This window comes from Amycolatopsis sp. NPDC058986 (assembly GCF_042741125.1).
Lineage (GTDB): Bacteria > Actinomycetota > Actinomycetes > Mycobacteriales > Pseudonocardiaceae > Amycolatopsis.
In genome coordinates this window covers 69,274-125,562 of record NZ_JBHYJW010000018.1, presented here as the reverse complement: position 1 = coordinate 125,562, position 56,289 = coordinate 69,274, and the positions used below count along the sequence as shown (strand labels likewise).

Here is a 56,289-nt window from a genome sequence, read left to right as displayed (position 1 = left end):
ACGATGTCGACACCGAGGTTTTCCGCCTCGCTGGCCGCCCGGCGGATGTCGGCGTACTCGGCGTGCTGTGGCTGGATCTGCACGCCGATCCGGATGGGCCTGTTCGATGCTGTGGTCATGATCCTTAGCCTAGGTCACGATCCGCGTGCCCACATCCGGATAAGACGGGGCAGCGCGACGACGAGCCGGCGTCGCGCCGGGACGATGGCGCGGCGGTGGAGCACGTCGTAGCCGAGCCGCTCGATCTCGTCGAGAATGCCCTCGTACAACGTGATCGCGACGCGCACGCACGGCCGGGATTCGGGACGCAGCAAGGGAATTCCGGACTCGGCGCGCCGGTAGACCGCTCGCGTCCTCGACACCGCGAACGCGAGCGCTTGGCGGATCCTCGGATCGGACACCCGCCGTCGCCTGCAGTGGACCAGCAATTCCCGGTCGACACCGAACGCGGCGAGTTCCTCGGCGGGCAGGTAGAGCCGCCCTCGATCGAGGTCTTCGCCGACGTCGCGCAGGAAGTTCGTCAGCTGGAACGCTTCGCCCAGCGCCGCCGCGGCCGGTTCCGCTTCGGCGCACGGAACGACCGTGCCGAACACCGGCAGCATCTGCAGCCCGATCACCTCGGCCGAACCGTGGACGTACTCGGCGAGGTCGGCGTAGGTGGCGTACTCGGTGACGGTCAGGTCCATCCGCATCGAGTGGAGGAAGGCGTCGAACAGCTCGCGCCGCAGCGCGTAGCGCGCGACGGTGTCGGCGAGCGCCGCCAGTACCGGGTCGCCGGGCCTGCCGCCGTCGAAGACGATCCCGACCAGATCGGCGACCTTGTCCAGCGCGACCGCGGGGTCAGTGCCCGGCTCGGGGTTGTCGACCAGCTCGTCGGCCATGCGCGCGAAGCCGTACAGCGCGTGGACCGCGGGCCGCGCGTGGGCGGGCAACAGCCGCGTGGCGAGGAAGAACGTGCGTCCGTGGTGGGCGTTGATCCGCTCGCACTCCGCGTAGGCCGCCCGCAGTGCCGGACCGCGCACCCCGGCCGCGTCCAGCTCCCGGGCACTCACCGGCGAGCGACCCGTCCGGTGATCCGTTCGGCGGCCAGCCGCCCGGAGATCACCACCGGCGGGATGCCGACGCCCGGGGTCGTCCCGCAGCCCGCCAGCACGACGTTGCCCGCCGCCCGTACCAGGTTGGCCGGGCGGAACGGGCCGGTCTGGGTGAAGGTGTGCGCCAGCGAGAAGGGCGTGCCCGCGGCCAGCCCGCGCTCGGCCCAGTCGTGCGGCGTGAGCATCTCGTCGAGCGCGAAGTCCGTGGCGAATCCGGTGAGCCCGCGGGCTTCCAGCGTGCGCAGCAGCTCGTCGCGGTAGGCGTGCCGGACCCGCGGCCAGTCGATCCGCCCGCGCCGCAGGTTGGGCGCCGGGGCGAGCACCGAGACGATCTGGCCGCCGTCCCCCGCCAGCCCGGGATCGGTCGCGGTCGGGCGGGTGACCAGCAGCGACGGGTCGGTCATCAGCCTGCCCTCGCGGATGATCTCGGCGAAGGTCCGGTCCCACTCCCGCCCGAAGAAGATCGTGTGATGTCCCAGCTCCGGCCAGGCGCGCCCGGCGTGCCCGTGCAGCACCACCGCGGACGGCGAGAACCGCAGGGGCAGCGGACGCCGGGGCCGCGCGCCCAGCAGCCGGTACGCGGCGGTGAGTTCGGTCGCGAGCACGACGGCGTCGCACGGGATCCGCTCACCGGACCGGGTCCGGACCGCGCGTACCCGCTCGGAGACCCGTTCCAGCCACGCGGCCTCGGTGCCGAACCGCAGGTCGGCCCCGGCGCGCCCGGCGGCGTCGGCCATCGTCCGGGCGAGGGCGCCCATCCCGCCCGCCGGGTAGTACACGCCACCGACCGTGTCCATGTAGGCGATGACGCCGTACGCGCCGAGCGCGCGGTTCGGATCGAGCCCGGCGTAGAGCGCCTGGAACGAGAACAGCCGCCGGACCCGTTCGTCACGCACGAATTCGCCGATACGCGGGCCGAGCCTGCCGAATCCGCCGAGCCGCGCGAGTTTGACCAGCTCCGGGCGCACCAGATCCAGTGGCGAGTCGAAGTTCGCGCCGATGAAGTGGTCGCGCTGGACGGCGTGCAGCTCGGTCAGCCAGCGGCGCAGCCTGCGGTATCCCGCCGCCTCGGCCGGGCCCGCGAACGCGCGGATCTCGGCCTCCATCGCCTCGCCGTCGGTGTGCAGCGCGAGCGAACTGCCGTCGGCGAAGCGTGCGTGGTAGGCGGGGTCGAGCTTCGTCAGGGTGAGGTTGCCCGACAACGATTCGCCGACCGCGGCGAAGGCCTCGTCGAGCAGTTCCGGCATGGTCAGCACGCTCGCGCCGGTGTCGATCGCATTGCCGCCGAAGTCGTGCTGGCCCGCTCGCCCACCAGGGACCTTGTCCTGTTCGAGCAGGGTGACCCGGCGGCCGGCGCCGAGCAGGTGCAGGGTGGCCGAGAGCCCGGCGAGCCCGGCGCCGATCACCACGACGTGCTCGCCGGGACCGGTGGTCGTGCGCATGTCAGTGCGTCCGCTGGGTCGCTTTGACGACGAGTTCGGTGAGTGCCGCGGGCGCGGGCTCGGCCAGGTGCGCGCGGTCGAGCGCGGCCATCGCGGTGCCGGTCAGCTCGTCGATGCGCCGCTCGACGGCGGCCACGGCGCCGACGCCTTCGAGCGCCTCGCGTACGGAGTCGACGGCGGTGTCGGTCAGCTCCGCGTTCCCGATCGCTTCGGCTACCACGCGTCCGGTGGCGGTGTCCCCGCGCTCCGCCGCGAGCTGGAGGCCGAGCGCGACGAGCAGCGTCCGCTTGCCCTCGCGCAGGTCGTCCCCGGCCGGTTTCCCGGTCACGGACGGGTCGCCGAACACCCCGAGCAGGTCGTCCCGCAGCTGGAAGGCGACGCCGACGTCGCCGCCGAACTCCAGCAGGGTGGCGATGAGCTCGTCGTCGGCCCCGCCGAGCGCGGCGCCGAGGTGCAGCGGGCGCTGCACGGTGTACGCGGCGGTCTTGAGCTTGTCGATCTTCAGCGCGGCTTCGGGCGAGGCGTCGCCAGTGGCCTGGGTGCGGACGTCGAGGTACTGCCCGGCCAGCACTTCGGTGCGCATCGCGCGCCACGCGGGCCGGGCGGCGGCCATCGTGGCGGCGGGCAGCGGGGCGTCGGCGAACATGTCGTCGGCCCACGCCAGCGCGAGGTCGCCGACCAGCACGGCGGTGGCCAGCCCGAACGTCGCGGGCGAGCCGAGCCAGCCGCGGTCGGCGTGCAGCTTCGCCGAGGCGATGTGCACGGTCGGGGAGCCGCGGCGGGAGTCCGAGGAGTCGATCAGGTCGTCGTGGATCAGCGCGCACGCCTGGATCAGTTCGAGGCTCGACACGGCCTGGAGCACGCCCTCGGCGTCCGGCCCGGCCGGATCCCCGCCCGCGCCCCGCCAGCCCCACCAGGCGAACGTCGGTCGCAGGCGCTTGCCGCCGCCGAGCACGAACCCGCTCAGCGCCTCGATCCCGGCGTGCACGCTCGGCTCGGTGCGCACGATCTCCGCGCCGGCGCGGCCGAGGAATCCGGCCAGCGCACGCTCGACGTGGGCGGGCAGATCGGCGTCGGACACGGGCGTGTTCATACCGTTCATCCTCACCGACGGGTGTGACCGGCGCCGCGCCGGGTGCCCCCGGATGTGGCCCTCACCGCTCCCAGAACGCGCCGCGCAGGCCCGCCTCGGCGAAGTATTCGGCGGCTCGCGCCGGTTCCCGGCGGCGATACCCGTATTCGAGACGTCCCGCGTACCAGCCCTTCGCCAGCCGCCACAGCGTCGCGAGATCCATGACGTAGCCCTTGGCGTGGCCCGTTTCCGCGAGCCAACCGTCCACACAGGACTCCGCGCAGAACAGCCGCTGGTTGCCGCAGGTGCGCAGCACGTCGTCCCACATCCGCGCGGCGGGGACGAGGAAGTGCGCCACCTGTTCGCCTGCCGGCGGCGCGTCGCGGCCGACGACCAGCGCGTGCGGCTCCCCGCAGCCGGGGCAGCGGGTGGCCACCAGCACCTCGGGCTCGTGCGGGACCAGGTGCGGGATGGCGAAGGAATCCCACGCGCAGCCGCCCCACCACAGGGTGTGCTCGCCCATCACGGAAAAACCGAGGGGAACGGCGGCGAACGGATGGGCCAGCACGACGTGTTCACAGTCGTCGAGGACGAGGTGATGCGCGTCAGCGAGCCGGTGCAGTGCCTGTTTGGCGACCGCGAGTGAGCCGCCCGCCGCGTCGGCCAGTTCCGGCGCCGTCGGCTGGCGCCCGTACGCCGCGAACGCCCGGTAGACGGCCACGCGGACGTGTTCGTCCCAGCTCTCGTCGTCCTCGCTGCTCATGCTCACTCCCTCGGACCGAGCCTAGCCCAGCGCCACCTCGGGCGAGACTCGAAAACAAGTCCAGTCGCTGGGAGGGGACTCCCAGGAGGCGGACATTTCCCTCTACCATTTCCGGTATGACGTCGGTGATCGAGCGGCTACAGGGCGACGGGCCCGCCTTTTCCATCGAGTTCTTCCCGCCACGGGACACGGCGGACGAGGCCGTGCTGTGGCGGGCGATCCGCGAGCTCGAACCGCTGGACCCGGCGTACATGTCCATCACCTACGGCGCGGGCGGGTCGAGCCGGGACGGGACGATCCGCAGCATCGCGCGGGTCGCCACCGAGACGACCCTGGTGCCGATGGCGCATCTCACCGCGGTCAACCATTCGGTGTCGGAACTGCGGAACGTGATCGGCTGGTACGCCGCGGTCGGCGTCCGCAACATCCTGGCGCTGCGCGGCGACCCGCCCGGCGACGTCTACGGCGACTGGGTGCCGCATCCCGAGGGGCTGACCTACGCCGAGGAACTCGTCGAGCTGGTCCGCTCGCTCGGCGACTTCTGCGTCGGGGTTTCGGCCTTCCCCTACGGGCACCCGCGGTCCGCCGATCTGGAGTCCGACACCAAGTACCTGATCCGGAAGTTCCGTGCCGGGGCCGATTTCGCGATCGCCCAGCTGTTCTTCGAGGCCGAGGACTTCCTGCGGCTGCGGGACCGGGTGGCCGCCGCGGGCTGCGACGCGCTGGTGCTGCCCGGCATCATGCCGCTGACCACGCCGCGCACCCTGCACACCCAGATCAAGCTCTCCGGCGCGCCCGCCTCGCAGCGGCTGCTCGACCGGCTGGAACCGCTGTCCGGCGACCCGGCCGCGTTCCGCGCCGCCGGGATCGACGCGATCACCGAACTGTGCGAGCGGTTGATCGCCGAAGGCGTGCCGGACCTGCACTTCTACACGTTCAACCGGTCCAAGGCCACGCGTGAGGTGGTGGCCAGGCTGGGGCTGGTCCCGGCCCGTGCTTAAGTCCGTTCCGCCGGTCGCCACCAGGCCGGTAGCGTGCCGGACATGGCTTCCACCGAACAGGACGTGCACCGGATCTGCGACCGGTACGTCGACGACTACGCGGCCGCGGACCCGGTCCAGGCCACCATCCTCGGCATCACCGGTCACGACGACCAGCTGACCGACTACTCGCCGGACGGGTACGCGACCAGAGCGTCCCTCGGGGCGAGGGCACTGGCAGCGGTGGAAGCGGCCGAACCCGGCGACGCGGGGGAGCGGGCCGCGAAGGCGGTGTTCACCGAGCGTGTCGGGCTGGAGCAGGAGATCCACGCGGCCGGACTGGACGTCGCGGCGCTGAACGTCATCTCGAGCCCGGTGCAGGAACTGCGCGTTTCGTTCGACCTGATGCCCGCCGGCACGCCCGAGCAGTGGGCGACCATCGCGGCGCGGCTGCGCAAGGTGCCCGAAACGCTGACCGGCATGCGGCGTTCCCTGCTCGCCGGGGCCGAAGCCGGGCAGGTGGCCGCGCTGCGGCAGGTCGGCAAGGTCGCGGAGCAGTGCGAAACCTGGGCCGGGCTGAAGGACGAAGAGGGCTTCTTCGCCGGACTTGTGGCCAACGCGGGCGAAGTCGGCGACGCGTTGCGCGCCGACCTCGGCCACGGCGCCCGCGTCGCGCAGGAGGCGTTCGCGGAGTTCGCCGGATTCCTGCGTGCCGAGCTGGCGCCGCGGGCCCCTGCCAAGGACGCCGTCGGCGAGGACGTCTACAAGCTGTGGTCGCGGTTCTTCATCGGCGCCGAGCTCGACCTGCGCGAGTCCTACGAATGGGGCTGGGCCGAGTTTTCCCGCATCGAGGCCGAAATGCGCGAAGTCGCGAACCGGATCAAGACGGGCGCGACCGTCGGCGAAGCCGCCGCCGTGCTCGACGCCGAGCCCCGTTACCGCGTACGCGGCCGCGCCGAATTCGAGGCGTGGATGCAGAACCTGTCCGACGGAGCCCTGAATTCGTTGCGGGGCAAGCATTTCGACATCCCCGACGCGCTGATGGGCCTCGAGTGCAAGATCGCCCCGCCTGGCGGCGGCGTCGGCGCCTACTACACCCCGCCCAACGAGGACTTCAGCCGTCCCGGGCGGATGTGGTGGTCCCTGCCCCCCGGCAAGGAGGAGTTCGTCACCTGGCGCGAGGTCAGCACCGTCTACCACGAGGGCGTGCCGGGACATCATCTGCAGATCGCGACCGCAGTGTACCAGTCGGCCTCGCTGAACAAGTACCAGCGGCTCATGGCCTTCACCTCCGGGCACGCCGAGGGCTGGGCGCTCTACTCCGAGCGGCTCATGCAGGACCTCGGCTACCTCGCCGACGACGGCGACCTGCTCGGCATGCTGTCCGAACAGCTCTTCCGCGCCGCGCGGGTCGTGGTCGACCTCGGTATGCACCTGGAGCTGGAGATCCCGGCCGGGACCGGGTTCCACGAGGGCGAGCGGTGGACCCCGGAGCTGGGTCTGGAGTTCATGCTCACCCGGACCGTCACCGACCAGGCCCACGTCCGCGACGAGATCGACCGCTATCTCGGCTGGCCCGGCCAGGCTCCGGCGTACAAGATCGGTGAGCGCCTGTGGCTCGCCGCCCGTGACGAGGCCCGTGCCCGGCAGGGCGCCGCCTTCGACATCAAGCAGTTCCACACCCACGCGCTCCGGCTGGGCGGGATGGGCCTGGACACCCTCCGCGCCCAACTGGCCACTGTGGACTGACCGGCTGCTCCGTGGGTGGCCCGCATCCGGCACCTCGGGACGCCGTGCCGTTCGCGACTTGCCGTGAAGGACTCCTTACCGGCGCTCAGTGCCGGTAAGGAGTCCTTCACGGCCCCGCGAGAGTGACCACGGGCACGGCGAAAAGCGCTGGCCGCTCGTCGGTGCGGCTGATTAAAGTTCCGCCCGTGCATCGGATCTTCCTCGTCACCCCACCCCCCGCCTCCTGAGCGGGGTGTGTGAGCCCGCGCGGCGAACGGCCGTGCGGGCGGCCGATGCTGCCCATCGGTTCCGCTGAATCCGGCCGGTCCGGTCGCTGATTCCCCACGCCCCGCCTCGTCGAACGTCCCTTTCCTTCGACGCTGGAGCGTTTCCCGATGTCCGTTTCCGTTGCCCTGCCCGCGCGTGCCCGCTCGTCGGCCGCGCTGCTGTTCGCCGGTGTCCTGTGGGGAACCGGCGGCCTCGCCGGTTCGCTGCTCGCCTCCCGTGCGGGCCTGCATCCGTTGTCCGTCGCGACGTACCGGCTGCTCGTCGGCGGTCTCGCCGGCGGCCTGTACGTCGCGCTGTCCGGTGGATTACGCGGAATTCCCCGTACCGCAGGGGTGTTCCGCAGGCTGCTCGCCGTCGGCGGTTTGCTGGCGCTGTTCCAGAGCTGCTACTTCGCCGCCGTGTCGCTGAGTTCGGTCAGCATCGCCACGATGACGACGATCGGTGCCGTGCCGGTCCTGCTCACGATCGCCGACGCGGTGCGCGGGCGGCGGTTCCCGCGCGGCTGGACGCTCGTCTCGGTCGGCGGTGCCGTCGCCGGGCTGGTCCTGCTGCGCTGGTCGCCGGGCGGGACGGGCGACCCCGCCGGGACCTCGGCGGGCATCGGGCTCGCCCTGGTGGCCGCGGCCGGGTTCGTCGCGCTGACGCTGGTCACCGCGCGCCCCGTCGATGGCCTGGAACCGTTGCCCACCACGGTGTTCGGCTGCCTGGCAGGCGGTGTGCTGCTCAGCCCGGCCGCCGCGTGGTTCGGCATGGGGCTGCCCGCGCGCATGGACGTCCTCGCGCTGGTGTGTTACTTCGGGATCGTGCCGACGGCGCTGGCCTACGCGGCGTACTTCCGGGGGCTGACCGGCGCGCATCCGGTGCTCGGCTCGCTGGCGGCGTTGCTCGAACCGCTGACCGCGTCGGTGCTGTCGGTGCTCCTGCTCCACGAACGGCTCGGCGCCGTCGCGTGGTGCGGGGCGGCACTGCTGGCCGGTGCGCTGGTCGTCGGCTACTGGCGGCCCGAACCACGCTGACCTTTGGCGGGGCCGTGCCGGGGCGGCCCCGCTAACGCGGCTCCAGCGGCAGCGCGCGGCCGAGGATGGCGAACGGCCGGGGATCGCCGGCGAAGTGGTAGTCCCGCAGCACGTCGGCGAACTCGAGGCGGCGATAGAGTTTCCACGCCCTGCTGGTGCCCTCGGGAGTGGACAGCAGCACGTTCGCGCTCGGCACGCCGTCGAGCAGCCTGCGCAGCAGGTCCTCGCCGATCTGCTTGCCCTGGTTCTCCGGGCGGACGTGGATCTCGGTCAGCTCGAAGTAGTCCGCGAGCCACCGGTCGGCCTCGGCGGGGCCCGACCGCCGGGTCAGCCCGTGCCGCACCTGTTCGTGCCACCACTGCCCGGCACGGCCGGTGTAGCCGTAGGCCACCCCGAGCAGGACGTCGTCGGAGTCCAGCGCGGCCACGCACCGCCAGCCCGCGCGCAGCGCGTGGGTGAGCCACATCGGCGCGCGCTGCTCGGCGGTGCCCTCGGGATAGTGCATCGCGTTCACGTAGATGGACAGCGCCTCGGGCAGCCGGGCGCGGAACTCGTCCGCGGTCAGCTGGACGTAGCGGGCGACACGGGACGACATCGCGGTCACGGCCGCCCATCCTCCCCCTCGGCGGCTACCGCGGCCGGGATGCCCCCGGTCAGCGCGACCAGGCCGGCGAACGTCGTGGGGTAGACCGACTTGGGGTGTCCGGCGGCGGCCCACACCACGGCGTGCTCCTCGAGCGCGGTGTCGACGAGCGTGGTCAGCTTCGCCGGGTGCCCGACCGGGGCGACGCCGCCGATCGGCTGCCCGGTGTGCGCCCGGACGAAGTCCGCGTCCGCCTTGCCCACCTCGTCGGCACCGACGAGCCGCGCGAGCCGATCGGTGTCGGCGCGGTGGCCGCCGGAGGTGAGCGCCAGGAGCGCCGTCTCGGCGTCGCCGGTGCGGGCCCGGAAGATCAGGCTGTTCGCGATGGCGGCGACCGGGACGCCCAGCGCTTCGGCGGCCTGTGCCGCGGTGCGGACCTCCGCGGGCAGGACCCGGATGCCGTCGGCCGCTTCCGCCTGGCCGGCTTCGGCGAGCGCGGCGGCGACTTTCGCGACGGCGGGGTGGTCGAGGCTGCTCATGACCTCAATGAGATCACGTGCCGGGTCCGGTGTCGTGCACCACGCCCCGAATCCGCCGCCGGGGTTGAGCGAACGGCCCGTCCGGGGTTACTCTGGAAATTGTTCGAACAGACGTTCGACATCTGGTGAGCGCGCACCGGTCAGGTGCCCGGCGCGGGGACGGGGGAAGCGTCTCGGCACCGGGCACCCCCGGGCACTCGCGCTGGAGGAGGGTCGTCATGTCCGTTTCGGCAGAGGGTGCTGCGAAGTGGAAGCGCGGCACCGAACTGACCCAGGACCGTGCCGTGGCCGGAGGCCGTGACACGGCGAATTCCTTGTCTCCCATGGACTTGTCTTCGATCGAGAATGGGCAGGCCCCGCTGCCGATGCCGTTGCGCCCGCCCGCTCCGCCCGCGGCGGCCGGGCTCCTGGCGCAGGCCAGGCGCGGTCTCGCCGAGGCCGAGCGGGAGCCGGAACCGGCGGAGCGGTTCGTCGGCGCCTATCTGGCGGCGCTGCGTGGCGCCGCGGCGGTGCTCGCCGCGCGGGGCCGCCCGCACCGGGGCCGGGCGCGCCCGGCCAGCGGCTGGGTCCTGCTCGACGCCGTCGCCCCCGAACTGAAGGAGTGGTCCGCCTTCTTCGCGGCCAATTCGGCCACCCGCGCGGCCGCGCAGGCCGGGATCACCGGCAAGGTGACCCCGGAGCTGGCCGCCGGGCTGCTGCGGGCCGCCGCGATGTTCCTGGAGCTGGTCCGGCGCGTGGTCCACGGCCTGCCGATCACCGGGGAAGCCCATGTCGCGTGAGCATGGCCTCCTCCACCAGAAACGGATACTGGAGGCGCTGTCCGCCGAGAGCCTGGTGCTCGGCGAAGCGCTGGGCACCGCCTCGGCCGACGCGCCGGTCCCCGCTTGCCCCGGCTGGTCGCTCGGCGAGGTCGTCCGGCACGTCGGGAGCGTGTACCGCATGGTCCGGCGGTGGCTGCTGGACGGCCGCCGGCCGGACGCCTGGCAGAGCGATCCGGCCGAAGGGCAGTCGCTGGCGGAGTTCTTCGCGGCGGCGCGGCTGGGACTGATCGAGGAACTGGCCGCGCACGACCCGGAAACCCACGCCGACACCTGGTGGCCGGTGGACCGGACCTATGGGTTCTGGCGGCGCCGGATGCTGCACGAGACGGTCGTGCACCGGGCGGACGCCCAGCAGGCGGCCGGGCAGGCCGCGCCGGTGATCGACGAGGACATCGCGCTCGACGGGATCGACGAGGCGCTGGCGCTGTGGTTCGGGCAGAAGCTGCCGATGCTCGGGCTCACCGGGACCAGGACGGGGTCGGTCGGTGTGCTGACCGGCGGGCACAGCTGGATCGCGCGGGCCGGGCCCGAGGAACTGGTCGCCTGGCGGTGTTCGCCCGAGGAAGCCGAGCGGGCCGACGACGTCGTGTCGGGCCACCCTCAGCGGATTTTTCTCTGGCTGTGGGGCAGGGCCTCGCCGAGCGCGGTGTCGGTGCGCGGCAGCCGTGACCTCGCGGCCCAGCTGTGGGCGCTGCTGCGGCTCGCCACCCGATGAAGGACCCGGAGTGTGGGGAAGCATGTCCGGGAACTGTCGGGGGTGGCCGCTAGCGTTCCGGGGGTGAGCACTCGCCTGGTGAACCTGACCGTGGACGCGGCGGATCCCGGGGAGCTGGCCCGGTTCTGGGCCACGTTCCTCGGCTGGCGCGTCGCGGTGGACCTGCCCGGCGAGGTGGACGTCCGGGCCCCGGCAGGGGAGGGCTGGGGCCTGGACCTCGTCTTCGCGCCGGTGCCGGAAGCGAAGACGCGGAAGAACCGCGTCCATCTGGATCTGGCGAGCCGGACGCCGGAACACCAGGCGGAGGTGGCCGGGCGGGCGCTGTCGCTCGGGGCACGGAAGATCGACGTCGGCCAGGGCGACGTGCCGTGGGTGGTGCTGGCCGATCCGGAGGGCAACGAGTTCTGCGTGCTCGAACCCCGGGAGCAGTACGCGCGCTCGGGGGCGGTGGCGTCGATCGTCGTCGATTCCGGCGACCCGGCGGCGCTCGCGGAGTTCTGGGCGCTTGCTTCCGGGTGGCCGATCGCGGCGAGGGAGGAGACGATCGTCGGTCTCCAGGCGCCGTCGGGCGTGGGCCCGTGGGTGGAGTTCCTGCGCAACGACGACGTCAAGCAGGGCAAGAACCGGTTGCATCTCGACGTCGCGCCGTTCCGCGGTGACGATCTCGGCGCCGAGGTCACCCGCCTGATCGAGGCCGGGGCGGCCACCGCCGACGTCGGCCAGGGCGAGGTGCCGTGGGGGGTGCTGGCCGATCCGGAGGGCAACGAATTCTGCGTCCTGATGGCCCGCTGAGCCACGCCCGTCCTCGCGGAGCGCTGTCGGTGTCTGGCAGTCTTGGCTACGTGGAGAAGGGGCCGGAACGCGGCATCGGCAGGGCTCACCGGGTAACGCTGACCGTCATCTCGAGCATCGTGGTGGTCGCGGCCGCGGCGGCCGGTTTCCACGAGTCGCCTAACCTTTTCCAGCTGGTCAGCATGGTCGTCGCTGCTTGCGCGGCACTACTGGTCGCTGTCTTGTCCGCTCCGAGCTCAGCCAAAAACCTCCCGGGCGGTATGAACAGTACGAAAGGGCCTTCTCAAAAACTCCGTAGTCAGTCAATGTCACGTTGACTAGAACTGGCTCGGGTACTGACGGCCCGCTGAACGCCGTCGGTGTGTTTCGGCCGGGTTGCGTGGCCTGCGGAAACGCTGACAAGGGCGAAACAAGGGCGCCGTGGTACGGCAACAAGCCGCCGGGACCGTGGGGGCATGGAAACCTCTCGAGTTCGGCCTCACCCGCTCCGCCGCGTCGTGACGGAGCAGCCGGTAACCACGTCCTCGGCGTGGCGGGTCCGGATCCGGATGGACGACCATCCCGGGACGCTCGCCCGGATCGCGATCCGGCTCGCCGATCTCGAGTGCAACATCCTCGGACTGAGCGTGCTGCCGGTCCCGGGCGGGGTGCTCGACGAGATCGTGCTGCGGCCGGCGTCCGGTCTGCCCCGGCAGCATCTGATCGACGCGATGCGTGAGGAGGGCTGCGAATGCTCGGCGGTCATCGACGCCGATGTGCACGAACTCGTGGACTCGGCGTCGACGACTCTCGGCGCGGCCAGGCGGGCGGTGGAAACCCCGGCGGCGGTCGCCGAGGTGCTGAAGGACGTCCTCACCGCCGACGTCGTCACGCTGGTCCCGGTGCTCGAAGCGAATCCGGATCGGACCGAGGGCGGCCACCGTGCCGTGTTCGCGCTGGACCGCGATACCGCGCTCGTGGCACGCCGCCGCTGGGCGCCGTTCGTCGACCTCGAACTCACCCGGGCCCTCGCGTTGACCGGGCTGCTCACCGCGGTCGAGGAGAACGTTTCGGGGCCCGTGGTGCTCGACCGGCCCGACGGCGCCGCGGTGGTGCTGCGCAAGGGAACCCCCGGCGACGCCGGTGCCGTTTCCGAACTCCACCGGCGCTGCTCGATGAACACCCTGTTCCGCCGCTACCACACCGGTGTCCGCTCGGTACCGCGCCGATGGCTGCACCGGCTGCTCGTGCCGCCCCGCGGCGCCAGTGTGCTGGCGGTCTGCGGACGCGAGGTGATCGGTCTCGGCCAGCTGATCCCGGGCGCGGCGGGCGGCCCGGCCGAGGTGTCGCTCCTGGTGGAGGACGCCTGGCAGCGTCAGGGCATCGGCACCGCGTTGCTCTCCCGGCTCGGGGTGCTCGCCAGGGCGGACCGGTTCGCCGAGCTCTCGGCGGTGTGCCTTCCCGGGGACGACGCCCTGGTCCGCACCGCGGCACGCGCCGGGATGTCCGCCGAGCGCACGGGTGAGGATGGTGCGGTGCGGATCCTGCTGGACTGAGCGGGGCTCAGCGTTTCCAGAACCAGTCCTTTTCCCGGGCCTGGCGCAGCGCCTGCTTCTTGCGGTCCGGGACCAGCCGGTCCAGGTAGAGCTTCCCGTCGAGATGGTCGGTCTCGTGCTGGAGGCACTGGGCAAGCACCTCGGTGCCCTCGACCTCGATCGGCTCATTGCGCAGGTCGACCCCGCGCACCACGGCGTGCTTCGCGCGCCGCACCGGAAACCACAGCTCGGGCACGGAGAGACAGCCCTCGCCGATCTCGTGGGTTTCCTCGGACAGCGAGACGATCTCCGGATTGATCACGTACCCGGTCAGGCCGCCGACGTCGTAGCTGAACACCCGGAGGCCGACGCCGATCTGCGGCGCGGCGAGCCCGGCCCGCCCGTCCGGTTCGACGGAGTCGAGGAGGTCCTTCACCAGTGCTTCGGTCTTCTTGTCGAAGGTCGTCACCGGATCGCACACCATCTTGAGGACGGGGTCCCCGAAGTAGCGCAGCTCGCGCATCGCCATGATCAAACGTCCTTTGCCCGAATCTCCGGCGAAGTCTAGTGATACCCGCGGGACCACCGGGCGCAACCATCCTCCTGCGTGAGGCACGGCTCAATAGGCGGCTCGCAGCCGCAGACCCTGCGGTGTGGCACGGAATCCCGCTTCACGGAGGATTTCGGCGAGCTCGGAGGTGAGCGCCTGCTCCCCGTCGGCGCGTTGCACGGCGAGCTGCCCCAGCCAGCCCTCGCGGACCGCGGTGGACAGCGCCCGCGCGGCCGCGCGCAATGGCTCCGGCTCGGTGGTGAAGCTCAGCAGCGACCGGCCGCCACGCTCGACGTACAGCGCCGGGACCCCGTCCACCAGGACCGCGAGTGCCCCGGCCTTGCGGGCGGGACGGTGTTTGGTGTCCCCGGTCGCCGCGGGCCACGGCAGTGCCGCGCCGTACGGCTGTGCCGGGTCGGCCGCGGCGAGTACCACCGCTGAGGAGATGTCCGCCGGGTTTCGCGGGCCGGACAGCGCGCGCAGCCGGTCGACCGCGCCCTTGGCCGCGAACTGCGCGGCGCCGAGCCCCTCGACGACGTAGCCCCGCACGACCTGACCGGTGTCCTCCATCCCGCGCAATACCTTGTAGATCCCGGAAAACCCGCCGGTGACCCGTTCGGTGTCGAGCGCGCCGCGGGTGAGGACGCCGTGCCGTTCGAGGAACGCCTCTGTCCGCGCGTGCGCCCGCCGGGTCGGCTCGGCCTCGCGGACCGGGGTGAGCGCCCAGCGCCCGGCCACCGTTGGCGGCCCGGACCGGGACGGCATCTGCGGGCGCCCGGCGCGCAGCCGCGCGTACCGGCCACGTGGCGCCTGGCGCCGCGGTTTGTGCGCGCCGTGCCCGGCGACCTGGGCGCGCAGGGGACCGAGGGTGTCGCCGGTGACGAGCCCGGCCCACACCAGATCCCACAGCGCCGCCACGACGTCACCGTCGGCCGGCGGCGCTTCGAGCTGGGGCGTGACGCGGTCCACCAGCTGCCGGAAGAACAGCGCGCCACCCTCCAAAGTGGACACGAGGGCCGCGTGCAGTGGCGAATCCGGCCGGGTTTCCTCGACCTCGGGCAACAGCAGGTCGGCGACGTCCGAGGGCGCGAGCGCGAGCCAGCCGTCCCCGCCGGACAGCGCCCCGCACCCGCACCAGGTGACCTCGCCCGCGGTGGTCAGCTCGTCGAGCAGCGCGGGGGAGTAGCCGGGCAGCCTGCTGGGCAGGATCAGCGATTCCACCGCGCTCGCCGGAAGCGGGGCCCCGGCCAGTTGTTCCACCACCGAAAGGACGTCGTCCGCGGTCGGCGCCGAGCGGACCCGGCCGCCAATGCCGTGCCAGGCCGGAAGGAAACGGCCCAGCACGGCGGGCTCGACCGGCTCGACCTCGGCGCGCAGCTTCGCCAGCGACGCCCGGCGCAGCCGCCGCAACACCGCCGCGTCGCAGTATTCGACGCCGACCCCGTGCGTGTCCGGATGCCCGAGCGGGCTCAGCTCGCCGCGGACGAGCCTGCCCTGCCCGGTCAGCCTGTCCAGCACGCCGGTGACGACCGCGGTGCCCAGCCCGAACCGTTCGGCGGCCTGGCTCGCCGCGAACGGCCCGCGGATCCGGGCGTACCGGGACAGGAGATCGCCCAGGGGATCCTCGACCGGTTCGGTGAACGCCTCGGGCACACCTACCGGCAGCGCAGCGCCCAGCGCGTCCCGCACTCGCCCGGCGTCCTCGATGGCGAGATAGCGCTCCTCGCCGCCGATCCGCACCCGGATCGCCCGCCGTGCCGATTCGAGCTCGGCCAGCCACTCCGGCTCGACACCGCGTTCGGCAGCCTCCACAGTGGACAGATCACCGAGGAACCGCAGCAGGTCCGCGGCGTCCTCCGCCGAACGTGCCTTCCGGTCGGGATCCAGCCGCTGCAGCGAGCGCTCGACCTCGGCCACCGCGGCCGGATCGAGCAGTTCGCGGATCGCCTCCGTGCCCAGCAATTCGGCCAGCAGCGCCGAATCCAGCGACAGTGCCGCCGCGCGCCGCTCGGCCAGTGGCGCGTCCGTCTCGTACAGGAACATCCCGACGTAGCCGAACAGCAGGCTGCGCGCGAACGGTGAGGCCGACGGTGTCTCGACCTCGGCGAGCCGCACCTTGCGGGCCCGGACGTCGGCCATCAGTTCCTTCAGCCCGCCCACGTCGTAGACGTCCTGCAGGACCTCGCGCATCGCCTCCAGCACGACCGGGAACCGCTCGTACTTCGCCGCCACCGACAGCAACTGCGACGCACGCTGCCGCTGCTGCCACAGCGGTGTCCGCCGCCGGGGATCGCGGCGGGGCAGCAGCAGCGACCGGGCCGCGCATTCCCGGAAGCGGGCCGCGAACACCGCCGAGCCGCCGACCTCGGTGACGATCAGCTGCTCGACCTCGTCGGGATCCAGCAGTACGTCGTCCGTGCCGATGGTGACCTCCGCGCCGTCGGCGTCCAGCGCGTCCGGCAGCCGCAGCACGATCCCGTCGTCGGAGTGCGCCACCTGCGCGTCCACCCCGCGGTTTTCCCGCAGCCGGGCCGCGATCGCCAGCGCCCACGGCGCGTTCACCTGCGCGCCGAAGGGGGAGTGCAGGACGATCCGCCAGTCGCCCAGCTCGTCCCGGTAACGCTCCAGCAGGATCATCCGGTCGTTCGGCACGTGCCGGGTGGCCGCCTTCTGCTCCTCCAGGTAGCCGAGCAGATTGTCCCGCGCCCGCTCGTCCAGCCCGGCCGCCGCCGCACGCTCCCGCGCCTTCTCGGAGTCCGAAGTGGACAGTTCGCGGACGAACTTTCCCAGTGCCCGCCCCAGTTCCAGTGGGCGCCCCGGCGCGTCGCCCTTCCAGAACGGCATCCGCGCCGGTTCGCCGGGCGCGGGCACCACGATCACCCTGTCATGGGTGATCTCGGTGATCCGCCAGGACGACGTGCCGAGCAGGATGGTGTCACCCACCCGGGACTCGTAGACCATCTCCTCGTCGAACTCGCCCACGCGCGACCCGGGTTTGCCGTCGGTGCCCGGGGTCATCACGGTGAACAGGCCGCGATCGGGGATCGTGCCGCCGGAGGTGACCGCGAGCCGCTGCGAACCCGGCCGCCCGCGCAGTTCCCCGGCGATCCTGTCCCAGGTGATCCGTGCCCGCAGCTCGCCGAACTCCTCGCTCGGGTACCGCCCGGCCAGCATGTCGAGCACCGCGTGCAGCGCGTCGTCGGGCAGCGCGGTGAACGGCGCCGCCCGCCGGACCAGCGCGGCCAGCTCCGCCACCGGCCACGGTTCGAGCGCGACCATGGACACGACGTGCTGGGCCAGTACGTCGAGCGGGTTGCGGGGATACCGCACGGCCTCGATCGCGCCCGCCGACATCCGTTCCGCGACCACCGCGCACGACACCAGGTCGCCGCGGAACTTCGGGAACATCACCCCCGACGACACCGCGCCGACCTGGTGTCCGGCCCTGCCGACCCGTTGCAGCCCGGAGGCGACCGTGGGCGGGGCCTCGATCTGCACCACCAGATCGACCGCGCCCATGTCGATGCCCAGCTCCAGCGAGGATGTCGCCACGACACACGGAAGCCTGCCGGACTTCAGGTCCTCCTCGACATGGGTGCGCTGTTCCCGCGACATCGACCCGTGGTGGGCCCGCGCGATCACCGGTGCCGCGCCGGTGGTGAGCCCGGACTGGCCGATCGCCTCCGCCGGGAAGCTGTCCGCCGGGGCCAGCTCGGTCTTCTCGGCAGCCAGTTCGTTGAGCCGCGCGGTGAGCCGCTCGGCCAGCCGCCGCGAGTTGGCGAACACGATCGTCGACCGATGGGCCCGGATCAGCTGCAGGACCCGCTCCTCGACCGCGGGCCAGATCGACGCCCGCTGGACCGGGTTCCCGCTGATCTCCTCCATCGTCCCGAGCCCGCCGGGCGCGATCTCGCCCGGCGGATGCGGTTCGAGCGCGTCGAGGTCGTCCATCGGGGACGAAGGCGCGTCGAGGTTGCCCATGTCCTCGACCGGGACCTCGACCCTTACCTCGATCGTCTTCGCCAGCTTCGGCTGCACGATGGTGACCGGCCGCCCGCCCGCGAGGAACGCGCTCACCTCGTCGATCGGGCGGACCGTCGCCGACAGCCCGATCCGCTGAGCGGGCTTGGGCAGCAACGAGTCCAGCCGTTCCAGCGACAACGCCAGATGCGCGCCGCGCTTGCCGCCCGCGACCGCGTGCACCTCGTCCACGATCACGGTCTCGACGCCGCGCAGCGACTCCCGCGCCGACGACGTCAGGATGAGGAACAGCGACTCCGGCGTGGTCACCAGGACGTCCGGCGGGGTCTTGCCGAAGGAACGCCGCTCGGCCGCGGTGGTGTCCCCGGTGCGCATGCCGACGGTGATCTCCGGGGCGGGCAGCCCGAGCCGGTGGGCGGCCTGCGCGATCCCGGCCAGCGGCGCCCGCAGGTTCCGCTGGACGTCGACCGCGAGGGCCTTCAGCGGGGAGACGTAGAGGATCCGGCAGCGCTTCTGTGCTTCCGCGGGTGGTGGCTCCACGGACAGCCTGTCGAGTGCCCAGAGGAAGGCCGACAGCGTCTTGCCGGACCCGGTCGGCGCGACGACCAGCGCGTGCTCGCCGGCGTGCGCGGCCCGCCATGCCCCCTCCTGCGCCGCGGTGGGCGCGGCGAAGGCCCCCGCGAACCAGGCCCGGGTCGCGGGGGAGAACAGGTCGAGCACGTCAGCTGCCACGTCCTCCATCTTGCGCGGCACCCCCGACAATTTCCGCACCGCCCGCCGTCAGGACCGTTCCGCTCCCGGCGAACGCCGCCGTGTCCGCCCCCGGAAAGGAGTCCGTGACCAGCGAGAACTCCCGGTCCAACGGCGTCCAGTACGGGAACGGGGCCTCGCCGAGCTTGGAGTGGTCGGCCAGTACGTACACCGACGCCGCCGAGTGCAGCATCGCGTGCTTGACCTGCGACTGCTCCAGCGACGGACAGCACAGCCCGCGCCCGGCGACGATCCCGTCCGCGCCGAGGAACACCCGATCCGGTGAGAGGTGCCGCAGCTGGGCGAGCACGCTCTCGCCGAGCAGCGCCTCGTTCGGATGCCGCAGCCGCCCGCCCAGCACGATGAGGTCGATCCCGTCGAAATCGGCGAGGGCGCGGATCACCGTGACGCCGTTGGTGACGACGGTGAGTCCTTCGCGATGCGCGAGATGCCGGGCGACGCGCCCGGTCGTCGTCCCGGCGTCGAGTAGCACCATTTCGCCGTCCTGGACCAGCGCGGCGGCTTCGCGCGCGATCGCGTCCTTCGCGTCGGCGTTGCTCGCGTCCTTCTCCCGCAGACTGCGCTCCAGCCCGTGTCCGGCTTCGAGCGCCCCGCCGTAGGTCCGCACGACGTGCCCCGCTCCGGCGAGAGAGGCGAGGTCACGCCGGATCGTCGACGGCGAGACCCCGAACTCCTCGGCCAGTTCCGCGATGCCGCACGAGCCGTCGCGGACGGCTTCGAGCAGCATCGCGCGCCGGTCACGAGTGGTCGGACGTGGCTGGGGCACGGATCACCTCCGGCGCGGACGTGGGCCGCAGCCCGAAGTACGCCAGCGCCGCCGCCACCGCGAGGAACGCGGCGAGCACCACGAACCCGGTGGTCGAGGTCCCGGTGACGTCGGTCAGCCAGCCGACGAGGTACGGCCCGGCGAACCCGCCGAGGTTGCCCAGCGCGTTGATCACGCCCATCGCCACCGCGACGACCTCGATCCCGAGAATCTGGCTCGGCACCGCCCAAAAGGGCCCGTACGGCATGTACACCCCGGCCGCGACCACGCACAGCAGCACGAACTGCACCACTGGCGGCCAGTGCACCAGATTGCCCAGCAGCAGCCCCGCGATCGCGATCAGCAGCGGGACGGTGACCGCCATCCGCCGGTTGCCCGTGCGGTCCGACCACAGCGCGCAGCTCAGCATCGCCACCAGCGCGAGCACGTACGGGATCGCCGAGAGGAACCCGACCGCGGTCGCCGAACCGCCCGTCATCGTCTTCACCACCGAGGGCAGCCAGAGGCTGAAGCCGTAGAACCCGGTGATCCAGAAGAAGTAGACGCCGATGAGCAGCAGCACCGACTTGTTGCGCAGTGCCTGCCGGTAGCCCTGTTTCGCCACCGACGGCTTCGCGGCCTCCTCGGCGGCGAGCGTCGTTTCGAGGTACTGCCGTTCCTCGCGGGAAATCCAGCGTGCCTGCGAAGGCCGGTCCGCCACCGCGAACCACCACACGATCGCCCACACCAGCGGCGGGAGCCCCTGGAGCACGAACACCCAGCGCCAGGACATGTGGTCGAGCATGAACCCGGACAGCGGGGACATCAGGATCGCCGAGATCGGCAGGCAGCTCATCCACAGCGCGTTCGCGCGTGCCCGTTCCTTCTGCGGGAACCAGGAAGCCAGCAGGATCAGGACGGCGGGCCACACACCACCTTCGAACAGGCCGAGCAGCAGCCGCGCGAGATGCAGCTGCGTCTCGCTCCGGACGAGCCCGCACAGCACCGCGGCCAGCGCCCACAGGATCATCAGCAGCACCACGGTCTTGCGGGCGCTCCACTTCGCGGCGAGCACCGCGGCGGGGATCTGCAGGACGAGGTAGCCGATGAAGAAGATGCCGCTGGCCAGCCCCTTCGCGCTGGCCGACAAGGGAAAGTCGGAGCCGATGTAGGGCAGGATCACCGCGACGTTGGTGCGGTCGAGGTAGGCCAGCATGTACATGACGACCGCGACCGGGATGACGTACGCCCAGCGCTTGCGGGGAATCACGTTCATGGTGTTCACCGGGCCGGTGGGTAGATGTCGGGCAGCTTCGGCGCGTACGGAGCGAGTTCGACCGCGGCGCGGAACGCGGCGCGCATCGTGCCGTGTGAAGCCTTCCCGGTGCCGGCGATGTCGAACGCCGTTCCGTGGTCGACCGACGTCCGCAGGATCGGCAGGCCCACGGTGACCGACACCGTGCCGTCGAAGTCGTAGGTCTTCGACGCGATGTGTCCCTGGTCGTGGTAGAGCGAGAGAACCCCGGCGAACCGGCCCTGAAGTCCTTGGTGGAACACGGAATCCGCCGGTATCGGGCCGACGACGTCGAGGCCGTCGGCACGCGCCGCCTCGACCGCGGGGGCGATCGCGACGATCTCCTCGTCGCCGAACTTCCCGTTCTCGCCGCCGTGCGGGTTCAGCGCCGCGACGGCCAGTGTGGGCTTGTCCGCGCCGAAGACCTCCAGCGCCGTGTACGCCTCGCGGATCGCGTGCTCGATGTTGTCCTTGGTGATCTTCCCGATCGCTTCGCGCAGGGAGAGATGCCTGGTGGCGAAGAAGATCTTCAGCCCGGCGACCCAGAACATCGTGTTGAACCTGGTCGACCCGGTCAGCTCGCCGAGCATCTCGGTGTGGCCGAGGTGTTTCGACCCGGCGGCCCAGATGGCCTCCTTGTTGATCGGCGACGTCACGACCGCCGCGACCTCGCCGTTCAGCGCGGCCTTCGTCGCGGCCTCGATCGCGGCGACGGCCGAGGCCCCCGCCGTCGCGTTCACCTCGCCCCACGGCAGGTCCTCGGTCACGATGCCGAGGTCGAGGACGTCGATGGTCCCGGGCTCGAACCGCGCTTCGTCCACAGTGGACACCGGGTTGACCTCGACGTCCAGCCCCAGCAGGGAAACGGCGCGGCGCAGCACCGGCGCGTCGCCGACGGCGAGACCACGCGCGAGCTGTCCGGACTCCGGTTCGGCCAGCGTGCGGGCGGTGATCTCCGGCCCGATGCCGGCGGGGTCGCCGAGGGTGACGGCCAGAATGGGTTTCTCGCTCAAGACTGGTTCCTTCCGTGATGGGTGGCGAGGACGTAGTTGAGGTGTTCGAGGCACTGCACGGCCGCGGCGGCGTCGCCGATCAGGCCGCCCTTGGTGGCGAACGGGAGCCCGTCGAACGCGCCGCCGACCAGCCGTCCGGCGACGGCGAGCGGGAGCACCTCGGTGTCGATCTCGAAGCCGTCCGCGCCGAGGGCCTTGGTGACTTCGACGGCGATGTCGCCACCGGACGCGTACAACGCGCCGATGCGGTACCGCGTCAGCGCCAGCCGGGCCGCCTTGGCCAGTGCGACCGGGAGCCAGGCCGCGACCGCCGGATCCGCCGGGACACCGGGGGCGGGCGGCACCGCGCGGATGCCGACGACGCGATGCCCGGCGGCGAGCAGCTTTCCGACACCTTCGACGATCTCCGCGGGATCGGGCTGGTCAGCCGAGACGTCGACGTAGCGCGCGTCCAGCACCTGTTCGGTCTCGGCCAGCTGGTCCCGCGTCTGCGCGGTGATGCTGCCGACGACGGCGAGCACCGGCGGCACCTCGCCGCGTCCGGGCGCCAGGCCCAGCGCCGAGGCGAGCCGGACGCCGAACGGGCCGGAATCGACCGAAATCCACCGGGTGCCGTCCTCGGCGGTCAGCCGCGCGGCCGCCTGCGCGATCGCGGTCAGATGCCGGTTCGTGGTCGCGTCGCACACGACGATCTCGCCCGCTTCCCGTAGCGCGTCGACGACACCGTCCACTCCGGACTCGACGACGTCCAGCGAGAGCTCGGTGATCGTGCGCCCGCCCGCCGGGTCGAGCAGGGTGCGGATCCGGGAGGAGCGCACCGGGGTCAGCGGGTCGCGGGCCGCCGGGCTTTCCGCGAGAGGCTTGCCGTCGACGAGGTGCAGGCCGCCGAGGGTGACCCGGCCCGCGTCGGGGAAGGCGGGCACGACCAGCGCGCGGGCGGCCGGAGCCGAGTCGAGGACGGCCTCGGTCTCGGCGCCGACGTTGCCGCGCAAGGTGGTGTCGACGCGTTTGACGGTCAGTTCCACCGGCCCGGCCAGCGCGATCGCGGCGCGCACGGCGGCCTTGGCCTGCCCGGGGTCAGCGTGCCGGGTGCCGAGATTGACCACCAGCGCGTCGATCCCGCTGTCCTGGCGCAAACAGGGCGACGACGGCGTGAGCGGCGCGCTCACCGAAACCGCGCGGAGACCGAAGCGCGCGTACAGCGCTCCGGTGGCGTTGCTGCCGGTCAGATCGTCGCCGAGGACGAGCAGTTTCGGCACGGCGGCTCCCGGATTCCTCGGCACTGAGTTGCGCAGTTCGTGCAACTTGGTTGAGCGAACTGCGCAGACATCCTGCGCCGAGGGTGACCTGTACGTCAAGGCGGCGGCGAGTTTGCCGGGTCCGCACGCACGGTGACCGTCCCCATGGGAGCATCACGGCCAGCGCCCGCGACCGGTGTTCCGGTCGTACTGGGACGGGTGCTGGCCTGGTGTAAGGGGAGTGAGCGTGCGGATCCTGTCGGTGGACCTCGGGACGTCCAACACCGTCGCCGTGTTGTCGGCGCACGGCATGCCGCCGAGGGTCGTCGAGGTGGACGGCTCGGCGAACATGCCGTCGGCGGTGTTCGCCACCGAAGAGGGCACGATCATGGTCGGCCGCGACGCCGAGCGCCGCGCCCGGCTCGACCCGACCCGCTTCGAGCCCAACCCCAAGCGGCGCATCGACGAGCAGACGCTGCTGCTCGGCACCGACGTCGTGCCGGTCAACGAAGCGCTGGCCGCGATCCTGCGGCGCGTGCTGGAGGAGACCACGCGGCAGCTCGGCGGCGAGCAGCCCGACGAGGTCCGGCTGACCCACCCCGCGCAGTGGGGCCCGGTGCGGCGCAACGTCCTGCTGTCCGCGGCGCGGCTCGCCGGGATCGCCGGGAACGTGCTGCTGGTGCCCGAGCCCGTCGCCGCCGCCGCGCACTTCGCGTCGTTCCCCGGCAAGGCGCTGGCGCCGGGCCAGGCGCTCGCCGTGTACGACCTCGGCGCGGGCACGTTCGACGTCGCGGTCGTGGGCGCCACGCAGACCGGGTACACCGTGCTCGCCGAGGACGGCCTCCCCGACCTCGGCGGCCTCGACGTCGACCAGGCGCTGATGGTCCACGTCGGACGCGAGGTGTCGCATTCGGACCCCCAGCGCTGGCAGCGGCTGCTGCGCCCGGAGTCCACCGCGGACCGCCGGACCCGCCGCGCGCTGCAGGAGGACGTCAAGGCGGCGAAGGAGGCGTTGTCGCGGCATCCGCAGACCGAGGTCCCGATGCCGGAGCCGTTCCACGACGTCCTGGTCACCCGCGGCGAGCTGGAAGGCCTGGTGCGCCCGGCGATGCTGCGCAGCGTCGAGCTGATGGCGCGGACGCTGCGTTCGTCCGGGCTGTCCCCGGACCGGCTCGCCGGGATCTACCTGGTCGGCGGGTCGAGCAGGCTGCCGCTGGTGGGCTCGATGATCGCGGAGAAGCTCGGCGTCGTCCCCGGCAGCCTCGACCAGCCGGAGACCGCGGTCGCGCTGGGCGCCCAGCACGTCGCCCGCGACGGGCTTTCCATGCGTACCCAGAACGTCGACGGCCAGGTCGCGAACGGGGCCGGGGCGCCGCAGATGGCCCCGCCGAGCGGCCCGTACGCCCCGCCGCCCGCGCAGGGGTACCCGGGCCCCGGCCAGGCGGGCGGGTACGCGCCGTCGAACTTCCCGCCCAGCGGGCCCCAGCAGCAGCCGCCGCAGCCCCCGCCGTCGAACTTCCCGACGTACTCGCTGGCGGGCAAGGACGAAGGTGGCAAGGCAGCGAACAAGAAGAAGCTGACCATCGGCATCGCGATCGCGGCGGTGGTCGTGCTGCTCGCGGGTGGCCTGGTGTACTTCCTCGGCTCGTCGTCGGCGGCCACCTACACCGCGGACCAGTGCAAGACGCCCGGCCAGGCCGAGGCCAACGGCCTCACCGGCTGCATGCGCCAGCTCGCCGGGAAGATCGCCGACACCGGCGACTGCAAACCCGGTATGGGCAACGGGCCCGCCGCGCCGGCGCAGAGCCTCGGCGCGTCGGCGACCTGCTCGGCGCCGGGCCGCGCGGGCACCCAGGTGACGTACGTGCAGAGCGACTCGGCGGACAAGCTCAAGCAGTACACCGATCAGCTGCTGGCCTCGGCGGGCGGGGACCGGACCGAAGCGGAGTGGGCGGGCAACGGGCTCAAGGGCCGGTACTCCTCGGCCGCGGGGAAGGCGTCGGCGGTGCTGGTGTTCTCGGTGGGCGACCGGCCGCTGGCCGGGTTCATCTACCAGCTCAACTCCGACCAGGGCGCGGCCGTCACTCCCGGCACGCTGGCCGACTACTTCGAGAAGAGCGTCCAGCCCGGCGAATAACTCCCGGTTCCGCCCGTGGCCCGGAATGCCGTTAAGGCCACCTTACGGGGCGTTCGACGCCCATAAGGTGGCCTTAACGGCACGTCGCCTAGGATCGAGCCGATGCGTATCACGGTTTTCCGGCGGCTGATGGCCGAGGAGTTCGGGCCCGGCCGCGCCGAGATCCTGTCCAAGGACCACGTGTTCAGCGGGCTCGGCGGCCGGACCGTCGAGCAGGCGCTGGCCGCGGGGACCCCGGCCAAGGAGATCTGGCGGGAGGTCTGCGCGGCCTTCGACGTCCCGCCCGAGCGGCGCTGACATCGGTACTGGACAGCACTAGGCCCGCACTGACCTGCGCGGATCCGGCCCGGCGCGTCCGGAGCGGGTGAAAAATCCTAGCCGAAGGGTGTGTCGCTGCCGACCTCGAACACGTGTTCGTCTAGGGTGTTGTCCACAACGGGGCCAGCGATCCACAGATCGGGCGCCGCGCCGGGAATTGTCGGTCCCCGCTCGTAGTGTCGGACCCGACAGCAGAACCGAACAGCCCCACAGGCTCCAACCAGCGAGGTGGACTTCATGGCACCAGCAGCACCCGACAAGGACAAGGCGCTCGAGCTTGCCCTTGCGCAGATCGACAAGCAGTACGGCAAGGGCTCCGTCATGCGCCTCGGCGAGGACACCCGTCCGCCCATCGCCGTGATCCCCACCGGTGCGATCGCCCTCGACGTCGCCCTCGGCATCGGCGGGCTGCCCCGTGGCCGGGTCATCGAGATCTACGGCCCGGAATCCTCCGGTAAGACCACCGTCGCCCTGCACGCGGTGGCGAACGCCCAGCGCAACGGCGGTATCGCGGCGTTCATCGACGCCGAGCACGCGCTCGACCCGGAGTACGCCAAGGCGCTCGGCGTGGACACCGACGCGCTGCTCGTCTCCCAGCCGGACACCGGTGAGCAGGCGCTCGAGATCGCGGACATGCTGATCCGCTCCGGCGCGCTGGACATCCTGGTCATCGACTCCGTGGCCGCGCTCGTGCCCCGCGCCGAGATCGAGGGTGAGATGGGCGATTCGCACGTCGGCCTCCAGGCCCGGCTGATGAGCCAGGCGCTGCGGAAGATCACCGGTGCGCTCTCCAACTCCGGCACCACCGCGATCTTCATCAACCAGCTCCGCGAGAAGGTCGGCGTCATGTTCGGCTCCCCGGAGACCACCACCGGTGGTAAGGCGCTGAAGTTCTACGCCTCGGTCCGGCTCGACGTCCGCCGCATCGAAACCCTCAAGGACGGCGGCGAGGCCGTCGGTAACCGCACCCGCGTCAAGGTCGTCAAGAACAAGGTCGCCCCGCCCTTCAAGCAGGCCGAGTTCGACATCCTCTACGGCGTCGGCGTCTCCCGCGAGGGCTCGCTCATCGACATGGGCGTCGACCAGGGCATCGTGCGCAAGTCCGGCGCCTGGTACACCTACGAGGGCGACCAGCTCGGCCAGGGCAAGGAGAACGCCCGCCGGTTCCTGCGGGAGAACCCGGACATCGCCAACGAGATCGAGAAGCGCATCAAGGAGAAGCTCGGCATCGGCCCGCAGCTCGACGCCGAAGCCGAAGCGGTGCCCGCGCCAGTGGACTTCTAGTGAAGGGGGTGGGGTGGAGTGTGCTCGCGGAACGCGCTCGCCCAAGCCCTTCACCAGGTGTCTTTTGGGGGTCGAACCCCCAAACCCCCGCCAGGGGGCAAGCCCCCTGGACCCCCGGTGGTGGTTGCGTTCCGTGGTGACGTCACCGGGTTTGGTGGTGGGTCACCGGGTTCGTGAGGTTGGTTCGTAGTGGCAGGAGTGGGAGTTTCGCGTGGGTCGGGTGTCCAAAGTGGATCCTATGGAGCTGGCGCCTGAGGAGCGGCGGAAGAAGGCCAAGGAGATCTGTTTCGATCTCCTGGCCGCCCGTCCCCGGACCCAGGAGGAACTCCGGCAGGCGTTGAAGCGCAAGGGGTTCGACGAGGAGACCAGTGAGACCCTGCTCGGCAAGCTCGATCGGGCGGGGCTGGTCAACGACGCCGAATTCGCCGAGTCGTGGGTGAAGAACCGGCACGCGAACCAGGGCCTGTCCCGCACCGCGCTGATGGCCGAACTCCGGCGCAAGGGCGTCGACGGCGAGATCGCCGCGCAGGCGGCGGAGGGAGTCGACAGGGAAAGCGAGGAGGAACGCGCACGGGAGCTGGTCCGCAAACGGCTCGGCTCACTGGGCAACGTCGACGAGCAGACCGCGATCCGCAGGCTCCTCGGGTTCCTCGCCCGCAAGGGATACCCGCAGGGGCTGGCGTACACGGTGATCCGGGACGAGCTCCGCGAGTACGGCGCGGAGACGAGCATGCTCGACGACGCCGTCCCGGACTGACCGGCCACTTCGCAACCTTCGGGCGGGGCTGAGATGGAGGTGGCTGCCTCGCGGCCATCAGGCCCGGTGCCGGCGAATCGGCCGTGTTCTCAACGATGCCTTGGTGATTTCGCATTTGCTGACAGAGCCTCGCTGACATAAACATTACACGGAACATTGGCCCAAGCCGGAGCGTGACTACGAAATCGTACTGGATTCGTAAGGACGGTTGTTGCGGGGACTGAGGACGGGTGGGCGTAAGTTTTATTCGCAATGAACCGACAGTCGGAAGGCTATCGGCCGGGTTGGTGTGGTTCTCCGCGAGGAAACGAAGGGCGGCCAATTAGCATGGAAGCGCTCGATCTGTAGTTCGGGGAAGGAGCCGGATAGTAGCGAACATGTTAGCGAGATAGGGTACGGGTAGGTGCATGTTCCCTGCTTTTGGAACTTTTTCTCGACTCTACCACGGAACAGATTTTGTAAATTTATGTAGTTGACGGGCGAGTGCGCGATCTGCTCGAGTGCAGAATTTTCGGACAGCTGCACGGTACTGAGCAATATCCAAGTATGTGGCCTCAGCTGAGAAATCCCCATGGGCAATGTTGTTTCTCTTGCTCACTAGTTCATCGATTCGCAGGATTAGGCGACCGCGATGGACGGAACTTCGCGTGATCGCCGAAAAGATGTCATCGATATCCCAAATTTGAAATGCTCGTCGCAGGGATTTCACATTTGGAGTCTTCATCCAGACAAGGAGGCGCCCCGCGTCCAGCTTTCCAATAGGTGCCTTCTCGTCCCAGAGCCAACTTTCTTCCTTGCTGTACTGGGCCAACGACGCAGCACGTCTCTCCCAGTTCATTGCGGCGATATCGTCCATGGCCTGCCGTGCGTGTTGAAGCTTTAGTTTTTCAGGCAGGGTCGTAGCTCTGGCGTTTGAGCAGCATAAGTAGTCGACAGCCTCCTCGTATAGGTCGTATATGTAGCGTTCAAAATGACTCGATAAGAGAACTACCTCAGATCTGCCGATCGCTCGGACAATCTCGGGTCTCCGGAGCCCGCTTCCCTCTTGCGGGGATGGATTCGCTCTCTGTAACGCCTTTATCTCTTCAAGCCCAATCAAGAGACCATGTAGAGCATTGGACGGCATGGCGGTTCCTCTACCCGCGCTTTGAGGGGTAGGGCACCTCACCCAAGGCGCCGAGGTTGACATTAACTCCGGCTCCTCTGAAGGCATCGGCTACATCTTTGATTCGACCATATGTCTTGGCGCGATCTCCAGTTGATCGCCGAATTTTTTCACCAAATCCAGCATCTAAGAACAATGACCCCAAGCTTTCTCGGACACCGACAGAATTCTCGTGGGCCGCCCGCTTGTCGCAGACAGAAAAGACTAGTGATTGAGCCTCAAAGACGGCGCGGTTGATTACTCGTTCAACAGGTTTACCTCGCTTATCGGTAACGCGAAATGCTGTTGGGCCCAAGATGTCGGCAATAACTTCCATCGTCTCTTTAAATATCTTTCGTTGCGCCGAGATCCATTCGTCAACCGGCTCGCGATTATCCTTCATGTACTCGTTTAGGAAGCGCACCAACGGTGTCCTGTATTGGGGGAGGCGATCTCGAAGCGCAAAGAACCGTAAGATCAACTCCTGATCAACCATACGCTTTCGCGCTCTTGGTGTGTGAAGGCACTTGCGAAAGGACGGATCCGTCTCCAGTTCGGTTAGCAGGTTGCCAAACTTGCCTAAGTTTAGGCCGTGTCGAATTTCCTGGGCATTGAGCGCTAGTCCCCCGGTGTTCAGGCGTTCGAAGACTTCAAACTTCATTGCCGAAGACGAGTCGACGCCGATGATAGTCGCTCGCATCATTCGCGTTCGGAGAAATCTTTGCTCCCGAACTGGCAGCTGGTGGAAACGTAGCCCTTTGAATTCATCTTGTATTTTCAAGCCACTCAAAGGGAACTGATTGTCCAGATACCTGACTACTGTGTATACCCGCTGATGTCCATCTACGATTTGGTATGTAGCATCTTCGGTTTCTGCGAAGAATAGGACGGGAATCGGTATGTTCAGCAATAATGATTCGATTAATCTGCTGGCTTTGGCGTTGTCCCAAACATATTCCCGTTGAAACTCAGGAATAACCAGCGTCTTGTCGTCCCATTGCTCCTTTAGGGTGCTAATGGAGAGATCGTAGGCTTGGGTGTGAATTTGGCGATCGGCCGGAGGAAAGTCGTTAGGATCAGAGTTGTCATTCTCGCCGAGATCCAAGTCCTCGTCGGCCATTACACTGCTCCGTTCACTGTGTTGACTTGCTTGCGTCAGTGCCCCACCCTAGTCGCAACGTCGTCGCTCAAGCGGGTGATGTTACGTCGTCGGCGGCATGTTTGGCTGGTTCAGAGGCTGAATTACCGCGCAGAGTCTGGACGTCGTCATGTGTGGCATAGCGGCGCAAGCTCGTTGTCAACATCCCAGCCACGCGGGGTCGGTCGACTCAGCGAGTTCGGCATGGTCTTGCTGCGCGCGGTCGCCTGCCGAAGGCCCGGCAGCCTGGTCACCCGTCCTGTCTCACCGCCTGGCTGTGCTCGGCGCCTTGCTAGGGATGCTAGGGAAGTGTCGGTCGATGACCACGCGGATGTCTCCGGTGACGCAGCCTCTCGCGCGCCTCATCTGACTGTTCTCCGCGAGATGGATCGGTGCGAATTCACGCTCGTCTGCGACGACTGAGCGTCATCTCGGCCGCGCTATCCGATTAACTTGCCAAGCTGCGCAAGGCTGGCGTTGTCGTGACCTGCTGGAGCAGAGACCGACCTTTGACCACCTCACGCCCACGGGGACCTCGCGAAGTAGCTGTGGCGCTGCAAGCCGTGCCAGCGACAGCGTGCGACGCCGTCCTGTCGTATCTCGAACCTGGCTCCAGGCGGCTGCTTAGGGTGGGCATCGGTGAACGCGTTCCACCCGTCACAACCGGTGTTCCTGCAGCCAAAGAAATAGGGCGGATGGCTACGAATTACCTGTCAGGCACGACATGACAAAGCACAGCTCTCCAAGGTCACGAATATGTAACTGAATGAGACTCGGTGCTAGGAGCACGTTAGGCCTGACTTGTCAGTGCGCGCGACCGGGCGTGCCGAGCATCGCACTGGAGCGGGCTTTGCCAGGCCGTTCCGGCAGCGAGGTGAAGTACCCAGCACAGCCGTGACGGCCTACTTACCGAGCCAGCGTGGCCGCCTCGGCGGCGAGCTGCTCCACCGTCGCGAAGTCCTTCTCCGCCAAGGACTTCTTCGGGGTGAGCCACGAGCCGCCGATGCAGCCGACGTTCGGCAGCGCCAGATAGTCCGGCGCGGTCGCGACGGTGATGCCGCCGGTCGGGCAGAACCGCAGTCCGGGCAGCGGGCCGGCGATCGACTTCAGGTACGCGACACCGCCGCTGGCCTCCGCGGGGAAGAACTTCAGCGCGGTCAGCCCGCGTTCGGCCAGGCGCATCGCCTCGGACACCGTGCTCGCCCCGGGCAGGAACGGCAGTCCGGTCGCGAACGCTGCCTCCAGCACCGCGTCGGTGGTGCCCGGGGTGACGAGGAACTTCGCGCCCGCGTCGGCGGCTTCCTTCGCCTGCGCGGGCGAGGTGACCGTGCCCGCGCCGATGACGATCTCCGGCACCTCGGCCGCGACACGTTCGATCGCGGCGAGCGCCACCGGGGTGCGCAGGGTCAGCTCGATCACGCCGATCCCGCCCGCCAGCAGCGCCCGCGCGGTGGGCACGGCGTCCGAGACGTCGTCGATCACCACGACGGGCATCACGGGGGACAGGTCGAGCAGGTCCGCACCGGTGGTCACGTGACCAACCTCCACTTTCGCGTTCTCTGGCGTGCCCAGGACAGGGACGCGCCGCCTATCTTGCCTCGTCGCCGATCCCGGGACGCTACGACGGGACACCGGCGGGCGACGGCATGCCGAAGTGCTCCGGGGTGAGGGGCCCGAACACGCTCGCGCCCTGATCGGCGGGGCCGACGGCGCGGCGCAGCGCACCGAACAGCTCACGGCCGGTGCCGACCCACGACGCCTCCGACGGCGGCGCGTCGACCAGCTCACGCGCCGCGAACTCGTCCTCGGCCACCAGCACGTCCAGCGTTCCCGCGCGGGCGTCGAGCCGGACGACGTCGCCGTCGGCGATGCGGGCGATCGGCCCGCCCGCCGCCGCTTCCGGGGTCACCTGGATCGCCGCCGGGATCTTGCCCGAGGCACCCGACATCCGCCCGTCGGTGAGCAGCGCGACCTGGTACCCGCGATCCATCAGCACCCCGAGCGCCGGAGTGAGCCCGTGCAGTTCCGGCATGCCGTTCGCCCGCGGCCCCTGCTGCCGGATCACGACGACGACGTCACGATCCAGTTCGCCCGCTTCGAACGCCGTCTTGAACGCCGCCTGGTCGGTGAACACCCGCGCCGGGGCCTGCACGATCCGGTGCTCGGGCGCCACCGCGGACACCTTGATCACCGCCCGCCCGAGATTGCCCTCGACCATCCGCAGCCCGCCGTCGGCCGCGAAGGGACGCCACACCGGGCGCAGCACCTCCTCGTCGAGGCTGCGCGTCGGCACGTCGCGCCACACCAGTTCGCCGTCGGAAAGAATCGGCTCCTGCCGGTACCGGTGCAGCCCGAACCCGGCGACGGTGTGCACGTCCTCGTGCAGCAGACCGGCGTCGAGCAGCGTGCCGACGAGGAACTGGATCCCGCCCGCGGCGTGGAAGTGGTTGATGTCCGCGCTGCCGTTCGGATACACCCGCGCCAGCAGCGGTACCACCGCCGACAGCTCGGAGAAATCGTCCCAGGTGAGCTGGATCCCCGCGGCCGCGGCCACCGAGACCAGGTGCAGGGTGTGGTTGGTCGAACCGCCGGTGGCCAGCAGCGCGATCAGGCCGTTGACGAACGCTTTTTCGTCCAGCACCTGGGAAATCGGCGTGTAGGACGCACCGCGCGACAAGGCGACGACGCGGCGTCCGGCCTCTTCGGTAAGCGCTTGCCGGAGCGGCGTGTTCGGCTGCACGAAGCTCGCGCCGGGCAGGTGCAGGCCCATCACCTCGACGACCATCTGGTTCGAGTTCGCGGTGCCGTAGAAGGTGCAGGTGCCCGCCGAGTGGTAGGACGCGGCTTCGGCGTCGAGCAGGTCTTCACGGGTGGCGAGGCCCTCGGCGTAGAGCTGGCGCACGCGGGCCTTTTCCTTGTTGGGCAGCCCGGAGTTCATCGGCCCGGCGGGCACGAGCACCGCCGGGAGATGGCCGAACGACAACGCGCCTGCCAGCAGGCCCGGCACGATCTTGTCGCACACTCCGAGCAGCAGCGCCGCGTCGAACATGTCGTGCGAGAGCGCGATCGCCGTCGCCATCGCGATCACCTCGCGGCTGAACAGCGACAGCTCCATCCCGGCACGGCCCTGGGTGATCCCGTCGCACATCGCGGGCACACCGCCGGCGAACTGGGCGACGCCGCCCGCGCGCCGCACCGACTTCTTCAACCAGGCCGGGTAGTCCTGCAGCGGCTGGTGCGCCGACAGCATGTCGTTGTAGGAGGACACGATCGCCACACCGGGCGCCCGCGCCGCGCGCAATGCCTCCTTGTCGACACCGTCCATCGCGGCGAAGCCGTGCGCGAGGTTGCTGCATGCGAGGCCGCGGCGGACCGGCCCCTCCTGGTGGGCCGCGGCCATCCGGTCGAGATAGGCGGAACGGGTCGTCGCGCTGCGCTCGGCGATGCGCCGGGTGACTTCGGCGACGGTGTCGTTGAGGGGACGGCGGGGAGAGCTCATGTCCGGCTCCGGATCACTGGTGGGGGACGTGGTCCGCGGGACGGCAGCGCTGGCGCCTCTGGGTCGTGACAGTGGCCACAGTACCCCGGGGTGAACGCCGGATCAAAATCGATCCAGAAGAAAGCCTGGCGTGACCCCGATCACGTCCTGTTTGGCTAGTGTGCTACTTGTCACACTGCACAACACGCGGCAGAGTCGGGTGATGGCGAGTTGATCGCCTCCGGCTCTGTCGGCCCACCGAACCCGGGAGGCTACCGATGTCCACCACAGAGCTCGCCGAACTCCGGCGAACGATCGGTCAGTTGCGGCAGTGCGTCGGCGCGCTGCGCTCCCGTTACGGCGACGCTTCGGCGGTGCGCCGCCTGGCCAACGACGTCGAACGGCTCGACATCGACAGCGCGGACCTCGACGGCGCCCAGATCCCCGTGCCCGCGCAGGCGAAACCCGTCGAGCGCGTCCCCGTTCCCGATACGCCTTACGATCCGGCGCTGTGGCACGGCGCCGACGACGAAGGCGTTGGTGGCTACAAGCGCGACCAGCGGTGAGCGCCCCCGCCCGTGACGGCGTCGGTGTCCGCTCGTCCTCGCGCGCCTCGATCGCCGACAAGACGCTGCGCACCGACCGGTGGTGGCTCTCGCCCCTGCTCACCGTGCTGGGGCTGGCCACCTTCATCGTCTACGCGACGGTCCGCGCGTTCGTGCGCACGGCGTACTGGGTGCCGGAGTACCACTACCTGACGCCCTTCTACTCGCCGTGCGTGTCGACGTCGTGTGTCGAGGGGTCGAGCCATTTCGGCCACTGGTTCGGGGAACTGCCGGGCTGGATCCCGCTGGGCTTCCTCGTGCTGCCGTTCCTGCTCGGCTTCCGGCTCACCTGCTACTACTACCGCAAGGCCTACTACCGCTCGGTGTGGTTCTCCCCGCCCGCCTGCGCGGTCGCGGAGCCGCACGCCAAATACACCGGCGAGACGCGGCTGCCGCTGATCATCCAGAACGTGCACCGCTACTTCTTCTACGTCGCGGTGATCGTCTCGCTGGTCAACACCTACGACGCGATCACGGCCTTCCACGGGAAGACCGGCGGTTTCGGCTTCGGCCTCGGCAACATCATCCTGCTCGGCAACGTGATCCTGCTGTGGGCGTACACGCTGTCCTGCCATTCGTGCAGACACGTCACCGGCGGGCGGCTGAAGCACTTCTCCCGGCATCCGGTCCGGTACTGGATGTGGACCCAGGTGACGAAGCTGAACACGCGCCACATGACACTCGCGTGGACGACGCTCGGCACGCTCGTGCTGACCGACTTCTACGTGATGCTCGTGGCGAGCGGCGCGCTCGCCGACCTGCGTTTCGTCAACTGACGCGGAAAAATCCCCAGACAAGACAACGGCGTCCAGTCCCCCGAGGTGGCTCACTTACATGACCGAGGTCGAACGGCACAGCTACGACGTGGTGGTGATCGGTGCCGGTGGCGCCGGTCTGCGCGCGGTGATCGAAGCGCGGGAACGGGGTTTCAGCGTCGCGGTGGTGTGCAAGTCCCTGTTCGGCAAGGCGCACACCGTGATGGCCGAGGGCGGCTGCGCGGCGTCGATGGGCAACGCCAACGAGAACGACAACTGGCAGGTCCACTTCCGCGACACCATGCGCGGCGGGAAGTTCCTCAACAACTGGCGGATGGCCGAGCTGCACGCCAAGGAGGCGCCGGACCGGGTCTGGGAGCTGGAGACCTACGGCGCGCTGTTCGACCGCACCGCGGACGGGCGGATCAGCCAGCGCAACTTCGGCGGGCACACCTATCCGCGGCTGGCACACGTAGGTGACCGCACCGGGCTCGAGCTGATCCGCACGATGCAGCAGAAGATCGTTTCACTGCAACAGGAGGACTTCAAGGAGCACGGTGACTACGAGGCGCGGATCAAGGTCTTCGCCGAATGCACGGTCACCGAGCTGCTGACCGACAACGGCGCGATAGCGGGTGCCTTCGGGTACTGGCGCGAGAGCGGCCGGTTCATCCTGTTCGAGGCGCCCGCCGTGGTGCTCGCGACCGGCGGGATCGGCAAGTCCTTCAAGGTGACGTCGAACTCCTGGGAGTACACCGGTGACGGGCACGCGCTGGCGCTGCGCGCGGGCGCGAAGCTGATCAACATGGAGTTCGTCCAGTTCCACCCGACCGGGATGGTCTGGCCGCCGAGCGTGAAGGGCATCCTCGTCACCGAGGGTGTGCGCGGTGACGGCGGCGTCCTCAAGAACTCCGACGGCAAGCGGTTCATGTTCGAGTACGTGCCCGAGGTCTTCAAGGGGCAGTACGCCGAAAGCGAGGACGAGGCCGACCGCTGGTACACCGATCAGGAGAACAACCGCCGCACCCCGGATCTGCTGCCCCGTGACGAGGTCGCCCGCGCGATCAACTCCGAGGTCAAGGCGGACCGGGGGTCCCCGCACGGCGGTGTGTTCCTCGACATCGCGAGCAGGCTCCCCGCCGAGGAGATCCGTAAGCGGCTGCCATCGATGTACCACCAGTTCAAGGAGCTGGCCGACGTCGACATCACCAAGGAGGCGATGGAGGTCGGGCCGACCTGCCACTACGTGATGGGCGGCATCGAGGTCGACCCGGACACCGCGGGGGCGAGCGTGCCCGGGCTGTTCGCCGCGGGCGAGTGCTCGGGCGGGATGCACGGTTCGAACCGGCTCGGCGGCAACTCGCTGTCGGACCTGCTGGTGTTCGGCCGCCGGGCCGGACTCGGCGCTGCATCCTATGTGGACGGATTGACCACGCGGCCCGCGGTGAAACAGTCCGATGTGGACGCCGCGGCGAAGACGGCGCTGGCGCCGTTCGATCCGCCCGCCTCCGGGCAGGCGGAGAACCCGTACAGCCTGCACACCGAGCTGCAGCAGTCGATGAACGACCTGGTCGGGATCATCCGCAAGGCGGGGGAGATCGAGCAGGCGCTGGCCAAGCTCGCCGAGATCCGCCAGCGCATCGGCCGGGTCACCGTCGAGGGGCACCGGCAGTTCAACCCCGGCTGGCACCTGGCCGTCGACCTGCGGAACATGCTGCTGGTCAGCGAATGCGTCGCGCGGGCCGCGCTGCTGCGCACGGAAAGCCGCGGCGGGCACACCCGCGACGACCATCCGGGCATGGATCCGCAGTGGCGCAACAAACTCCTGGTCTGTTCCGCGAAACCGGGGGAGAACCCGGTGGTACCCGACGTCGACGTCGTCGTGCAGCCGCAGGTGCCGCTGCGCCAGGACCTGCTGGAGCTGTTCGAGTTCGGCGAGCTCGGGAAGTACTACACCGACGAGGAACTCCAGGAGCACCCCGGGAGGCAGGCATGAGCGACGCTTGCGAGCGAATCATGGATATCATGCGCCAAAAGGGATTGGACGCTGTCTCGCGGAGCGAGGCGATCGCATGAGCTACAAGGCGAGCTTCCGGGTCTGGCGTGGTGACGCGGACGGCGGGGAACTGCAGGACTTCACCGTGGAGGTGAACGAGGGCGAGGTCGTGCTCGACATCATCCACCGCCTGCAGGCCACCCAGGCGTCGGATCTCGCGGTGCGCTGGAACTGCAAGGCGGGCAAATGCGGTTCGTGCTCGGCGGAGATCAACGGCAAACCGAGGCTGCTGTGCATGACACGGATGTCGACGTTCACCGAGGACGAGGTGATCACGGTGACGCCGATGCGGACGTTCCCGGTCATCCGGGACCTGGTGACCGACGTGTCGTTCAACTACACCAAGGCCCGCGAGATCCCGTCCTTCACGCCGCCCGCCGACCTGAAGCCGGGCGAGTACCGGATGAAGCAGGTCGACGTCGAGCGCTCGCAGGAGTTCCGCAAGTGCATCGAGTGCTTCCTGTGCCAGAACACCTGCCACGTGGTCCGGGACCACGAGGAGAACAAGGAGGCCTTCGCCGGGCCGCGGTACCTGATGCGGATCGCGGAGCTGGAGATGCACCCGCTGGACGTCGCCGACCGGCGGGACGCGGCGCAGGAGGAGCACGGCCTCGGCTACTGCAACATCACCAAATGCTGCAGTGACGTGTGCCCGGAGGGCATCCACATCACCGACAACGCGCTCATCCCGATGAAGGAACGGGTGGCGGACCGCAAATACGATCCCATCGTGTGGCTGGGCAACAAGCTCTTCCGCCGGGATCGGTGAGGCCGGCGGGAGATCGGCGCCGGATGATGTTGTACTGCATGGGTGTCCGCGCCGAACCCCGCCGACGAACCGCCCGTCGAACCCCGTGATCTCGTCGTCCTGCTGCTGATCCTGACCGTGGTGAGCGGCATCGTCGACGCGGTCAGCTTCCTCGGCCTCGGTGACGTCTTCGTCGCGAACATGACCGGGAACATCGTGTTCTTCGGCTTCGCCGCGGCGGGGCAGGTCGGTCACTCGATCCTGCCCTCGCTCACGGCGATCGCCGCGTTCCTCGCCGGCGCGTTCGCCGGGGGACGGCTTTCGCGGCGGGCACACGGCCGGGCGCTGCTGCGGCGGGCCACGATGCTTCAGGCAGTCCCGGTGACGCTGGCCGTGGTGGTCTCGGCGGTCTTCGGCAGCGCCGGCCGTCCCGCCGCCGAGGTGCTCATCGTGCTGCTCGGGTTCGCCATGGGCCTGCAGAACGCGGCGGCGCGGGACATCGGGCTGGCCGATCTGCAGACGACGGTGTTCACCCGGACCGTGACCGCGCTCGCCGCCGACGCGAAAGTGGCCGGTGGCAAGGGATCCCGGCCCGGCCGGAAGCTCACGGTCATCGGCGCGATCCTGCTCGGCGCCCTCGTCGGCGGGCTGCTCCAGCTGCACGTCGCGACCTGGACCGCGCTCGCACTTGCCCTGACGCTGATCGTGACAGTCTCCGTCGTTCTGCGCGTCCGAGAGGGCAGGACGGCGGATTGAGAGTCAGCCGGGAAGCTGTGCGCCGTCCGGGAAGTCGGTGGACCGGGTCAGCTCGGCCCACTCCTGGATCTCCTTGTCGACGGCGGCGCGACCGTTGGTGATCAGGCGCGGCGCGTCGGAACCGAGCACCAGGTGGGCGGGCGGGTTCGGGACGTCGATGACCTTCAGGACGGCTTCCGCGGCTTTCCGCGGATCGCCGAGCTGGTTACCGCCGGCGGCGAGACGGTGCTCGCGGACGGGGTTCATCACCGCGTCGTAGTCCGGAATGGACCGGTCGGTGCGGATCATCGAGCGGCCGGCCCAGTCGGTGCGGAAGGACCCCGGCGCGACTGCGATGACGTGCACGCCGAAGGGGGCGACCTCACGGTGCCGTGCTCGCGCCACATCCCGATCGACGTCGCCATCGCCGGATACGGACACGAGGTTCCGGCGATCGACAAGGCGTGGCGCACCCTCCGCGGCATCGCCGAGCGTGCCGGAGTTCCCGCCGGGGCCGGGCCACTAGACGCCGCCGCGGTCGCGTCGGCGCTGGTGTGGATGACCGAACGCGTCTTCTACCAGGCCACCGTCACCGGCAGCGCACTGGACGAGGCGGCGGCGACCCTGTACCACGGATGGCAGGCGACCTTCGGCATCCCGCCGGACAAGCCCGCGCGGATCACCTGACAGCACGCCGATCACGTGAGTGACGCGGCGGGGAGGACGACAGTGCCGCCGGTTCAGGCTCGGTGTGCGCTGTAGACGGCGAAAGTCGGCATATCCCTTACGGTCCGCCAGAACTGCTCGCCACGTTCGGCCGCGGCGGCGGGCGGCACGGTCACCGGCTGACGCCGCAGGTCGGTCAGACCCGCCCGGACGAGCGCGGCTTCGACCACGCCCGGCGGCCAGAAGAACGATTCGAAGTCGAACGGCGGATCGGTGTCGACGTGCACGGTGGTACGGGTCCGGCCGTTCGATTCGCCGTGAGCGATGACGTGCAGGCCGTACCGCGCGTACTCCGCGAGGGTTTCCCAGTCGGCTTCGGGATTCGGGAACAGCGCCACGAGTGTCCCGTCGGGGCGCAGGTTCGCGGTCATCCTGGTGATCATGGTGTCGAGCTCCGCTTCGCTCTCCGCGTAGCCGAGCAGCCAGACCGAGGTGACGATGTCGAACGCGCCGATCACCGGCACCGTCAGCGCGTCGTGCACCTCGTACGAGATCCCGAACGGATCACGTTCTTCCAGGCGCTGCGCGTGCGCGATCATCTCCCGCGAGGCGTCGACACCGACCACGCGGTTCGCCCCGGACCGGCGGAACAACCGGGGATAGAACCCTGTCCCGCAGCCGATGTCGAGCACCGACTTCCCAGCGGGATCGGGCACCGCCGCGAGCAGGGTGGCCGTTTCGGCGAGTCCGATGGGGATGCGCTTGACCTCTTCGTAACGCGCGTTGAGGACGTCGTACTGGTCCGGCATCCGGCCGCTCCTCCCGCGTGGGATCCAGCTTCGACGCTAGCGATCCGATCCACGGGGCGACAGGTGCGAGTGGTGGATCGGCCCGTGCGGGCGGTGGAAAACACCGGTGCCCCGCTGCCGAAGGCAGCGGGGCACCGGGAGAGCGCGAGGGTCAGACGGTACCCGCGTCATTGGTGAGGACGACCTGCTCGGCCTTGTTGTCCGTCTCGATGTGCTTCTTGCTGCGCCGGTTGCGCCGCTCCAGGTACGTCGCGAGCGCGGTCAGCAGCAGGCACATCGCGACGTAGATGACGGTCGCGACGATCGTCGCCGGCACGATGGGGCGGCCGAACTCGCCCTGGGTGCCGATGTAGCGCGCGTAGTACAGCAGTTCCTGGAACGTGATGATGAAGCCCAGCGCGGTGTCCTTGAGCAGCACCACCAGCTGGCTGATGATCGTCGGCAGCATCGCGCGCAGCGCCTGCGGCAGCAGGACGGTGAACATCACCTGGGTCTTGCGCATGCCCAGCGCGTACGCGGCTTCGCTCTGTCCCTTCGGGAGGGACTGAATGCCCGCGCGGAAGACCTCGGCCAGCACGGATCCGTTGTACAGCGTCAGGCCGAGCACGACACCGAGGAACGGCGTCATCGGCACGCCGAGCACCGGAAGCCCGTAGTAGAACAGGAACATCAGGATCAGCGCTGGGATCGCGCGGAAGAACTCGACCACGAAGGTGCAGATCCCGCGGATCCAGGCGTGGTCGGACAGCCGCCCGGCGGCGAACACCGCGCCGAACACGATCGCGAGGACCGCGGCCAGCGCGAACGCCTTCAGCGTCCAGCCGACGGCGGTGAGCAGGTCCTCCTGGACCTTCGTGTACTCCAGCCACTCCCATTTGCGGCCGTCGAACTGGCCGGTGTCGGCGAACCGGTACACCACGAACCCGATCAGCGCCACGATCACCAGTACGCCGACGACGGTGTAGAGCCGGTGCCGTGTCCTGGCCTTCGGCCCAGGGACGTCGAACAGAACGTTACTCATGCGATCGCCTCGCTCCGCGAGACAGTGTTGGATTCCTTTTGGCGCATGATTTCCATGATTCGCTCGCAAGCTTCGCTCATCGCGCCACGCTCCAGCGCTTCTCCAGGCTCCGCTGGATCAGGGACAGGACGGCGACCAGGATGATGAACCCGAGCGCGATCCACAGCAGACCGACCAACTGGTTCTCACCCCGCTCGGAGAGGTACTGCCGGATCGCGCCGGCTTCGGCGACCGAGAAACCGGCCGCGATGGTGGTGTTCTTCAGCAGCGCGATCAGGGTGCTGATCAGCGGTGGTACCACCGAGCGCAGCGCCTGAGGCAGGATCACCGAGCCCAGGATCTGGCCGAACTTCAGTCCCAGCGCTCGGCCCGCCTCGGCCTGGCCGACCGGGACGGTGTTGATGCCCGAGCGCACGACCTCGCAGATGAACGCCGAGGTGTACAGCGTCAGCGCCACCACCGCGGCGGTGAAGAAGCTCAGCTTGACGATTTCCAGCAGGGGATAGGCGAAGACGAAGAACGCGAACACGAGCGTCAGCGGCGTGTTGCGGACCACCGTGACGTAGGTGGCGCCCATACCCCGGAACACCGGCACCGGGCTGACCCGCAGCATGGCGAGGATGGTGCCCAGGACCAGGCTGCCGACCGCCGCCAGCGCGAACAGCTCGATGGTGGTGAGAAAGAAGGGACCGAAAAGATCCAGGTTGTCGAGCAGGACGTTCATGGAGCCTTCCCCGCTGCTGTGACCGACGGTTGTGGTGGACGGTGGGCGTGGGGCGGCCGGTGAACCGTGCGAGGTTCACCGGCCGCGTACGGGATCAGTAACGCTTGATGGCGGGCGGGGTCGCGGTCGAGCCGGACTTGCCCAGGGTGGCGTCGTAGATCTTCTTCCAGGTGCCGTCGTCGATGGCCTTCTGGAGGATGTCGTCGATCTTGTCGCGCAGCGCCTTGTCGTCCTTGTTCAGGCCGATGCCGTAGGGCTCCTCGGAGAACGGCTTGCCGACGACCTTGAGCTTCTCCGAGTCCTGCGAGGCGAAGCCCTTGAGGATGGCGTCGTCGGTGGTGACCGCGTCGACCTCCTTGGACAGCAGCTTCTCGACGCACTGCGAGTACTTCTGGAACTCGACGATGCTGCCGCCCGGCTCGGTGAGCTTCTGGTCGCGGACCCGCTGGATCGGGGTCGACCCGGTGACCGAGCAGACCTTCTTGCCCTTCAACGTCTCCGGGCCGGTGATCGAGCTGTCGTCCTTGCGCACCAGCAGGTCCTGGCCCGCCTGGTAGTATGGACCCGCGAAGCCCACCTGCTGCTTGCGCTTGTCGCTGATCGTGTACGTGCCGACGTAGTAGTTGACGTCGCCGTTGGCGATCGCCTGCTCACGCGCACCGGAGTCCACGGTCTTGAAGGTGATCTTCTCCGGGTCGATGCCGAGACCCGCGGAGACCAGCTTCGCGATCTCGATGTCGAAGCCGGCGAACTTGCCGGTGGTGGCGTCCTTGCTGCCGAGGCCGGGCTGGTCGTCCTTGGCACCGACGGTCAGCGCGCCGGCGGCCTTGATCCTCGCGAAGACCGGCGAGCCGGCGACGTCGACGTTCTGCGCGACAGTGTAGGTCGGCAGCGCCGCGGCGGAGCCACCCGGCGAGGAGGGCGTGCCTTCCTTGCCGCACGCGGCCATGGTGAGACCAAGACCGCCGACGAGCGCTACCGCCGTGAGGGCGCGGATCCTCATGTAACTCTCTCCTGTATCTCTGGTCGACACGGCACGAGCGCGCCGCGACAGGGTGCTAATGGGTCAGGATCTTGCCGAGGAAGTCCTTCGCCCGGTCGCTCTTCGGCTTGGTGAAGAACTCGTCCGGGGTGGTGTCCTCGACGATCTCGCCGTCCGCCATGAAGAGCACGCGGTTCGCGGCGCGGCGGGCGAAGCCCATTTCGTGGGTGACCACGAGCATGGTCATCCCGTCCTTGGCGAGCCCGGTCATCACGTCGAGCACCTCCTGGACCATTTCCGGGTCCAGCGCCGAGGTCGGCTCGTCGAACAGCATCACCTTGGGCCGCATCGCCAGCGCGCGGGCGATCGCCACCCGCTGCTGCTGACCGCCGGATAGCTGCGCCGGGTACTTGTCCGCCTGGTTGGCGATCCCGACGCGGTCGAGCAGTTCCATCGCCGTCTTGCGGGCTTCGGTGGCGCCGATCTTGCGGACCTTCACCGGTGCGAGCATGACGTTCTCGACGATCGTCTTGTGCGCGAACAGGTTGAACGACTGGAAGACCATGCCGACGTCGGCGCGCAGCGCGGCCAGCGCCTTGCCCTCGGCGGGCAGCGGCACGCCGTCGACGGCGATCTCGCCGGAGTTGATCGGCTCCAGCCGGTTGATCGCCCGGCACAGTGTCGACTTGCCCGACCCGGACGGCCCGAGCACGACGACGACCTGGCCGCGCGGAACCTCGAGATTGATCTCCCGGAGCACGTGCAGGTCGCCGAAGTACTTGTTCACGGCGGCCGCCTTGATCATCGGCGTCGCCACCTCCGTGGTCATCTGGCCTCCAGAGTTGTCCGTCGTCCCGTAATGCGGCATGGATCACCACGCGTTGGCGGAAACCTACCGCCGCCGGACGCTTTGTAAAGACGGCTTGAGCAATACTTAGGGTTTCAAGTACGTATCGATAGCTGCCGTGGCCCCAGCGAGCACTCCTGCGTCCGGCGCTGCTCAGCCTAGTCGGGGACGGGGCGGCGCGTTACCGGGGTCACAGCCCGCCGGTCACGCGGCGTGACGGTGCGGGTGGCCGCGCGGGCCCCGGGGACGGGCACGTCCTAGAGTTTCCGGCTACCACCGGGCGGAGTAGCAGGGAGGTCGGCGGGTGCGGGTGCTGCTCGTGGAGGACGACGACCGGGTCGCGGGCGCGCTCATGCCGGCACTGACCCGGCGCGGGCTGGCGATCACGCGGCTCGCTTCCGGCGCGGGAGTACTCGATCGGGTGGCCGACGTCGACGTCGTCCTGCTCGACCTCGGGCTGCCCGACATCGACGGCGTGGTGCTGTGCCGCCAGATCCGCGCCGTCAGCGACGTCGCGGTGATCGTGGTGTCCGCCCGCGGCGAGGTCGACGACCGCATCCAGGGCCTGCGCGCCGGCGCCGACGACTACCTGGTCAAGCCCTACGACGTCGAAGAGCTGCTGGCCCGCGTGGAAGCGGTCCGGCGACGGCGCGGCGAGCCCGGCCCGGGCGGCGTGGTCGAGCTCGGCGACGTCAGCGTCGACCTCGCCCGGCACGAGGTGCTGGTGGCGGGGGAGCCGGTCGCCTTGTCCCGCAAGGAGTTCCAGGTCCTCGCGCTGGTGGTCGGGGCGCGCGGGGCGGTGTGCTCGCGCGAGCACGTGCTGACCGAGGTGTGGGGGCACCGCGGTCCCGCGGAGAGCCGCTCCCTCGACGTCCACGTCGCGACCCTGCGCACCAAGCTCGGCAGGCCCGCGCTGATCGAGACCGTCCGCGGCGTCGGTTACCGGCTCGGCACGGGACGGGGCTGAGCGGATGCGGGTCCGGCTGCAGGGCATCGTGCTGACGCTCGTCGCGCTGCTCGTGTTCGGACTCGGCATCCCGCTGGCGCTGAGCAGCGCGGGCAGTGTGCAGCAGGAGCTGTTCCTCGACCGGCTGACCGACACCTCCCGGTTCGCCTCGCTCGCGCAGCGGCCGCTGCTGGAGAACCGGCCCGACCAGCTCGAACCGCAGCTGCGGCGCTACACCGAGGTCTACGGCGTCCAGGTGCTGGTGTTCAACCAGGACGGTCAGATCGTCGTCAGTTCGCTCGGTGGCCGTCCGGCCGACTCCGGCGCCGTCTCGGGCCCGGTGCACGACGCGCTCGCCGGGCGGCGGGCCGAGCTCGGCGACCTGCTGACCCCGTGGAAGGCCGCGCCGCTGGTGCTTTCCGAGCCGATCCTCATCGACGGCGAGGTGCGCGGGGCCGTCGTCACGGTGTCGTCCACCGATCGCGCCCGCACCAAGGTCGTCTGGCTGTGGCTGCTGCTCGTCGCGGGTGGCACGCTCGCGTTCGGACTGGCCCTGCTGGTCGCGATCCCGGTCGTGCGCTGGATCCTGCGCCCGGTGCACCGGCTGGACGAGGCGACCGGCGAACTGGTCGCCGCCGTGGTCAGCGGCCGCGACGCCGCGCCGGCCGGGGAGAGCGGCGGCCCGCCCGAGCTGCGGCAGCTCGGGCGCTCGTTTGACCGGATGGCCGCCAGTGTGTCGGAGGCGCTGGCCGCGCAACGGGCGTTCGTCGCCGACGCCTCGCATCAGCTGCGGAACCCGTTGACAGCGTTGAAGATCCGGCTCGGCAACCTCGACGGCCACGTGGACGACGAACCGGCCGCCGCCGATCTGGAGGCCGCCATCGTGGACGCCGGGCGGCTGCACCAGATCCTGGACGGGCTGCTGTCGATGGCCAGGGCGGAGGCGTCCGGCGGCGAGCTGGTCCCGGTGGTGGTGGACGAGGCCGTCGAGGACCGGGCCGCCGACTGGTCGGTGGTCGCCGCCGCCCGGGACATCCGGCTCGAAACGGAGAGCACGGGCGAAGCGCTCCGCGTCCTCGTCCCGCCGCGCGGGGTCGAAGTGGTGCTCGACGCGCTGCTGGACAACGCGCTCAAGTTCACCGCGCCCGGCACCGAGGTCCGGGTTTCCGTGCGCCGGGACGGCGATCGCGTCACGCTCGCCGTCCGTGACCACGGCCCCGGCCTGCGGCCCGACGAACTCGAACGGGCACTGGACCGGTTCTGGCGCAGCAGCGCCCACCAGAACGTCCCTGGCTCGGGGCTCGGGCTGGCGATCGTGAACGAGATCGTCGCGCTGTCGAACGGCGAACTGAAGCTGGATCTGCCCGAGGGCGGCGGCCTGCGCGTCTCGATGACCTTCCCGATCGCTGCTTGAACGCTGCCGCGAGTCCCACGTGCGCCGCGGGGATCGAGGCTTGTGTCCACAGAGGACCGCATTGGCGCTGAACGCACCGAAGGCGTCCCTCGGTGCGGCGGCACGGGAAACCGGTCAGGGCTTGAGATCGCGGTAGTACCGCAGCGCGCCGGGATGCAGGGGCAGCGGCGCGGTTTCGATGCCGGGGTGCACGTCGATCGAAAGCGCGGCGGAATTCGCCCGCGCCAGCTGCGACCGGGCGTCGAACAGGCTGCGGACGAGCGCCTTGGCGACGTCTTCCGACATCGACGACGGCACCACCAGGAAGTTCGGCACCACCAGGGTGGTCACTGGGCCCGGCTGGTGGTAGGTGGTGGCCGGGATCGTCGCGGTGCCGTACACCGCGCTGATCGCGTGCATCCGGGGCAGCAGGCCGCCGATGTCGAGCAGCCGGAGCCCGGTCGCCTGGGTCCGCTGCGTGATCGCCGGGGTCGGCAGGCCGCCCGACCAGAAGAACGCGTCGATGTCGCCGCGGACTAGCGCGTCGAGAGAAGCGGTGAGGCCGAGCTGCTGGACGTTGTCCGTGCGCAGCCCGGCGACCTCGAGCAGCCGGTTGGCGATGTACGCGACGCCGGATTCCGGGGAGCCGACCGCGATCCGGTGACCGCGCAGGTCCGCCACCGACCGGATCGCCGAATCGGCGCGGACCACGACGTGCAGGTAGTCGTCGTGGATCCGGGCGAGGGTGCGGAGCCGGTCCGGGCTCTTCGCGGCCCGGTCCGCGGCGACGTCCGCGGCCGCGAACGCGACGTCGGCCTTGCCCGCCAGCAGCCGGTCGACGTTCTCCGGCGAACCGCCGGTCTGCTGGATCTCCGGCCGTTCGACGCCGAGGTCGTGCGCCCACGCCGTCGCCAGTGGCTGGGCGAGCTGGTCGTAGACGCCGCCGGTGTTGCCGGCGGCGATGCGCAGCCGGGGGAGCCCGTCGAAGTCCGTCCCGCAGCCGGTCAGCAGCGCGCAGCAGGCGAGCACGGCCGTCACCAGTGCCGTCACCGTGCGCCCGCGTCGCGTCACCACCACAGGGTGGATCGTGCCAGACGCGGACCCCCGCGTACCCTCGACGTCGAGATGAGCGCGCGTACTTACCAGATCCGTACCTTCGGCTGCCAGATGAACGTGCACGACTCGGAGCGGCTCGCCGGGCAGCTCGAAGAGGCCGGTTACGTGCCCGCGAGCGCCGACGGCGAGCCCGACCTGATCGTGTTCAACACCTGCGCGGTCCGGGAGAACGCGGACAACAAGCTCTACGGCACCCTCGGCCACCTCCGGCCGCGCAAGACGGCGAACCCGGACCTGCAGATCGCCGTCGGCGGCTGCCTCGCGCAGAAGGACCGCGGCGAGATCGTCGAACGCGCCCCGTGGGTGGACGTCGTGTTCGGCACGCACAACATCGGCTCGCTGCCGGCGTTGCTGGACCGGGCCCGGCACAACGCGAAGGCCGAGGTCGAGATCGTCGAGGCGCTGGAGACCTTCCCCTCCACGCTGCCCGCACGCCGCGATTCCGCCTACTCGGGCTGGGTGTCCGTTTCGGTGGGCTGCAACAACACCTGCACCTTCTGCATCGTCCCGGCGTTGCGGGGCAAGGAACGCGACCGCCGTCCCGGCGAGGTACTGGCCGAGGTCGAGGCGCTCGTCGCCGAGGGCGTGCTGGAGGTGACGCTGCTCGGGCAGAACGTCAACTCCTACGGCGTCGAATTCGGGGACAGGCTGGCCTTCGGCAAGCTGCTGCGCGCCTGCGGCGGCGTCGATGGGCTCGAACGCGTGCGGTTCACCTCGCCGCATCCGGCCGCGTTCACCGAGGACGTCATCGACGCGATGGCCGAGACCCCGAACGTCTGCCACCAGCTGCACATGCCGCTGCAGTCCGGCTCGGACCGGGTGCTGCGCGAGATGAAACGCTCCTACCGGTCGGCGCGGTACCTGAAGATCCTGGAGCGGGTGCGCGAAGCGATGCCCGACGCCGCCATCACCACCGACATCATCGTCGGCTTCCCCGGCGAGACCGAAGAGGACTTCCAGGCCACTTTGGACGTCGTGCGCGAGTCGCGGTTCTCCAGCGCGTTCACCTTCCAGTACTCGAAGCGGCCGGGCACGCCTGCCGCGACGATGGCGGACCAGCTGCCGAAGGAGGTCGTGCAGGAGCGCTACGACCGCCTCGTCGAGCTGCAGAACGCGATCGCCTGGGAGGAGAACACCAGGCTGGTCGGCCGCACGGTCGAACTGCTGGTGGCACAGGGCGAGGGGCGCAAGGACGCCGAGACGCACCGGATGAGCGGGCGGGCACGCGACGGCAGGCTGGTGCACTTCACACCGGCGGGCCCCGCGGTCGACCGCGCGGTGCGGCCCGGCGACGTCGTGGAGACCGTGGTGACCTACGGCGCTCCGCATCACCTGGTCGCCGACGGTGACGTGCTCAGCCACCGGCGGACCAGGGCGGGGGACAACTCCGAGGCCGGGAAACGGCCGAAAACCACCGGCGTGACGCTGGGACTGCCGGGCTTCGGTGCCCCGGTGCCCCAGCCCGCCGCGGCGAGCGGATGTGCGTTGTGATGACCGAGCAGGACGGCGAATCGTCCGCCGAAATGAAGGAACTGGCCGCCGAGATCGATCAGGTCGGCGAGCGCGCGGCGCGGACGGTCGAGCTGGGCCGCCGCGGCTTCACCATCTCGTTGTTCGTGTTCGTGCTGCTGATCGGCCAGATCCTGCCGTGGGTCGGCGGGGTCGTCGGCTGGGAGGTGCTGGTCGGGCACGGCGGCGGCGTTCCGCAGCTGTTCGCCGCGACCTCGACCGCGATCGGGGTGTTCGCCTCCGCGCTGACGCTGGCGACCCGGCGCTGGTGGCTGTCCTGGGTGTGCGCGGCGGGCGGCTGGTTCGCCTCGGTGGACGGGCTGCTGGCCATCTGGTCGCAGCAGTCCTCGCACGCCAGCGGCGCGACCGGTGGGGGACCGGGGATCGGCATGATCGTCGCCTGGATCGCGACGATCTGCCTTGCGGTGCAATGGATGCGTACCGCGTTCTCGCGTTCCTGAGCTAGATCACCACGAGCGCGAACACGCTGGAGTACGCGCTCGCGTAGATGGTCGTCTCGGGGTGGTAGACGCGGAGCGAGAGCGACGCGCTGACACTGAAACTCAGGCTCAGGCTGAAGCCCCCGTTCGGGCGGCAGGATGACGTCGCGATGTCGATCCACGCTCCGGCGCTGACCTGCTGCTGAACGATCAGCGGCTCGTCGGCGGTGATGGCGTCCAGCCCGCCCGGGGCCTCGACGCCGAGCTTGCCGGTGAGCTTGACCTTTTCGCCCTTCTTGACCTTGGCCTTGTCGAGCTTGGCATCGACCTTCACCTTGCCCTTCTTGGCCAGGTTCACCGAAGACGGGGCGGTCGCGGTGGTGGTCGCCGCGGCGGCCGTCGCCGGGGCGAGCCCGGCGACGAGACAGCAGAGCACGAGGGCGGACAGCACACGCCCGGTGCGGGAGAGCGTTGGTCTGTTCATGATCACAGCAGACCACCGGTGGCCGGGAAGAGCGCCCGGAACCCCACGGACGAGTCGCCCGATGACCACCTTCGGGTGGCCTTTTCACCCTGCGATTACCCAGCCGCACCCGCGGTTTGCCGAGGTGCGCGCTCCGAGGAACGCCCTCGTCACGCTGAACGTCGCCGGAAAGGCGCGGGGCAAGTCCGTGGGGGCCTGAGGTAAGGCGACATTCCGGCAGGTGAGTCCTTTGTGGACCCGGACCTGGCACTGATGCTGAACGCACCGAAGGTGTCTCCCGGCAGGTCCGGGTCCCCTCGGAAAGATGACCACGTGCGGTGGTCGCGAGTCCACGCGCTGAAGGACGCCTTCAGTGCGTTGGGCGTGCTGAAGGGCGCTTTCAGTGCGGCCAGTGCTGTGAAGGACGCCTTCAGTGCATCGGCGCCGGACAGCGGGCCGCCGAGTCGAGCGGTGTCGCGAGGGCACGTCCCGAACGCTCCGATCCGGACGCTCAACGTCGCGAACGCGCCGTTCGGGTCATCGTTTCGCTGCCCTGCCGCTGCGCTGCGCTGCCCTGCGCTGCCTTGCGCTGCGCTGGCATGTCGCGAACGTCGCGTAAGAGACGTTGAACGTCCCGAACGCGTCGTTCGCGACACCGCCACCACCGCCGGACCCGCACCGCGCTCCCCGCCCGTCACACCAGCCCCACCGCGCGGCAAAAGCCGTGAAGGACTCCTTACCGGCGCTCAGTGCCGGTAAGGAGTCCTTCACGGACCTGCAGGGTGTCAGCGATCCGCGACGGCGGCTTCGGCGGCTTCCATCCACTCGCGCCACTGCGCGGCCTGCTCGTCGGCCTTCTTCGCGCGGCGCTCGTCGCCGGCGGCGCGGGCCTTGGCCGCCTGCGCCTCGAACTGCTCGACGCGCTCGCGGAACTGGGCGGCCCTGGCCTGGGCCTCCGGGTCGGTCCGGCGCCATTTGCTGTCCTCGGCGGACTTGACGGCGTCCTGGACGGCCTTGAGGCGTCCGTCCAGCTCGCGGATCCGCTCGCGCGGGACCTTGCCGATCTCGTCCCACTGCTCCTGGATCCGGCGCAGCGCGTTCTTGGCGGCCTCGAGGTTGGCCGCGGCGTCGATCTTCTCGGCCTCGGCCAGCAGTTCTTCCTTGCGCGTGGCGTTCGTGGCGAATTCGGCGTCCCGTTCGGAGAACACCGCGGAGCGGCGGGCGAAGAACTTGTCCTGCGCGGCGCGGAAGCGCTGCCACAGTGCCTCGTCGCTGTCCTTCGGCGCGCGGCCGGCGGCCTTCCACTCGGTCATCAGCTGCTTGTAGCGGCCCGCGGTCTCGCCCCAGTCCTCGGAGTCGGCGATCTCCTCGGCCTCGGCGATCAGCTCTTCCTTGCGGTGCTTGGCGCTGGCCCGCTGCTTGTCCAGCTCGGCGAAGTGCGAGCCCCGGCGCCGGTTGAACGCCTCCCGTGCCTTGGAGAAGCGGCGCCACAGCTCGTCGTCGGTCTTGCGGTCGACGCCCTTGATGGTCTTCCACTCGTCGAGGATCGCTCGCAGCCGGTCCCCGGCGGCCTTCCACTGGGTGGACTCGGCGGCGATCTTCTCGGCCTCTTCGGCGAGCGTCTGCTTGCGCGCGACCGCGGCCGCGCGCGCCTCTTCCCGCTCCTGCTTAGCGCTGGCCAGTGCCTTCTCGGCGTGCTTGATGACGTACTCGATCCGGGCGCCGAGCGCGGCCAGGTCGCCGACGACCGCGGCCTCGGCCAGCCCGTCGCGCAGCTGGACGGCGCTGGACAGCGCGTGCTTCGGGTCGCCCGCGCCGGAGACCAGCCGCGTCTCGAGCAGCTCGATCTCGGTGCGGACGTCGTCGAACCGCCGCGCGTAGTGGAGCAGTCCCTCGTCCGGGCTCCCGGCCTGCCAGACCCCGACCGCACGCTCTCCCTCGGCCGTGATGACGAAAACGGTGCCTTCCTCGTCGACCCGGCCCCACTTGTCCGGAGTCGGCTCGGCGGGGGGCACCGGCGGGGCGGTGTGACCGGCGCCGTGCGCGTGCGGCATCGGGTGGGGCGCCGGGGTACCGGTGGACGTGTTCTCCTGGGCCATCGCAGGCTCCTTATCGCCTGTACGCCCGCTCGCGCGGGCGCCCCGCCGTGTGGCGGGGCCGGGTAATGCGGTTACGCGGTCCGTCGGGGCATCGGCCCCATGCGGGCATTCAAGCAGCTCAGCGTCGCCCGTGGTACTCGGTTGAGCTGTCCGAAGGCAGTGATCCTACTTCCGAAGTACGCACTCTGTCGGCCCGTCCGTAGCGCGCGGGTAACGTCGGCGCGCGTGATCAGCCCTGAGATCCGCCCGGTCGCGGTGGTCGGCCCGACCGCGACCGGCAAGACCGCGCTGGCCGTCGAGCTGGCCCTCGCGCTCGGTGGCGAGGTCGTCAACGCCGACGCCATGCAGCTCTACCGGGGGATGGACATCGGTACCGCGAAGGCCTCCGCCGCCGAACGCCGCGGCGTGCCGCATCACCTGCTCGACGTGCTGGACGTGACCGAGACGGCCTCGGCCGCGGCCTACCAGCGCGACGCCCGCCGCGCGGTCGAGGACCTCATGGCGGCGGGCAAGGTGCCGGTGCTGGCGGGTGGCTCCGGCCTGTACGTCCAGGCCGTACTCGACGACCTGCGCTTTCCCGGCACCGACCCGGCGGTGCGGGCGCGGTTGGACGCCGAGGCGGCCGAGCACGGTACGGACGTCCTGTACGCGCGGCTGCGGGAGAGGGACCCGGCCGCGGCGGCCGCGATCCTGCCGACCAACACCCGCCGGATCGTGCGTGCGCTGGAGGTCATCGAGATCACCGGCGCCCCGTTCTCGGCGAACCTGCCGAAGCCCGGCCCCGCCCGGTACGGCGCCGTGCTGGTCGGCGTCGATCGCGACGCGGGGGAGCTGGACGAGCGGGTCGGCCTCCGGGTGACGCGGATGTTCGAGGCCGGGCTGGTCGACGAGGTTCGCGCGCTGCTCGGCCGCGGGCTGCGCGAGGGGAAGACCGCATCCCGGGCGCTGGGCTACCAGCAGGTGATCGCCGCGCTCGACGGGGACGGCGACTTCGCCGAGGCCGCCGCGGCGACCGCGCAGGCGACTCGCCGGTTCGTGCGCAGGCAGCGCTCCTGGTTCCGGCGTGACGCCCGCATCGAGTGGTACGACGGCGCCGACCCGAAGCTGGCCGCACGCGTACTCGAACGGCTGTTCCAGTAACCTTGGACCCATGGGCGGCATCGAATTCCTCAAGGGACACGGCACGCAGAACGACTTCGTGCTGCTGCCCGACGCGGCGGGCCGCCTCGAACTGACCGAGGCGCGGGTCGCGGCGCTGTGCGACCGCCGTCGCGGTCTCGGCGCCGACGGTGTGCTTCGCGTCGTCAAGGCCGAAGCGCTCGGCGAAGACTCCGCCGGTGAGTGGTTCATGGACTACCGCAACGCGGACGGCTCGATCGCCGAGATGTGCGGCAACGGCGTGCGCGTGTTCGCGCGGTACCTGGTGGACGCCGGGCTGGCCGCCGAGGGCGAGTTCGTCATCGGCACGCGGGCAGGGGACCGGCCGGTCGTGGTGCACCCCGACCGCTCCGTGACCGTCCACATGGGACCGGCCACGATCACCGGGACGTCGGTGACCGTGGTCGCGGGCGAGCCGTTCTCCGGCGTCGCCGTCGACGTCGGCAACCCGCACCTGGTGTCCGTGCTGGAGGACGACGTTGCCGGGCTGGACCTGCGTGACCAGCCCGATTTCGACCACGACGTGTTCCCCGCCGGGGTGAACCTGGAGTTCGTCAACCGGCTCGGCGAGGGCGCGTTGCGGATGCGTGTGCACGAACGCGGCGTGGGGGAGACCCGCGCGTGCGGCACCGGCACGGTGGCCGCGGTGGCCGCCGCGCTGCACCTGGCGGGCACCGACACCGGCGCCTCGACCGTCGACATCCCTGGCGGCCGCGTCGAGGTCACCGTGTCGCGCGGGGCGTCGACGCTGAGCGGTCCCGCCGAAATCGTCGCGCGCGGCGAACTCGACGAGACGTGGTGGGCCGCCGCCGACGCGTGACCGCCGCTCAGGCAGGCAGCGCCACCGTCACCTCGACGGCCAGCTCCGCGCCGTCCCGGGTGGCGACCCCGGCGACGGCCCCGGCCGTCCGGATGTCGGGTTCGATCCGCCCGAACCGATCGAGCACCTCGGCGGGCCCGGAGACGGTCAGCAGTTCGACGCCGGTGCGCATGGACACCCTGGCGTCCGTCTTCGCCCGGCGCACCGCGCTGATCACCTGACCGGCGAGCGTCAGCAGCTCGGGTTCCCCCGGCGCGGCGTCCGCGGACGGCCATGGCGCGCGGTGCACCGAACCGTCCCGCCACCACGACCAGACCTCCTCCGCGGTGAACGGCAGGAACGGCGCGAACAGCCGCAGCACCACCGAAAGCGCGGTGACCAGCGTGCTCCGGGCCGACAGCGCCGCCGCCTCGCCCCGGTCACCGTAGGCACGGCCCTTGACCAGTTCGACGTAGTCGTCGCAGAACGTCCAGAAGAACGCCTCGGTCACCTGCAGCGCTCGCGCGTAGTCGAGTTCCTCGAACGCGGCGGTCGCCGTGGTGACCACAGTGGACAGTTCGGCGAGCAGTGCCCTGTCCAGTGGCTCGGTGGTGGCGATGGCCTCGGGCACGCCGAACCCGAGCACGAACCGGCTGGCGTTGAGCAGTTTCGTGGCCAGCCGCCGCCCCACCTTCATCTGTCCCTCGTCCACCGCGGTGTCGACACCGGGCCGCGCGCTCGCCGCCCAGTACCGGACCGCGTCCGAGCCGAACCGGGTGAGCAACTCGGCCGGGGTCACGACGTTCCCGCGCGACTTGGACATCTTCTTGCGGTCGGGATCGAGCACCCAGCCCGAGATCACCGCGTCGCGCCACGGCAGCGCGTCCTGCTCCAGCTCCGCGCGGACCGTGGTGGAGAACAGCCAGGTCCGGATGATTTCGTGCGCCTGCGGGCGCAGGTCGTACGGGAACACGCGCGCGAACAGATCGTCGTCGACGCTCCAGCGCCCGGCGATCTGCGGGGTCAGCGACGACGTCGCCCAGGTGTCCATCACGTCGGTCTCACCGGTGAACCCGCCGGGGACGTCCCGCTGCCCGGCGGTGTAGCCGGGCGGGACGTCGGTGCTCGGGTCGACCGGCAGGATGTCGTCGCCGGGCACCAGCACGTCACCGCGCTCGCCGTGTTCGTCGAGCGCGTACCAGACCGGGATCGGCACGCCGAAGAACCGCTGACGGCTGATCAGCCAGTCGCCGGTGAGCCCTTCGACCCAGCTCTCGTAGCGGACGCGCATGTGCTCGGGAACCCAGCGCAGCTCCCGGCCGCGTTCGAGCAGCCGGGCACGCAGACCCTCGTCGCGCGCGCCGTTGGCCAGGTACCACTGGCGGCTGGTGACGATCTCGAGCGGCTTGTCGCCCTTTTCGTAGAACTTCACCGCGTGCGTGATCGGCCGCGGTTCGCCGCGCAGCGCACCGGCGCCGCGCAGCAGGTCCACGATCACCTGCCGTCCGGTGTGGACGGTCTTCCCGGCAAGCGGCGCATAGGTTTCCGGCGCGACACCGGCCGGGGCCTCGGGCAGGAACCGGCCGTCCCGCCCGAGCACCGGTCGTGTTTCCAGCCGCAGCGCCCGCCACCACGTGACGTCGGTGGTGTCGCCGAACGTGCACACCATCGCGATCCCGCTGCCCTTGCCCGGATCCGCGAGGTGATGGGCGAGCACCGGGACCTCGACGCCGAACACCGGCGTGCGCACGGTTTTCCCGAACAGGGTGGCGAACCGTTCGTCATCGGGGTGCGCGACCACGGCGACACAGGCGGGCAGCAGCTCGGGCCGGGTCGTCGAGATGAGCACCTCGGTGCCGTCCGCGGTGCGGAACACGAGATCGTGGAACGCGCCGGGCCGCTCGCGGTCCTCCAGTTCCGCCTGTGCCACGGCGGTCCGGAACGTGACGTCCCACAGCGTCGGGGCTTCGGCCTGGTACGCCTCGCCGCGGGCGAGGTTGCGCAGGAATGCACGCTGCGAAATGAGCCGGGTCGTGGTGCCGATCGTCTGGTACGTCGTCGTCCAGTCCACCGAGAGCCCGAGATTGCGCCAGACGTCCTCGAACACCTTCTCGTCGGTTTCGGAAAGTTCCTGGCACAGCTCGATGAAGTTCCGGCGGGAGCACGCGAGGACGTCCTTGCCGGGACGCTCCGGCGGCCGGAAATCCGGGTCATACGGCAGGGAAGGCTCGCATCGGACACCGAAGTGGTTCTGCACGCGGCGTTCGGTCGGCAGGCCGTTGTCGTCCCAGCCGATCGGATAGAACACCTCGCGGCCGCGCATCCGCTGGTAACGCGCGAGGACGTCGGTGTGCGTGTAGGAGAACACGTGTCCGATGTGGAGGGACCCGCTCGCGGTCAGCGGCGGCGTGTCGATCGCGTAGACCTCGTCGCGGGTCTTCGTGCGGTCGAAATGGTAGATCCCCGAGGATTCCCATACCGGCGCCCATTTCCCCTCGAGACCGTCGACACCGACCTTGTCCGGGACTCGTGGGCTCTGCGCCGGGAATGCGGGATTCATGGGGGAACTGTAGACGTGTGCGCGGTCGCTCGCCGTCGATTTTCCTCATCCGGCCAAAAGCAGGCCGGCCCCCGTGCGGCACGTAACCGTTGCTACGCAGTCATTCGGCCGTGACTGTGGTCGGATGGGGAAAGATCGGCACAGTCTTTCAGGCGGCGGCTTTCTCCGCGGCGGGCTCCGGGAGCGTCCGCATCCGGCGCAGTGGCGAGAACACGACCCACAGCGCGCCGGCGGCCTCCCCGGCGAGCGCGACCCACACCGCGCCACGCAGCCCGATCAGCTCGCCCAGCGCCCCGCCGACCAGCCCGCCGAGCGGCAGCGTGCCCCACACGACGAACCGGACGCTGGCGTTCATCCGGCCGAGCAGCCGGTCCGGGCAGATCGCCTGCCGGTAGCTGACCTGCGAGACGTTGTAGACGATGATGCCGAAGCCGCCGATCGCCAGGCCCGTCACGGTCAGCGCGATCCGCCAGCCGGGCGCGCCGAGCGGGACCAGCAGATGCGCGGGCCAGGTGAGCAGCGGCACCAGCCAGATCGCGCGGATCTGCCCGATCCGGCGGATGATCGCCCCGGAGCACAGCGCGCCGAGCACCCCGCCGGCGCCACCCGCCGCGAGCATCATGCCGACGGCCCCCGGGGCCAGCCCGACCGTGCGGGTCAGGA

51 protein-coding genes (2 of these 51 cut by a window edge) are annotated in these 56,289 nt (G+C 70.1%); 23 read left to right on the top strand and 28 right to left on the bottom strand.

Translation table 11 applies throughout. The features are described from left to right. From ACFW0G_RS18325 to merB, 5 genes are all read right to left on the bottom strand, one after another. A protein-coding gene (locus ACFW0G_RS18325; RefSeq protein ID WP_378326494.1) for an LLM class F420-dependent oxidoreductase crosses the window boundary here: on the bottom strand, nt 1–119 show its beginning. The gene continues 670 nt to the left of window position 1, outside the view; 119 of the gene's 789 nt are visible here — the first part of the coding sequence; its start codon is at nt 117–119; its stop codon lies beyond the left edge, outside the window. 15 nt (nt 120–134) lie between these two features. Continuing rightward, entirely contained in the window at nt 135–1,052 is a 918-nt protein-coding gene (locus tag ACFW0G_RS18320) for a phytoene/squalene synthase family protein (RefSeq protein ID WP_378326493.1), read from the bottom strand. Next, the gene (gene crtI / locus ACFW0G_RS18315) at nt 1,049–2,536 is read right to left on the bottom strand and encodes a phytoene desaturase family protein (RefSeq protein WP_378326492.1); all 1,488 of its coding nucleotides are present in this window, start codon (nt 2,534–2,536) and stop codon (nt 1,049–1,051) included. Before crtI ends, ACFW0G_RS18320 begins: the two co-directional genes overlap by 4 nt. Before the next feature lies 1 nt (nt 2,537). After that, nucleotides 2,538–3,629, bottom strand: coding sequence for a polyprenyl synthetase family protein (locus ACFW0G_RS18310; RefSeq protein WP_378326491.1), 1,092 nt, complete (start codon nt 3,627–3,629; stop codon nt 2,538–2,540). Between the two features lie 61 nt (nt 3,630–3,690). Continuing rightward, nucleotides 3,691–4,371: an organomercurial lyase gene (gene merB / locus ACFW0G_RS18305; RefSeq protein WP_378326490.1), complete on the bottom strand. Its 681-nt coding sequence runs from the start codon at nt 4,369–4,371 to the stop codon at nt 3,691–3,693. 116 nt (nt 4,372–4,487) lie between these two features. Between merB and ACFW0G_RS18300 the strand changes: the two genes are divergently transcribed. The 3 genes from ACFW0G_RS18300 (at nt 4,488) to ACFW0G_RS18290 (ending at nt 8,383) form a co-directional block, all read left to right on the top strand. After that, complete coding sequence (locus ACFW0G_RS18300) at nt 4,488–5,372, top strand: methylenetetrahydrofolate reductase (RefSeq protein WP_378326489.1); 885 nt, start codon at nt 4,488–4,490, stop codon at nt 5,370–5,372. Nucleotides 5,373–5,414: 42 nt separating this feature from the next. Continuing rightward, nucleotides 5,415–7,100, top strand: a complete 1,686-nt coding sequence (locus ACFW0G_RS18295; RefSeq protein ID WP_378326488.1) for a DUF885 domain-containing protein — start codon at nt 5,415–5,417, stop codon at nt 7,098–7,100. Between the two features lie 374 nt (nt 7,101–7,474). Continuing rightward, nucleotides 7,475–8,383 (top strand): DMT family transporter, encoded by a 909-nt coding sequence (locus tag ACFW0G_RS18290; RefSeq protein ID WP_378326487.1) that lies wholly within the window; start codon nt 7,475–7,477, stop codon nt 8,381–8,383. 31 nt (nt 8,384–8,414) lie between these two features. Here ACFW0G_RS18290 and ACFW0G_RS18285 read toward each other — a convergent pair whose 3' ends face one another. Next, on the bottom strand, nt 8,415–8,978 hold the full coding sequence (locus ACFW0G_RS18285; RefSeq protein ID WP_378326522.1) for a GNAT family N-acetyltransferase: 564 nt from the start codon (nt 8,976–8,978) through the stop codon (nt 8,415–8,417). Nucleotides 8,979–8,983: 5 nt separating this feature from the next. Then, nucleotides 8,984–9,505: a YbaK/EbsC family protein gene (locus ACFW0G_RS18280; RefSeq protein WP_378326486.1), complete on the bottom strand. Its 522-nt coding sequence runs from the start codon at nt 9,503–9,505 to the stop codon at nt 8,984–8,986. Between the two features lie 323 nt (nt 9,506–9,828). Here ACFW0G_RS18280 and ACFW0G_RS18275 point away from each other — a divergent pair, with 323 nt between their 5' ends. The 4 genes from ACFW0G_RS18275 (at nt 9,829) to ACFW0G_RS18260 (ending at nt 13,368) form a co-directional block, all read left to right on the top strand. After that, nucleotides 9,829–10,284, top strand: a complete 456-nt coding sequence (locus ACFW0G_RS18275; RefSeq protein WP_378326485.1) for an SAV_6107 family HEPN domain-containing protein — start codon at nt 9,829–9,831, stop codon at nt 10,282–10,284. Continuing rightward, on the top strand, nt 10,274–11,041 hold the full coding sequence (locus tag ACFW0G_RS18270) for a maleylpyruvate isomerase N-terminal domain-containing protein (RefSeq protein WP_378326484.1): 768 nt from the start codon (nt 10,274–10,276) through the stop codon (nt 11,039–11,041). The genes ACFW0G_RS18275 and ACFW0G_RS18270 overlap by 11 nt, the downstream gene beginning before the upstream one ends. Nucleotides 11,042–11,104: 63 nt before the next feature. Next, nucleotides 11,105–11,833 carry a VOC family protein gene (locus tag ACFW0G_RS18265; RefSeq protein WP_378326483.1) on the top strand — a complete coding sequence of 243 codons (729 nt, stop codon included), beginning with the start codon at nt 11,105–11,107 and terminating at the stop codon, nt 11,831–11,833. A gap of 455 nt (nt 11,834–12,288) precedes the next feature. Beyond that, nucleotides 12,289–13,368, top strand: a complete 1,080-nt coding sequence (locus ACFW0G_RS18260) for a GNAT family N-acetyltransferase (protein WP_378326482.1) — start codon at nt 12,289–12,291, stop codon at nt 13,366–13,368. Between the two features lie 7 nt (nt 13,369–13,375). Here ACFW0G_RS18260 and def read toward each other — a convergent pair whose 3' ends face one another. The 6 genes from def to ACFW0G_RS18230 all read right to left on the bottom strand — a co-directional run bounded on the left by def (nt 13,376) and on the right by ACFW0G_RS18230 (nt 22,960). After that, nucleotides 13,376–13,876, bottom strand: a complete 501-nt coding sequence (gene def / locus ACFW0G_RS18255; protein ID WP_378326481.1) for a peptide deformylase — start codon at nt 13,874–13,876, stop codon at nt 13,376–13,378. A 90-nt stretch (nt 13,877–13,966) separates the two neighbouring features. Beyond that, nucleotides 13,967–18,619 carry an ATP-dependent helicase gene (locus ACFW0G_RS18250; RefSeq protein WP_378326521.1) on the bottom strand — a complete coding sequence of 1,551 codons (4,653 nt, stop codon included), beginning with the start codon at nt 18,617–18,619 and terminating at the stop codon, nt 13,967–13,969. Further along, nucleotides 18,600–19,415 (bottom strand): DeoR/GlpR family DNA-binding transcription regulator, encoded by an 816-nt coding sequence (locus ACFW0G_RS18245; protein WP_378326480.1) that lies wholly within the window; start codon nt 19,413–19,415, stop codon nt 18,600–18,602. Before ACFW0G_RS18245 ends, ACFW0G_RS18250 begins: the two co-directional genes overlap by 20 nt. Beyond that, nucleotides 19,387–20,670, bottom strand: coding sequence for an MFS transporter (locus ACFW0G_RS18240; protein ID WP_378326479.1), 1,284 nt, complete (start codon nt 20,668–20,670; stop codon nt 19,387–19,389). The genes ACFW0G_RS18245 and ACFW0G_RS18240 overlap by 29 nt, the downstream gene beginning before the upstream one ends. A 5-nt stretch (nt 20,671–20,675) precedes the next feature. Beyond that, nucleotides 20,676–21,701 carry a 4-hydroxythreonine-4-phosphate dehydrogenase PdxA gene (pdxA, locus tag ACFW0G_RS18235; RefSeq protein WP_378326478.1) on the bottom strand — a complete coding sequence of 342 codons (1,026 nt, stop codon included), beginning with the start codon at nt 21,699–21,701 and terminating at the stop codon, nt 20,676–20,678. Further along, nucleotides 21,698–22,960 carry a four-carbon acid sugar kinase family protein gene (locus ACFW0G_RS18230; RefSeq protein WP_378326477.1) on the bottom strand — a complete coding sequence of 421 codons (1,263 nt, stop codon included), beginning with the start codon at nt 22,958–22,960 and terminating at the stop codon, nt 21,698–21,700. Before ACFW0G_RS18230 ends, pdxA begins: the two co-directional genes overlap by 4 nt. Before the next feature lie 226 nt (nt 22,961–23,186). Here ACFW0G_RS18230 and ACFW0G_RS18225 point away from each other — a divergent pair, with 226 nt between their 5' ends. From ACFW0G_RS18225 to ACFW0G_RS18210, 4 genes are all read left to right on the top strand, one after another. Continuing rightward, nucleotides 23,187–25,076, top strand: coding sequence for an Hsp70 family protein (locus tag ACFW0G_RS18225; protein ID WP_378326476.1), 1,890 nt, complete (start codon nt 23,187–23,189; stop codon nt 25,074–25,076). Between the two features lie 102 nt (nt 25,077–25,178). After that, entirely contained in the window at nt 25,179–25,373 is a 195-nt protein-coding gene (locus tag ACFW0G_RS18220; protein ID WP_378326475.1) for a DUF3046 domain-containing protein, read from the top strand. A 258-nt stretch (nt 25,374–25,631) separates the two neighbouring features. Continuing rightward, the gene (recA, locus tag ACFW0G_RS18215; protein WP_378326474.1) at nt 25,632–26,678 is read left to right on the top strand and encodes a recombinase RecA; all 1,047 of its coding nucleotides are present in this window, start codon (nt 25,632–25,634) and stop codon (nt 26,676–26,678) included. A 229-nt stretch (nt 26,679–26,907) separates the two neighbouring features. After that, nucleotides 26,908–27,435, top strand: a complete 528-nt coding sequence (locus ACFW0G_RS18210) for a regulatory protein RecX (RefSeq protein WP_378326520.1) — start codon at nt 26,908–26,910, stop codon at nt 27,433–27,435. 439 nt (nt 27,436–27,874) lie between these two features. Here the strand turns inward: ACFW0G_RS18210 and ACFW0G_RS18205 are convergent, their stop codons facing one another. The 4 genes from ACFW0G_RS18205 to edd all read right to left on the bottom strand — a co-directional run bounded on the left by ACFW0G_RS18205 (nt 27,875) and on the right by edd (nt 33,216). After that, nucleotides 27,875–28,561, bottom strand: coding sequence for an MAE_28990/MAE_18760 family HEPN-like nuclease (locus ACFW0G_RS18205; RefSeq protein ID WP_378326473.1), 687 nt, complete (start codon nt 28,559–28,561; stop codon nt 27,875–27,877). Nucleotides 28,562–28,571: 10 nt separating this feature from the next. Next, complete coding sequence (locus ACFW0G_RS18200; RefSeq protein ID WP_378326472.1) at nt 28,572–29,699, bottom strand: DUF262 domain-containing protein; 1,128 nt, start codon at nt 29,697–29,699, stop codon at nt 28,572–28,574. A gap of 924 nt (nt 29,700–30,623) precedes the next feature. Next, nucleotides 30,624–31,250, bottom strand: a complete 627-nt coding sequence (gene eda, locus ACFW0G_RS18195) for a bifunctional 4-hydroxy-2-oxoglutarate aldolase/2-dehydro-3-deoxy-phosphogluconate aldolase (RefSeq protein ID WP_378326471.1) — start codon at nt 31,248–31,250, stop codon at nt 30,624–30,626. Between the two features lie 85 nt (nt 31,251–31,335). Then, nucleotides 31,336–33,216 carry a phosphogluconate dehydratase gene (gene edd, locus ACFW0G_RS18190; RefSeq protein ID WP_378326470.1) on the bottom strand — a complete coding sequence of 627 codons (1,881 nt, stop codon included), beginning with the start codon at nt 33,214–33,216 and terminating at the stop codon, nt 31,336–31,338. A gap of 257 nt (nt 33,217–33,473) precedes the next feature. Between edd and ACFW0G_RS18185 the strand changes: the two genes are divergently transcribed. The 5 genes from ACFW0G_RS18185 to ACFW0G_RS18165 all read left to right on the top strand — a co-directional run bounded on the left by ACFW0G_RS18185 (nt 33,474) and on the right by ACFW0G_RS18165 (nt 38,115). Continuing rightward, nucleotides 33,474–33,761, top strand: coding sequence for a hypothetical protein (locus ACFW0G_RS18185; protein WP_378326469.1), 288 nt, complete (start codon nt 33,474–33,476; stop codon nt 33,759–33,761). Continuing rightward, entirely contained in the window at nt 33,758–34,576 is an 819-nt protein-coding gene (locus tag ACFW0G_RS18180; protein WP_378326468.1) for a hypothetical protein, read from the top strand. Before ACFW0G_RS18185 ends, ACFW0G_RS18180 begins: the two co-directional genes overlap by 4 nt. A 58-nt stretch (nt 34,577–34,634) precedes the next feature. After that, nucleotides 34,635–36,551, top strand: a complete 1,917-nt coding sequence (locus ACFW0G_RS18175) for a fumarate reductase/succinate dehydrogenase flavoprotein subunit (RefSeq protein ID WP_378326467.1) — start codon at nt 34,635–34,637, stop codon at nt 36,549–36,551. Nucleotides 36,552–36,627: 76 nt separating this feature from the next. Further along, nucleotides 36,628–37,380 carry a succinate dehydrogenase/fumarate reductase iron-sulfur subunit gene (locus ACFW0G_RS18170; protein ID WP_378326466.1) on the top strand — a complete coding sequence of 251 codons (753 nt, stop codon included), beginning with the start codon at nt 36,628–36,630 and terminating at the stop codon, nt 37,378–37,380. A gap of 42 nt (nt 37,381–37,422) precedes the next feature. Then, nucleotides 37,423–38,115: a YoaK family protein gene (locus ACFW0G_RS18165; RefSeq protein ID WP_378326465.1), complete on the top strand. Its 693-nt coding sequence runs from the start codon at nt 37,423–37,425 to the stop codon at nt 38,113–38,115. 3 nt (nt 38,116–38,118) lie between these two features. Here the strand turns inward: ACFW0G_RS18165 and ACFW0G_RS18160 are convergent, their stop codons facing one another. Then, nucleotides 38,119–38,460, bottom strand: a complete 342-nt coding sequence (locus ACFW0G_RS18160) for a hypothetical protein (RefSeq protein ID WP_378326464.1) — start codon at nt 38,458–38,460, stop codon at nt 38,119–38,121. Here ACFW0G_RS18160 and ACFW0G_RS18155 point away from each other — a divergent pair. After that, entirely contained in the window at nt 38,455–38,781 is a 327-nt protein-coding gene (locus tag ACFW0G_RS18155; RefSeq protein ID WP_378326463.1) for a hypothetical protein, read from the top strand. The two genes, ACFW0G_RS18160 and ACFW0G_RS18155, sit on opposite strands and share 6 nt — an antisense overlap. A 53-nt stretch (nt 38,782–38,834) precedes the next feature. Here ACFW0G_RS18155 and ACFW0G_RS18150 read toward each other — a convergent pair whose 3' ends face one another. The 5 genes from ACFW0G_RS18150 to ACFW0G_RS18130 form a co-directional block, all read right to left on the bottom strand. Next, nucleotides 38,835–39,569 carry a class I SAM-dependent methyltransferase gene (locus tag ACFW0G_RS18150; RefSeq protein WP_378326462.1) on the bottom strand — a complete coding sequence of 245 codons (735 nt, stop codon included), beginning with the start codon at nt 39,567–39,569 and terminating at the stop codon, nt 38,835–38,837. A 151-nt stretch (nt 39,570–39,720) separates the two neighbouring features. Beyond that, nucleotides 39,721–40,590 carry an amino acid ABC transporter permease gene (locus tag ACFW0G_RS18145; protein ID WP_378326461.1) on the bottom strand — a complete coding sequence of 290 codons (870 nt, stop codon included), beginning with the start codon at nt 40,588–40,590 and terminating at the stop codon, nt 39,721–39,723. A gap of 76 nt (nt 40,591–40,666) precedes the next feature. After that, nucleotides 40,667–41,314, bottom strand: a complete 648-nt coding sequence (locus ACFW0G_RS18140; protein WP_378326460.1) for an amino acid ABC transporter permease — start codon at nt 41,312–41,314, stop codon at nt 40,667–40,669. Between the two features lie 94 nt (nt 41,315–41,408). Next, the gene (locus tag ACFW0G_RS18135) at nt 41,409–42,317 is read right to left on the bottom strand and encodes a transporter substrate-binding domain-containing protein (RefSeq protein ID WP_378326459.1); all 909 of its coding nucleotides are present in this window, start codon (nt 42,315–42,317) and stop codon (nt 41,409–41,411) included. A gap of 55 nt (nt 42,318–42,372) precedes the next feature. Beyond that, nucleotides 42,373–43,101 (bottom strand): amino acid ABC transporter ATP-binding protein, encoded by a 729-nt coding sequence (locus ACFW0G_RS18130; protein WP_378326519.1) that lies wholly within the window; start codon nt 43,099–43,101, stop codon nt 42,373–42,375. A 346-nt stretch (nt 43,102–43,447) separates the two neighbouring features. Here ACFW0G_RS18130 and ACFW0G_RS18125 point away from each other — a divergent pair, with 346 nt between their 5' ends. Together ACFW0G_RS18125 and ACFW0G_RS18120 are read left to right on the top strand one after the other, a co-directional pair. After that, nucleotides 43,448–44,110 carry a response regulator transcription factor gene (locus ACFW0G_RS18125; RefSeq protein ID WP_378326458.1) on the top strand — a complete coding sequence of 221 codons (663 nt, stop codon included), beginning with the start codon at nt 43,448–43,450 and terminating at the stop codon, nt 44,108–44,110. Between the two features lie 4 nt (nt 44,111–44,114). After that, complete coding sequence (locus ACFW0G_RS18120; RefSeq protein WP_378326457.1) at nt 44,115–45,503, top strand: sensor histidine kinase; 1,389 nt, start codon at nt 44,115–44,117, stop codon at nt 45,501–45,503. 114 nt (nt 45,504–45,617) lie between these two features. On the opposite strand, the gene ACFW0G_RS18115 is transcribed toward ACFW0G_RS18120, so the two are convergent. Continuing rightward, complete coding sequence (locus ACFW0G_RS18115; protein WP_378326456.1) at nt 45,618–46,553, bottom strand: TAXI family TRAP transporter solute-binding subunit; 936 nt, start codon at nt 46,551–46,553, stop codon at nt 45,618–45,620. Between the two features lie 54 nt (nt 46,554–46,607). Between ACFW0G_RS18115 and miaB the strand changes: the two genes are divergently transcribed. Both miaB and ACFW0G_RS18105 read left to right on the top strand, forming a co-directional pair. Next, nucleotides 46,608–48,089, top strand: coding sequence for a tRNA (N6-isopentenyl adenosine(37)-C2)-methylthiotransferase MiaB (miaB, locus tag ACFW0G_RS18110; RefSeq protein WP_378326455.1), 1,482 nt, complete (start codon nt 46,608–46,610; stop codon nt 48,087–48,089). Beyond that, a complete protein-coding gene (locus tag ACFW0G_RS18105; protein WP_378326454.1) occupies nt 48,089–48,568 on the top strand; it encodes a hypothetical protein in 480 nt (159 codons plus the stop codon). Before miaB ends, ACFW0G_RS18105 begins: the two co-directional genes overlap by 1 nt. Nucleotide 48,569: 1 nt before the next feature. Here ACFW0G_RS18105 and ACFW0G_RS18100 read toward each other — a convergent pair whose 3' ends face one another. Further along, nucleotides 48,570–49,031 (bottom strand): hypothetical protein, encoded by a 462-nt coding sequence (locus ACFW0G_RS18100; protein WP_378326453.1) that lies wholly within the window; start codon nt 49,029–49,031, stop codon nt 48,570–48,572. Nucleotides 49,032–49,795: 764 nt separating this feature from the next. Continuing rightward, nucleotides 49,796–51,109, bottom strand: a complete 1,314-nt coding sequence (locus ACFW0G_RS18095; protein ID WP_378326452.1) for a DUF349 domain-containing protein — start codon at nt 51,107–51,109, stop codon at nt 49,796–49,798. Between the two features lie 225 nt (nt 51,110–51,334). On the opposite strand from ACFW0G_RS18095, the gene miaA reads away from it, so the two are divergent. Together miaA and dapF are read left to right on the top strand one after the other, a co-directional pair. Then, nucleotides 51,335–52,249, top strand: a complete 915-nt coding sequence (miaA, locus tag ACFW0G_RS18090; protein WP_378326451.1) for a tRNA (adenosine(37)-N6)-dimethylallyltransferase MiaA — start codon at nt 51,335–51,337, stop codon at nt 52,247–52,249. 10 nt (nt 52,250–52,259) lie between these two features. Next, entirely contained in the window at nt 52,260–53,087 is an 828-nt protein-coding gene (dapF, locus tag ACFW0G_RS18085) for a diaminopimelate epimerase (protein WP_378326450.1), read from the top strand. A 7-nt stretch (nt 53,088–53,094) separates the two neighbouring features. Here dapF and valS read toward each other — a convergent pair whose 3' ends face one another. Together valS and ACFW0G_RS18075 are read right to left on the bottom strand one after the other, a co-directional pair. Then, on the bottom strand, nt 53,095–55,626 hold the full coding sequence (gene valS, locus ACFW0G_RS18080; protein WP_378326449.1) for a valine--tRNA ligase: 2,532 nt from the start codon (nt 55,624–55,626) through the stop codon (nt 53,095–53,097). Between the two features lie 148 nt (nt 55,627–55,774). Beyond that, nucleotides 55,775–56,289 carry the 3' portion of an MFS transporter gene (locus ACFW0G_RS18075; protein WP_378326448.1) on the bottom strand. It continues 751 nt past the right edge of the window, so the window shows 515 of its 1,266 coding nt (coding positions 752–1,266); its start codon lies beyond the right edge, outside the window; it ends in the stop codon at nt 55,775–55,777.

Bases quoted from the DNA above. Each gene is read 5' to 3' on its own strand.
- ACFW0G_RS18250 (WP_378326521.1), bottom strand. From the start codon at position 18,619: ATGGAGGACGTGGCAGCTGACGTGCTCGACCTGTTCTCCCCCGCGACC.
- ACFW0G_RS18145 (WP_378326461.1), bottom strand. From the start codon at position 40,590: ATGAGTAACGTTCTGTTCGACGTCCCTGGGCCGAAGGCCAGGACACGG.
- ACFW0G_RS18295 (WP_378326488.1), top strand. From the start codon at position 5,415: ATGGCTTCCACCGAACAGGACGTGCACCGGATCTGCGACCGGTACGTC.
- ACFW0G_RS18120 (WP_378326457.1), top strand. From the start codon at position 44,115: ATGCGGGTCCGGCTGCAGGGCATCGTGCTGACGCTCGTCGCGCTGCTC.
- ACFW0G_RS18275 (WP_378326485.1), top strand. From the start codon at position 9,829: ATGGACTTGTCTTCGATCGAGAATGGGCAGGCCCCGCTGCCGATGCCG.
- ACFW0G_RS18285 (WP_378326522.1), bottom strand. From the start codon at position 8,978: ATGTCGTCCCGTGTCGCCCGCTACGTCCAGCTGACCGCGGACGAGTTC.
- ACFW0G_RS18140 (WP_378326460.1), bottom strand. From the start codon at position 41,314: ATGAACGTCCTGCTCGACAACCTGGATCTTTTCGGTCCCTTCTTTCTC.
- ACFW0G_RS18170 (WP_378326466.1), top strand. From the start codon at position 36,628: ATGAGCTACAAGGCGAGCTTCCGGGTCTGGCGTGGTGACGCGGACGGC.
- ACFW0G_RS18260 (WP_378326482.1), top strand. From the start codon at position 12,289: ATGGAAACCTCTCGAGTTCGGCCTCACCCGCTCCGCCGCGTCGTGACG.
- ACFW0G_RS18130 (WP_378326519.1), bottom strand. From the start codon at position 43,101: ATGATCAAGGCGGCCGCCGTGAACAAGTACTTCGGCGACCTGCACGTG.
- ACFW0G_RS18100 (WP_378326453.1), bottom strand. From the start codon at position 49,031: ATGAACAGACCAACGCTCTCCCGCACCGGGCGTGTGCTGTCCGCCCTC.
- merB (WP_378326490.1), bottom strand. From the start codon at position 4,371: ATGAGCAGCGAGGACGACGAGAGCTGGGACGAACACGTCCGCGTGGCC.
- ACFW0G_RS18270 (WP_378326484.1), top strand. From the start codon at position 10,274: ATGTCGCGTGAGCATGGCCTCCTCCACCAGAAACGGATACTGGAGGCG.
- ACFW0G_RS18150 (WP_378326462.1), bottom strand. From the start codon at position 39,569: ATGCCGGACCAGTACGACGTCCTCAACGCGCGTTACGAAGAGGTCAAG.
- ACFW0G_RS18300 (WP_378326489.1), top strand. From the start codon at position 4,488: ATGACGTCGGTGATCGAGCGGCTACAGGGCGACGGGCCCGCCTTTTCC.
- ACFW0G_RS18095 (WP_378326452.1), bottom strand. From the start codon at position 51,109: ATGGCCCAGGAGAACACGTCCACCGGTACCCCGGCGCCCCACCCGATG.
- ACFW0G_RS18280 (WP_378326486.1), bottom strand. From the start codon at position 9,505: ATGAGCAGCCTCGACCACCCCGCCGTCGCGAAAGTCGCCGCCGCGCTC.
- ACFW0G_RS18240 (WP_378326479.1), bottom strand. From the start codon at position 20,670: ATGAACGTGATTCCCCGCAAGCGCTGGGCGTACGTCATCCCGGTCGCG.
- recA (WP_378326474.1), top strand. From the start codon at position 25,632: ATGGCACCAGCAGCACCCGACAAGGACAAGGCGCTCGAGCTTGCCCTT.
- crtI (WP_378326492.1), bottom strand. From the start codon at position 2,536: ATGCGCACGACCACCGGTCCCGGCGAGCACGTCGTGGTGATCGGCGCC.
- ACFW0G_RS18290 (WP_378326487.1), top strand. From the start codon at position 7,475: ATGTCCGTTTCCGTTGCCCTGCCCGCGCGTGCCCGCTCGTCGGCCGCG.
- ACFW0G_RS18205 (WP_378326473.1), bottom strand. From the start codon at position 28,561: ATGCCGTCCAATGCTCTACATGGTCTCTTGATTGGGCTTGAAGAGATA.
- ACFW0G_RS18105 (WP_378326454.1), top strand. From the start codon at position 48,089: ATGACCGAGCAGGACGGCGAATCGTCCGCCGAAATGAAGGAACTGGCC.
- ACFW0G_RS18220 (WP_378326475.1), top strand. From the start codon at position 25,179: ATGCGTATCACGGTTTTCCGGCGGCTGATGGCCGAGGAGTTCGGGCCC.
- valS (WP_378326449.1), bottom strand. From the start codon at position 55,626: ATGAATCCCGCATTCCCGGCGCAGAGCCCACGAGTCCCGGACAAGGTC.
- edd (WP_378326470.1), bottom strand. From the start codon at position 33,216: ATGAGCTCTCCCCGCCGTCCCCTCAACGACACCGTCGCCGAAGTCACC.
- ACFW0G_RS18175 (WP_378326467.1), top strand. From the start codon at position 34,635: ATGACCGAGGTCGAACGGCACAGCTACGACGTGGTGGTGATCGGTGCC.
- def (WP_378326481.1), bottom strand. From the start codon at position 13,876: ATGGCGATGCGCGAGCTGCGCTACTTCGGGGACCCCGTCCTCAAGATG.
- ACFW0G_RS18200 (WP_378326472.1), bottom strand. From the start codon at position 29,699: ATGGCCGACGAGGACTTGGATCTCGGCGAGAATGACAACTCTGATCCT.
- miaB (WP_378326455.1), top strand. From the start codon at position 46,608: ATGAGCGCGCGTACTTACCAGATCCGTACCTTCGGCTGCCAGATGAAC.
- ACFW0G_RS18185 (WP_378326469.1), top strand. From the start codon at position 33,474: ATGTCCACCACAGAGCTCGCCGAACTCCGGCGAACGATCGGTCAGTTG.
- ACFW0G_RS18135 (WP_378326459.1), bottom strand. From the start codon at position 42,317: ATGAGGATCCGCGCCCTCACGGCGGTAGCGCTCGTCGGCGGTCTTGGT.
- dapF (WP_378326450.1), top strand. From the start codon at position 52,260: ATGGGCGGCATCGAATTCCTCAAGGGACACGGCACGCAGAACGACTTC.
- ACFW0G_RS18310 (WP_378326491.1), bottom strand. From the start codon at position 3,629: ATGAACACGCCCGTGTCCGACGCCGATCTGCCCGCCCACGTCGAGCGT.